This window comes from Streptomyces poonensis (assembly GCF_014650915.1).
GTDB classification, from domain to species: domain Bacteria; phylum Actinomycetota; class Actinomycetes; order Streptomycetales; family Streptomycetaceae; genus Streptomyces; species Streptomyces poonensis.
In genome coordinates this window covers 1-57,091 of record NZ_BMVW01000007.1, presented here as the reverse complement: position 1 = coordinate 57,091, position 57,091 = coordinate 1, and the positions used below count along the sequence as shown (strand labels likewise).

The window sequence follows — 57,091 nt, the reverse complement described above, 5'->3', positions numbered from 1 at the left end:
GTCTTCAGCGGCAGGCCCGCGTGGTCCATCAGGAACAGCTGGCGCTGGTAGTCACCGGCGTACTCGCGGAAGCTCAGCGTCTTCTCGATGACCTGCTGCGGCGAGCCGACCGTCAGCGGGGTCTGCGCGGTGAACTCCTCCAGCGACGGCCCGTGCCCGTACACCGGCGCGACGTCGAAGTAGGGCCGGAACTCGCGCACCGCGTCCTGCGAGTTCTTCCGCATGAACACCTGGCCGCCGAGCCCGACGATCGCCTGCTCGGGCGTGCCGTGGCCGTAGTGCGCGTACCGGGTGCGGTACAGCTCGACCATCCGCTTGGTGTGGTCGGCCGGCCAGAAGATGTTGTTGTGGAAGAAGCCGTCGCCGTAGTACGCGGCCTGTTCGGCGATCTCCGGGGAGCGGATCGAGCCGTGCCAGACGAACGGCGGGACGCCGTCCATCGGGGCGGGCGTGGCGGTGAAGCCCTGGAGCGGGGAGCGGAACCTGCCCTCCCAGTTCACCACCTTCTCGGTCCACAGCCGGCGCAGCAGGGCGTAGTTCTCGATGGCGAGGTTGATGCCCTGCCGGATGTCCTGCCCGAACCACGGATAGACCGGGCCCGTGTTGCCGCGCCCCATCGTCAGGTCGACGCGCCCGTCGGCCAGGTGCTGGAGCATCGCGTAGTCCTCGGCGATCTTCACCGGGTCGTTGGTGGTGATCAGCGTGGTCGCGGTGGACAGGATCAGCCGCTCGGTGCGGGCGGCTATGTAGCCGAGCATCGTGGTCGGGGAGGACGGCACGAACGGCGGGTTGTGGTGCTCACCGGTCGCGAAGACGTCCAGGCCGACCTCCTCGGCCTTCAGCGCGATCGCGACCATCGCCTTGATGCGCTCGCGCTCGGTCGGCGTCCGGCCCGTGGTCGGGTCGGGCGTGACGTCCCCGACGCTGAAGATCCCGAACTGCATCATGGCTGCCACCCTCCAGGTTGTTTACGATTCAACTATACCCCTGAACGGCTGCTCCGCCCTCGCTATTCCGTCCCCCGCTGTTCCGCTCCTGCTGTTCCGCTCCCCGCTGCTCGCCGCCCGCTACTCGGCCCCCGTGCCTACGCTTCCCCCATGGCCGCCCCACGCCGTGACACCCGAGGCATCGTCGACGCCGCGGAGCTCTTCGCCCGGGTCCGCTTCCACCGCCGTGAACCGGCCGAGCCGCTGCGCCCGTACCTGGAGCACTACTGGCTGATCGACTGGGACCTCACGGAGCCGTACGTCTCCCACGTCGTCCCCCACCCGTCCGTGAACATCGTCTTCCAGCGGTACGGGGACCGGAATCTCGCGGAGGTCACCGGGATCGGCCTCGGCCTGTTCGCCCAGAAACTGGAGGGGCGCGGCCGGGTGTGCGGCATCCAGTTCCGCCCCGGCGGCTTCCGGCCCTTCGCACCGGACCGACCGGTCTCGGACTGGACGGGCCGGCGCGTACCGCTGTCCCGGACGGCGCTCGCCGTGACCTCGGCTGCCCTCTCCGAGACCTCGGCTGCCCGGGCCCTCCTCGACCCCGAGGACGAGGACGCGCGCGTGGCCGCCCTCGACACCTTCCTGCTGGGACTCGGCCCGCGGCCCGACCCGCAGGCCGACCTCGCCATGGCCCTCGTGGACCGCATCCGCACCGACCGCGCCATCCGCCGCGTCGGCGACTTCGCCCGCGAGCAGGGACTGTCGGCGCGGGCCCTCCAGCGCCTCTTCGCCGAGTACGTCGGCGTGGGCCCCAAGTGGGTGATCCTGCGGTACCGCATCCACGAGGCCCTGGAGCGCGCCGAGACCGACCGCGCCGTGGACTGGGCCGCCCTCGCCGTCGACCTCGGCTACGCGGACCAGGCCCACCTGGTCCGCGACTTCACCGCCACCGTGGGGGTGCCGCCGACGGCGTACGCCCAGGCCGTGCGCTGATACCGCCGGGGGTTCAGAGCTCCCGGTGCACCTTGGTGTTCGACGCCTGCGCGCGCGGGCGGACGACGAGCAGGTCCACGTTGACGTGGCTGGGCCGGGTGACCGCCCAGGTGATGGTGTCCGCCACGTCGTCCGCGCTCAGCGGCTCGGCGACCCCCTCGTAGACCTTGGCGGCCCGCTCCTCGTCCCCGCGGAACCGGGTCAGCGAGAACTCCTCCGTCTTCACCATGCCCGGCGCGATCTCGATGACGCGGACCGGCTGCCCCACGATCTCCAGCCGCAGCGTCTCGGCGAGGACGTGCTCCGCGTGCTTGGCGGCGACGTACCCCGCGCCGCCCTCGTACGTGCCGTGGCCCGCCGTGGAGGACACCACGACCACCGTGCCGTCGCCGCTCGCGGTGAGCGCCGGGAGCAGTGCCTGGGTGAGGTTGAGGGTGCCGATGACGTTGGTCTCGTACATCGTGCGCCAGTCCTGCGGGTCGCCCGTCGCGACCGGGTCGGTGCCGAGCGCGCCGCCCGCGTTGTTCACCAGCACGCCGATCGTCCGGAACGCCGTGGCGAACTCGTCGACCGCCGCGCGGTCCGTCACGTCCAGGGCGTACGCCGCGGCCGAGTGGCCCGCCGCATCGATCTCCTCCGCCAGTGCCTCGATGCGGTCCTTGCGGCGGGCGGTCAGCACGACGCGGTAGCCGGCCGCGGCCAGCTGCCGGGCCGTCGCGGCACCGATGCCACTGCTCGCGCCGGTGACGACGGCGATGCGGGAGGCGGCGGAGGGGGTGGCGGGGGCGGTCATGGACGTAACTCCTCGGTGCCGTACTGGATTGCCGTAGCCGTACTGGATTGCCGTACTGGTGCGGCGCGCTGCCGCTGTGCCGGGGTCCCGCCAGGATAGGTGCGCCTCAGTTGCCGCCGCGGGGCGCGTACATGATCAGCGCCATCCCCGCCAGGCAGATCAGCGCGCCGGTCACGTCCCAGCGGTCGGGCCGGTAGCCGTCCGCGACCATGCCCCAGACCAGTGATCCCGCGACGAACACACCGCCGTACGCGGCGAGGATGCGCCCGAAGTTCGCGTCGGGCTGGAACGTCGCCACGAACCCGTACGCGCCGAGCGCGAGCACACCCGCGCCGATCCACAGCCAGCCTCGGTGCTCCCGCACGCCCTGCCACACCAGCCAGGCCCCGCCGATCTCGAACAGCGCGGCGAGGACGAACAGGACGACGGAACGGACGATCACCATACGGGCAGCCTGCCACGCTCCCCCGCCGCCCGTCCGGCGCCCGGCCTCACCTGATGGGCGGCGCCTGGGCCCCACCGCCGGGTGGCATGTATGGCGATGCACTCAGGCACTGCGGCAAGGAGTCGGCGTCATGCGCATCCTCGGCGCGCTCACGGCGGGCGCGGTACTCATGGGCGGCGCGACCGCCCTCGCGGCGGACAGGCCCGCGCCCGACGCCGATCTCGCCCACCACGGCCACGTCGTCCTGCACGCGGGCCGCGCCGACGTACGGCTCGCCGTACGTAACCACGGCCCGTCCTCCGTCGACGACGCCACCGTACGGCTGCGCTGGTCGGAGCCCCTGGCCGACCGGCAGGCGCTGCCGCGCCGCTGCGCGCGTTCGGACGCGTGGACGGTGGTGTGCGGGACGGGCGCACTCGCGGCGGACGGGCTCGACGAGGTGATCCGCCTGCGGGTACGGCTGAAGGGCGCGCCTTCCGAGGTCCTGCTGGAGATCGGCACGGCCTGGGCCGGCGGCGCGATCGACCGCAACCATCGGAACGATCACCAGCACGTCCTGGCGCTGGACACGGGGGACACGTACCGCTTCTGACCGGCGCAGGCACCGGCGCCGGTGCCTGCGCCGGTGCCTGCGCCGACGTCAGCCCTTCACACAGATGACCTGCTTCAGCCTGGCCACCACCTGGACCAGATCCCGCTGCTGGTCGATGACCTGCTCGATCGGCTTGTACGCGCCGGGGATCTCGTCCACGACGCCGGAGTCCTTGCGGCACTCCACGCCCCGCGTCTGCTCCTCCAGGTCCTTCGTCGAGAAGCGGCGCTTGGCGGCGTTGCGGCTCATGCGGCGGCCCGCCCCGTGCGAGGCGGAGTTGAAGGACTTCTCGTTGCCGAGGCCCTTGACGATGTACGAGCCGGTGCCCATCGAGCCCGGGATGATGCCGTACTCCCCGGCCTTGGCGCTGATCGCCCCCTTGCGCGTGACGAGCAGGTCCATGCCCTCGTAACGCTCACGGCTCACGTAGTTGTGGTGGCAGCTCACCTCGGGCTCGAAGGTGACCCGGGCCTTCTTGAACTCCTTGCGGACCACGTCCTTGAAGAGCGCCATCATGATCGACCGGTTGTGCCGCGCGTACTCCTGCGCCCAGTAGAGGTCGTTCTCGTACGCGGCCATCTGCGGCGTGTCCGCGACGAAGACCGCCAGGTCGCGGTCGATCAGCCCCTGGTTGTGCGGGAGCTTCTGGGCGACACCGATGTGATGCTCGGCCAGCTCCTTGCCGATGTTCCGGGAACCGGAGTGCAGCATGAGCCAGACGGAACCGGTCTCGTCCAGGCAGAACTCGACGAAGTGGTTTCCGCTTCCGAGCGTTCCCATCTGCTTCTCCGCCCGGTCGTGACGGAATCTGACCGCTTTGGCGACCCCGTCGAACCGGCCCCAGAAGTCGTCCCACCCCGCCGTGGCGAACCCGTGCAGCCGGCCCGGGTCGACCGGGGAGTCGTGCATGCCCCGGCCCACCGGGATCACCTGCTCGATCTTCGAGCGCAGCCGGGAGAGGTCACCCGGCAGGTCGTTCGCGGTCAGGGACGTCTTCACCGCCGACATCCCGCACCCGATGTCCACGCCCACCGCCGCCGGGCAGACCGCTCCCCGCATCGCGATGACGGAACCCACCGTGGCGCCCTTCCCGTAATGGACGTCCGGCATGACGGCCAGGCCCTTGATCCACGGAAGCGTCGCCACATTCCGCAGCTGCTGCATCGCGACGTCCTCGACCGACGCCGGGTCGGTCCACATCCGAATCGGCACCTGCGCGCCCGGCACCTCGACGTACGACATATCGCCCTCGTTCCCCCGAAAAAGCAACAGAAGCGGTAATGCGCAAAACCGGCGCCAAGGTCGACGAAAGGGATAGGGGACCGGCGTCCACGGCAGTGCGTGCGATACACATTGTGTTCAGCGACCGCGCTGGTGCGGCAAGCGAATAAACCCCAGGAGACCCAGGAGACCGCCTCCACCGGGACCGCGCCGCGGCCCGTCAGGCGGCCTGTCGAGAGGAGCCCCAGTGCAGCCGAAGGCGTACGTACCCGGTGTCGCCGTGCTCCTCGCGGCGCTGCTGGCCGGCTGCACCGGCACGGACGACCCGGGCGGCGCCACCGACAACCGCCCCGGCGACACCGGCACCGCCGCGGCCGCCGCCGAGCCGGGCCGCTACCGCACCCTCCCGGAAGCCTGCGGCGCCGTGAGCCACGACTCCCTCGACGCGCTCCTGCCGGGCATCCAGCAGATCCCGGACGTGGAGCAGCGCGAGACGGCGTACGAGGGCGAGGCGACGCTCACGTACGACACCGACCGCCGGGTGGGCTGCCGGTGGAAGGTGGAGTCGAGAAGCGCGACGGACCGCCTCCTCGTCGACTTCGAGCGTGTGGTGTCGTACGACAACACGGTCAGCGACGACACCGAGGCCGAGACGATCTACACGGACAGGGTCGAGGCGGCCGACCTCCCGGAGCCCTCGGCGACGGGGAGCGGGAGCGAGGAGGCCGACGAGAGCGCGGAGGGCACGGAGGGCACGGAGAGCGCGGACGCCCAGGACGGCACGGACAACACGGACGACGAGAAGAGCTCGTCCGACGCGGAGCCCGAGCAGAGCGGGAAGAGCGGGGACGACGGGTCCTCGGACGACACGACGACCCCCTCCAGCTCCTCCTCGCAGTCCGCCTCGGGGTCCGCCGAGGCGACCGCGACCCCGTCCGACCTCCAGCCGCGCATCCTCGACGACCTCGCCGACGACGCCTTCCTGAACGACGAGCTGGGCACGGCCCGGCAGCGCACCGTGACTGTGGTGTTCCGCACGTCCAACGTCATCGTCACGATCGAGTACGCGGAGCAGCCGACGACCACGACGGACGTCCCGGACAGCGAGGAAATGCAGGACAGCGCACGGAAACTGGCGGAACGGCTGGCGGATTCGCTCGACGACTGACCGCCTCCGGCGGTCGTCGTCACCGCCCGGCGAACCATACGAACCACAGCCGCTCTCCTTCCCCAACGCGTACCGTGGCCCCTCGGACCCGCCCCGGTCCGACAGTCGGACCGTCCGACAGCAGGAACCGCGAACGTTCATGAGCGTCATGAGTGAAGGAACCATGCACCGATCAGCACAGCGCAACCAGCACCAGCAGCGAGCCGGACAGGCCGGTGGAAGCGGGCGTGGACGCCGTCTCCTCGTGGGTGCAGCCGCCGTCCCCGTGCTGCTCATGGCCGCCGCCTGCTCCTCGGACTCCGACTCCGCCTCCGGATCCGGCGGTGACGCGACGCAGCAGCAGAAGCCGGGCGCCTCGGCGTCGGCGTCCGCCTCGCCGTCGGAGAGCGCCGTGCGGGCCGCCGCGTACGCCGAACTGCCCGACGCCTGCTCGGTGTTCTCGAAGGAGACCCTCAAGGACCTGGTCCCGGAGGGCACGAAGTCGGGGAAGGCCATCAACGACGGCGAGGCGAACGTCAGCGGCGACTGCCGTTGGACGAGCCTCGACAACAACGGGGTGAAGGGCTCTCAGTACCGCTGGCTGAGCGTCTCGTTGCTGCTGCTGCAGTCGGACCAGGCGCGCGGTGCGGGCGACGAGCGGGCCCATGAGCAGTACGAGAAGAAGGTCGCCGAGGCCAAGGCGGCCGACGGCGCGAAGAACGTCGAGTCGGAGCCGGTGACGGGGACGGGCGACGAGGCGACGCTGGTGCGCTACGACCTGAAGAAGGACGAGGGTTCCTTCAAGCAGCAGACGGTCGTCGCGCGGGTCGAGAACGTGGTCGTCACCCTCGACTACAACGGCGCGGGCCTGGCGGGCGACAAGACGCCGGACGCCGACGACCTGGTGAAGGACGCCAAGTCCGCGGCCAAGGAGGCCGTCGCGGCGGTGACCGAGGCGAACGAGGGCAAGAAGGCCGGCTCCAGCGCGAGCGCGAGCGCAAGCGCCGGCTCGAGCTCGGCCAAGACCAAGGCCGCGGTTTCGAACTCGGATGCGGACTCGGACTCGGATGCGGACTCGGACTCGGATGCGGACTCGGACTCCAACCCGGTCAAGAAGTCGAGCTCGTCGAGCAGGAAGAGCTGACGCGAGGACGGTCCTGATGGTGGCCTGACGACAACCCGCACACCACACAACCGCACACTTGTGCCACTCTGTTGCGCGCAACAACACGCTTCACGAGGGGAGTAGGGGTGGCCGCGCCACTGCAGCTGACACGGATGCACCGGGTTCTCATCGGTGTGGTGGTGGCCGGTGCGGTCGTCATCGCCGGTATCGGCTTCGCGGGTTCGTACGCGGCTGTCCGTGAACTCGCCGTCGAGAAGGGCTTCGGGAACTTCTCCTACGTCCTCCCGATCGGCATCGACGCGGGCATCTGTGTCCTGCTCGCCCTCGACCTCCTCCTCACCTGGATCCGCATCCCGTTCCCGCTGCTGCGGCAGACGGCGTGGCTGCTGACCGCGGCGACGATCGCGTTCAACGGCGCGGCCGCCTGGCCGGACCCGCTGGGCGTGGGCATGCACAGCGTCATCCCGGTGCTGTTCGTGGTGACGGTCGAGGCGGCTCGGCACGCGGTCGGCCGCATCGCCGACATCACGGCGGACAAACACATGGAGGGCGTCCGCCTCACCCGCTGGCTGCTCTCCCCCGTCCCCACCTTCCTCCTCTGGCGCCGGATGAAGCTGTGGGAGCTGCGCAGCTACGACGAGGTGATCAAACTGGAGCAGGAACGCCTCGTCTACCAGGCGCGCATGCGCTCCCGCTTCGGCCGGGCCTGGCGCCGCAAGGCCCCGGTGGAGTCACTGATGCCGCTGCGGCTGGCCCGCTACGGCGTCCCCCTGGCGGAGACGGCTCCCGCCGGCCTGGCCGCGGCCGGCATCGAGCCGGCGCTGCTGCCCCCGGCCCCGAGGCCGGAGCTGGAACGGGACGCGACCGCCCAGGCACCCGTCGCCGTCGCCCAGGGACCTGCCGCCCGGAGCCCGCACCCCGACGGCGGACCGCACGCTCCCCGGTACGCGTCGCGGGAGACACCGGAGGACCAGAGCCCGTGGTTCAAGGCCGCGGCTCCGCAGGGCACCGCCTACCAGGGCGGCTACGACCCGTCGTACGACCCCGAGGCGCCGTACGACCAGTGGTACGAGGAGCAGGAGGAGCAGGAGCCGGAGCCGGAGCAGTATCTGCCCGCCTCGCCGGCGGAGGAGACGGGCAGCTTCCCGATCCCGTCGGGCCCCGGCCGTACGCGCCAGCTCGGCGAGGGCGGCGTACAGCAGACGCAGCCCCAGCACCAGCCACAGCCCCAGCCCCAGCCCCAGCCCCAGGCAGGGCAGCTGCCCATCCCCCACCCCCGTGAGGAGTCGGTCCCGGCCCCGGCCCCCGCCCCGGCCCCGGCCGCCGTCCCGGACGAGAAGGCCGAGGAGGAGGCGTACTACCAGGTCTTCCGCCAGTCGATAGACGGCAGCTTCCCCACGCCCAAGGAGCTCGGTGACGACATCGAGGCGACGTACGGCACGAAGCTGAGCCCGAGCGCCCTGAAGGCCCTCTCGGACCGCTTCCAGGCCCGCTTCAACGCGGAGCTGGAGGAGGACCACATCGCCTAGAGCGGTACGTACGACGATGGGGGCGCCCGGAGTTCACCGGGCGCCCCCATCGTCGTAGGCGCTGCTGGCAGGCGCTGTGCAGCGGCCGCGAACGTCAGTCCCCGAGCAGCGTGCGCACCCGCTCCTGGCCCACGGCGAGCAGCAGCGTGGGCAGACGCGGACCGGTGTCCCGGCCCACCAGCAGGTGGTAGAGAAGCGCGAAGAACTTCCGCTGGTCGCCCTTGATCTCCGGCGGCAGCTCCTTGGGCGTGGCGTCGGCGGAGAACCCGGCCTGGACCTTGGGCACGCCGTACACGAGGTGTGTGAGCCCGTCCAGGGACCAGTGCTCGTCGAGTCCGTCGAGCAGCAGCCGCAGGGAGCCGCGGGCCTGCTCGTCGAGGGACTTCAGCAGCTCGGCGTCGGGCTCGTCGCGGACGATGGTGCGCTGGTCGGCGGGCACGTGGGTGTTGATCCACGCCTCGGCCTTGTCGTACCGGGGCCGCGCCTCGTCGAGCGAGCCGAGCGGGTTCGCCGGGTCGAGCTCGCTGAGGATGCGCAGCGCCTGGTCCTCGTGGCCGGCGGTGATGTCGGCGACGGAGGCCAGGGTGCGGTACGGCAGCGGCCGGGGCGTCCTCGGCAGCTCACCGGCGGCCGTGCGCACCGCGCGCGCGTGGGCGGCGACGTCGGCCGGGAGGGCGGTGCCCTCGGTGACCTTGGCGTCGAGCTTGTCCCACTCGTCGTAGAGCCGCTGGATCTCCTGGTCGAAGGCGATCTTGAAGGACTGGTTGGGCTTGCGGCGGGCGTACAGCCAGCGCAGCAGCTGCGGCTCCATGATCTTCAGCGCGTCGCCGGGCGTGGGCACCCCGCCGCGCGACGACGACATCTTGGCCATGCCGCTGATGCCGACGAACGCGTACATGGGCCCGATGGGCTGCTTGCCGCCGAAGATGCCGACGATCTGCCCGCCGACCTGGAACGACGACCCGGGAGAGGAGTGGTCCACCCCGCTGGGCTCGAAGACGACACCCTCGTACGCCCACCGCATGGGCCAGTCGACCTTCCACACCAGCTTGCCGCGGTTGAACTCGCTCAGCCGCACCGTCTCGCCGAAACCGCAGGCGGTGCAGGTGTATGACAGCTCGGTGGTGTCGTCGTCGTACGCGGTGACGGTGGTGAGGTCCTTCTCGCAGTTGCCGCAGTACGGCTTGTACGGGAAGTAGCCGGCGGAGCCGGAGCTGCCGTCGTCCTCACCGGCGGCGCCGGAGCCCTCGGCGGCCTCGAGCTCGGCCTCGTCGACCGGCTTCTGCTTCGCCTGCTGCTTCTTCTGGTCGGCGGGCTTCGGCTTGGTCCGGTACTGGGCGAGGATCGCGTCGATGTCGGCCCGGTGCTTCATCGCGTGCAGGATCTGCTCGCGGTAGACGCCGGAGGTGTACTGCTCGGTCTGGCTGATGCCGTCGAACTCCACGCCCATCTCGGCCAGCGACTCGACCATCGCGGCCTTGAAGTGCTCGGCCCAGTTCGGGTACGCCGATCCCTTGGGCGCCGGGACGGAGGTCAGCGGCTTGCCGATGTGCTCGGCCCACGACTCGTCCACACCGGTGACACCGGCCGGCACCTTGCGGTACCGGTCGTAGTCGTCCCAGGAGATCAGGTGGCGCACCTGGTGGCCCCGCCGCCGGATCTCGTCGGCCACGAGGTGCGGGGTCATGACCTCGCGGAGGTTGCCCAGGTGGATGGGGCCGGAGGGGGACAGACCGGACGCGACGACTACGGGTTTGCCCGGGGCCCGGCGCTCCGACTCCTCGATGACCTCATCCGCGAAACGGGAGACCCAGTCGGTGGTCTCGGTGCTCTGAGCCACGATCGGCACGTCCTTCTTTCCTCATCCGCAGCCGGTACGGTCGCACGGCTGACCGCTCCATTCTCCCAGCTGTGGCCACAACCACGAAAACGGCTTTTCACAGCCGTGCGCGAGACCCGCCCCGGTCCGGCACCACGTGGCGCGGCCCGGCGGGAACCACCCCGCTCGCCAGAGAAAACCGCTTTACCCCCCGTGGGATACTGGCCACATCCACCCGTACCCACGAGGAGAACGGCACCCACTCCATGGCCTCGGTCCAGTCCCTCACCGCCTCCGTCCACCAGCGCCTCGCGAACGCCCTCTCGGCAGCCCTGCCGGAGGCCGCCGACGCGGACCCGCTGCTGCGACGAAGCGACCGGGCGGACTACCAGGCGAACGGCATCCTCGCCCTCGCCAAGAAGGCCAAGGCCAACCCCCGCGAGCTGGCGGCCCAGGTCGTCGCCCGGGTCGAGTCGGGTGACGTGATCAAGGACGTGGAGGTGTCGGGCCCCGGCTTCCTCAACGTCACGATCACCGACGGCGCGATCACGGAGAACCTGGCCGCGCGGTACGCGGACCCGGACGGCCGCCTCGGTGTGCCGTACGCGGAGAACCCGGGCACGACGGTCATCGACTACGCCCAGCCGAACGTGGCCAAGGAGATGCACGTCGGCCACCTGCGCTCCGCCGTGATCGGCGACGCGGTCGTCCAGATCCTGGAGTTCGTGGGCGAGAAGGTGGTCCGCCGGCACCACATCGGCGACTGGGGCACCCAGTTCGGCATGCTCATCCAGTACCTGATCGAGCACCCGCACGAGCTGGACCACAAGGAGGGCGAGGTCTCCGGCGAGGAGGCCATGTCCAACCTGAACCGGCTCTACAAGGCGTCCCGCGCGCTGTTCGACTCCGACGAGGAGTTCAAGACGCGGGCCCGGCGCCGGGTGGTCGACCTCCAGGCGGGCGAGCCGGAGACCCTCGCGCTCTGGCAGAAGTTCGTGGACGAGTCGAAGATCTACTTCTACTCGGTCTTCGACAAGCTGGACATGGAGATCCGCGACCCCGACGTCGTCGGCGAGTCCGGCTACAACGACATGCTGGACGAGACCTGCCGCCTCCTCGAGGAGTCCGGCGTGGCCGTCGACTCCGAGGGCGCGCTGTGCGTCTTCTTCGACGACATCAAGGGCCCGGACGGCAACCCGGTCCCGCTGATCGTCCGCAAGTCCGACGGCGGCTACGGCTACGCGGCGACGGACCTCTCGGCGATCCGCGACCGCGTCTTCAACCTCAAGGCGAACACCCTCCTGTACGTGGTCGACGCCCGCCAGTCCCTGCACTTCAGGATGGTCTTCGAGACCGCGCGCCGGGCCGGCTGGCTGAACGAGGACGTGACGGCCGAGCAGCTGGCCTTCGGCACGGTCCTCGGCAAGGACGGCAAGCCGTTCAAGACCCGTGAGGGCGAGACGGTCCGCCTGGTCGACCTCCTCGACGAGGCCATCGACCGCGCCACCGCCGTGGTGCGCGAGAAGGCCGGGAAGGTCGGCCTGACCGAGGAGGAGATCGTCGAGAACGGCCGGTACGTCGGCATCGGCGCCGTGAAGTACGCGGACCTGTCGACGTCTGCGGTCCGGGACTACAAGTTCGACCTGGACCAGATGGTCTCGCTCAACGGCGACACCTCCGTGTACCTCCAGTACGCGTACGCCCGTATCCAGTCCATCCTCCGCAAGTCCGGCGACGCCCGCCCGGCCGCCCACCCGGAGCTGGCGCTGGCCCCGGCGGAGCGGGCCCTCGGTCTGCACCTGGACCAGTTCGGCGAGCTGCTGCTGGAGGTGGCGCAGGGGCACGAGCCGCACAAGCTGGCCGCGTACCTGTACCAGCTGGCGTCGCACCTGACCACGTTCTACGACCAGTGCCAGGTCCTGAGCGACGACAACCCGCGGGAGGTCGTGGAGAACCGCCTGTTCCTCGTCGACCTGACGGCGCGCACGCTGCACCAGGGCATGGCGCTGCTGGGGATCAGGACGCCCGAGCGGCTCTGACGCACCGACGTACTGACGCCGACGGGCGCGGTACGGCAGGGCCGTCGCCTGCCGTACCGCGCCCGTCGCGCCGTTCAGGCGTAGTGGCGGACCGTGACGGCGCCGGAGCCGTCAGGGACCAGCGTGTCGATCGCCAGTGTCCCGGTGCCCTCGTTGCAGCCGCTCCCGTTGCCGTGGACGTCGAACCCGGCCTGCCCTCGGAGGCGGAGCGCTCACCGGTCTCCCTGGTGTGCCGGTACTCGGTCACGGCCACCGGAGCCCCGGGGCCGCCGAGCCGGGCCGGCCAGGGCCGCGGTGAGGCCGCACTCCGTGACGAGGCTCGCCGGCGTGCCGGTGAGCACACGTCTCCGTCCTGCGCGGGTACGCACGGACGCTGCCCCTCCGTATGCGGACACCTCAACAGGCGCCCGGATGTGTGGTGTTGCGACCGTCACCCGCGCACCCGGGAAACCGTCACACGAACCACCGGGCTCGCACCCGTCCCGGCACCCGGGCCGGCCGCGTTGTCAGTGGCGGCCCCTACAGTCACCTCCATGGCGACTCTCCCCAACCCGCTGCCCCGGCTGGCAGCCGACCCGAGCGGCCGTTCGCTCGGGCTCGCGCTTCCCCTCGGGCGACTGATCGACGCGACGGCCGAGGGCCCGTGGCACGAGCCGTTGCTGTGGCACGGCGCGTACGACGCCGCCCCGGGCGCCTGGACGGCCCTGGGCTCGCCGGCGGCGCGGGTGGGGCTGCTCCCCGTGCTGGTACAGACGGGGGACTGTCAGGACGCCCTGGACAAGTGGGGGCTGAGGCCCGCCCTGATGTCGTACCCCGGGGACCACGACGCCGAGGAGGTGCTGGCGGAGTTCTGGGAGGGCGAGGAGATCGCGGAGTGGGACACCGCGGGGGACGTGCTGGCGCCCTTCGGACCGGACTGGCCCGGGCCCGCCCCCGCCGGGACACTCACCGCCGACCCCGCCGTCCGCGCCGCCGAGGTCGCCGACTCCCTGCTGGCCGACGGCTCCCTGCCGACCCACGGCTCCTACCTCGAGGAGATGCGTCTCGCGCTGGTCCCCGCCCGCCGGTCCGCCGACATACCGGCGGCGATCGGCTGGACGGGCCCGCTGAACCACGAGAACGACGTGGCCCGGCTCGGCGCGGTGCTCCGCTCCTGGGAGGACCGCTTCGGGATACGGGTCGTCGCGCTCACCCCCGACCAGCTGGTGGTCTCGGTCGCGGCACCGCCCACGACCACCTCCGACGCCGAGGCCCTGGCCGCCGAGCACTTCGCGTTCTGCCCGGACAACATCACGCAGGGGGAGCACGACACCCTGCGCACGTACGCGGCCGAGGAGGTGCTCGGGCAGCGGATGTGGTCCTTCTGGTGGGACTGACGCCCCACACCCGCGCCCGCGCCTGCCTCCGGCCGCGACCGGACTACCCGGCCAGCCCCTTCGCCAGCCGCCGCAGCCCCTCCTCGATCTCCTCCGGCGTCTGCGTGACGTAGCACAGCCGCAGGGTCGTCCGGGCCGCTCCGTCCGGCTCCCCGGGGTGGAAGGGCGCCCCCGGCACGTACGCCACGTCGTGCTCGACGACCCGGCGCAGCAGGGCCGTGGTGTCGTACGGCTCCGGCAGGCGGACCCAGAGGAACATGCCGCCTTCCGGGCGGGTCCAGGCCGAGCCCTGCGGAAGGGCCTCGGGCAGCCCGGCGAGCATGGCGTCCCGGCGCTCCCGGTAGACCGCCGCCACCCGCGCCACATGGGCGTCCAGGTCACGGTCGGCCAGATAGCGGGCCGCGGCGAGCTGGTTGACCGTCGGTGTGTGGAGGTCGGCGGCCTGCTTGGCGATCGCACAGGCCCGGCGCAGCACCGCGGGCGCCCGCAGCCAGCCGAGCCGCATGCCGGGCGCCATCACCTTGGAGAAGGAGCCCAGCAGCACCGTACGGTCCTCGGCACCCGGGTAGGTGGCGATCCACGGCACCCGCTCGCCCTCGAAGCGCAGCTCGCCGTACGGGTCGTCCTCGACGATCCACACGCCGTGCCGGGCCGCCACGGAGGCGACGGCCGCCCGGCGCCCGGCGGACAGGGTGCGGCCGGTCGGGTTCTGGAAGGTGGGGACGGTGTACAGGAGCTTGGGCCGCTCGCGCACGACGAGCTCGGCGAGCGCGTCGGGGTCCATGCCCTCGTCGTCGCCCGGCACGGCCACGATCCGCGCGCCTGCGAGGCCGAAGGCCTGCAGGGCGGCCAGATAGCAGGGGCGCTCGACGAGGACGGTGTCGCCGGGTTCCAGCAGGGCGGTGGCGAGCAGCGACAGCGCCTGCTGCGAGCCGGTGGTCACCAGCAGGTCGTCCGCCGTGGTGGGCAGCCCGCGCACGGTGTACCGGGCCGCGAGCGCCGCTCTCAGCGCGGGGTCGCCCTCCGTCGTCGCGTACTGGAGCGCACGTTCCGGTAGGTGCGCCAGTACATCGCGGTAGGCGGCCGCTATGCCCTCGGTGTCGAAGAGTTCGGGCGCCGGCAGCCCGCCCGCGAAGTTGATGACCTCGGGCCGCTCGGTCACCGCGAGGATGTCCCGTACGGGCGACCCACCGACTGCGGCGACCCGGGCGGCGAGCTGAGGCACAGGAGAAGTGGTGGTCACGGCGGCTCCTTGGACGGTGCTGTCGACGATGGCGTCAAACGACGGCGTCAAGCGATGACTTCGCGCGTCATGACTCCGGGCGATGGCAAAGGTGGCGAAGCCTACCCTAAAGAAATACATGCTCTCTACACCCGTACATTCCGTCATACGGACGTCCCGGGGAGCCCCTAGGCTGCGCCCATGCTGCCCAGGGTGGACACGGTCGACGAACTGGACGAGGTCGTGCGGGACGAGGCGCTGCTGCGCCCGGCGGTCCAGGATCTCTGTGCTCAACTCGGCATCGAGAGAGCCAGAGTGCTGCGGTTCGAGGAGGGATCGCTGCCGGTGTACTCGGTCGGCGACGCGCTCGTACTGAAGCTGTTCCCCGGGTTCGAGGCCGACGAAGCCGTCCGGGAGGCACGGGTGCTGACCCACCTCGACGGCCGGCTCCCGGTGCCCACGCCCCAGGTACGGGCGGCGGAGCTGTACAAGAACGGCTGGCGCTACGTCCTGATGACCCGGCTCGTCGGCGACGGCCTCGCCCGGGCCTGGGCGCGCGTCCCGGCCGCCGCCCGGGACCGGATCGTCACCGAGGCGGCCGAGACGCTCGCCGCGCTGCACGCGCTGGACCCGGCGCCGCTGGCCGACGTCGTCGGACCGGCGGACTGGAACCGGTTCGTGGCCGTGAGGCGCGCGAACGCGCTCGCCCACCACCACGCCACCGGACTGCCACGTCCCTGGCTGGAGCAGATCCCGGACTTCCTGCGCTCCGTACCCCTCGTCCCGCCGCCGCGGCGCGTGCTGCTGCACACCGAGTTCATCCGCGAGCACCTGACCGTCGACCCGCACGACGACTGGCGCCTCACCGGCCTGTTCGACTTCGAGCCGGCCATGATCGGCGACCCGGCGTACGACCTCGCGGGCGCCGCCCTGTTCATCACCGGCGCCGACCCCCGGCAGCTCCGCCGCTTCTACGCCGCGTACGGCCGCGCTCCCCACCCGCCGCGCGAACTGCTCGCGTACACACTGCTGCACGTCTACGGCGACCTGACCGGAAACCTCCGCGACCTGCCCGCACCGCCGCGGCCACGCCTCGAGGACCTGGCGGAGGCGTGGTTCGGGACGGCGGGCTGATTCGCCGTCAGCCCTTCTCAGCTCACGTCAGCCTCGCTGCCGGATTCCATCTCCTTGAGCGTCGTTCCCTCCTCGACCCACCCGGAGCCGTCGATCGGGTACTCGTACGCGGGACGGCCGTTGTTGCCGCTCGTACGGAACGGCTGCCCCTGATCATCGATGACGACCGTCCCCTGCCGCGAGCCGCTGGACCAGTTCAGCACCAGGTACCAGCTCACGTCGTACGCGGAGGCGTCGGCCCAGATGTAGTAGACCTCCGGGTCCGACTCGCTCACCTTGTACGGGAAGTCGTCACTGCCCGCCTCGGGCTCGACGGCGGGGCGCACGGCGTCCAGCGCCACGTTGAAGGTGCGGGTCTGGACACCGCCGCCGCAGCCGACACTGGGGTACGCCATGGCGTAGTCGTTCCACTTCAAGGGCGACCGCTTGGCGGCGATACGGACCGACAGGTCGTCGATGACCACCGTCTCGTCACCGGTCCCCTGGACGGTGAGGGTGACGAACTGCTGGCCCGACGGGACGGCGTCCATCGACCGCACCCAGGCGGACGCGTCCTGGCTGTTCGGCGGCGGCGGGGACACCTTGGACGGCGGCCGGTCGACCAGGTAATGCGCGTCGCAGGCGCTCGGCCAGGTGTGCGGCTTGGTGATCACGGTCAGCGGCGGGCCGGACGCGGTGTCACCGCCGTCGTCCCCACCGTCGCTGTCACCACCACCGCCGCCGCTCGGTGCGTCGGCCCCGGCGGAGCCGGAGGCACCGGCCTCCCCTGGCTTCTTCTCCTCCTTCGTGGCGGAGACGGAGGGCGAGGCCTTGGACGGTGACGGCGAGGCCTTCTCGCCGTCCTCCTCGGTCGTGGCGTCGACGGACGCGGATCCGACGTGGCTGGAAGGCCGTCCGTCCTCCCCGCCGGAGGGCAGGTTCGCGAGGAAGGTCACGGTGCCGAGAACGGCGGCGACGGCGATCGCGGCGACGAGCGCCGTACGCGTACGGCGCCGCTTGCCGCCGCCCGGCCCGGCCGGCACCGAGGACGCGGGTCTGATCAACTCGTCCACGCCGTCCGGTTGCTCGGGGGACGCCGACGGCCCGCCGGACGTCGCGTCAGCCGCAGACTCGTCCGGCTGCTCCGGCTGCTCCGGCTGCTCCGGCTGCACCGGCTGCACCGGCTGCACCGGCTGCACCGGTTGCTGCGGCCGCTCCGGCTGCACCGGTTCCTGCGGCTGCTCCGGCTGCTTCACTGCCCCCGGCTCGTCCGGCTGCTTCAGCTCTTCCGACTCGTCCGGCCGCTTCGGCTTCTCCGACTCGTCCGTCTGCTTCGGCTCTCCCGCTTCCCCGGGCTCGTCCGGCCGCTTCGGCTCTCCCGCTTCCTCGGGCTCCGACGCGGCCGTCACCTCCCCGGCCGCCTTGCGCCCCCGGTTCGCATCGGCCAGCACCCACCGCCGGTGCAACTGGACCAGTTCCTCGGGCGACGCCTTGCAGAGCCGGGCGAGCCGTTCCACAGGTGCGTAGTCCGTGGGTACGGCGTCCCCGTTGCAGTACCGGTGCAGCGTGGACGTGCTCATGTGGAGCCGCTTGGCGAGCGCCCCGTAACTGAGTCCGGAGCGCTCCTTCAAATCCCGCAGCATCGCCGCGAAAGCGGCCCCCGCATCGACCCCCGACACCATTCCTCCATCCCCCCGTATTCCATTCCAGTGTTCCAGGGAAGGGTCATTCCCGCAGCTCAGAGCCTATTTCAGCGTTCCAGTGTCCCTGATGGCCCGCCAAGTGTGGCGGCCGGGACGGATCGCCCCCCAAGCTGTGGTCATCCAAGCACGCCGCTCCCGGCAGCCGGTCGAGCGGTCCGCTTCAACCCACCCACTCAGCAAGGGAATCAGCCATGCGCGCTTTCCGTACCTCCGTCCTCGCCGCCGCCACCGCCGCGCTCGCCGCCCTCTCCCTCACGGCGTGCCAGAACGGAACGGGCGTACAGGACGAGGGCGCCTCCCAGCCCGCGGCGACGGTGGCGGCGACCGCCGAGCCGAAGGGTGACACCGAGGGCGCCAAGGACACCACGGACGGCGGGACGACCGAGGCGGGCTCCGGCTCGGCCGGCAACGCGTCCCAGGCGAAGGACTCCGGGACGAACACGAAGACGAACGCAGGCTCCTCCAACGCGAAGTCGGGTTCCGGCTCCTCGTCCTCCTCCGGCGCGAACGCGAACACGGACACGGACGCCCCCGCGAACCGCGCCATCTGCAACGGCTCCAACACCACCGTCAGCGTCCAGGAGGTCAGCCGCCCCCTGAACCACATGCTGATCACCGTCACGAACACGGGCAGCAAGCCCTGCGACCTCCCGTACTACCCGTACGTCCGCTTCGACCAGACGCAGTGGGCCCCGCAGGTCGCGGAGAGCACCAAGCCCCAGGCCGTGGTGACGCTGGCCCCCGGTGAGTCCGGCTACGCGGGTGTCATGCTCGCTTCCGCCGACGGCAGCGGGGAGAACGGCGAGACGGCCAAGAAGGTCACGATCGGCTTCCAGGGCCTGAACCCCGGCAGCAGCGGCGGCACCTCCACGACGGTGAACCTGCCGGGCGGCGGCGTGTACTTCGACAGCACGCTGCGCGTGACGTACTGGCAGCAGTCGATGGAGGACGCGCTGTACTGACCGGCAGCGGCAACGGCAGCAGGAACTTACAAAGCTCGAAGAGGGCCCCGCACCAGGCGGGGCCCTCTTCGTTCAGGCCTTCGTTCAGGCCTTCGTTCCGTTCCTCGTTCCGGCGCACACCCCGTGGACCGGCTCATATCAGTAGTACGAATGATCACCGCGGGATAGCGTGACCCGTTGGGTATCCCGCTCACCCCAGGGCAGCCCTCGGCCACCGGACGGGCGTCCTCACCGCACGCGCGCAGAAAGCGAGCAGACAGATGCAGCCAACGTTCGTCCTGGTGCACGGAGCCTTCTCGAACTCCTTCGCCTTCGCACCGCTCCAGGCCGAACTCGGCCTCCTGGGACACCGTTCGGTCGCCGTCGACCTGCCCGGCCACGGTTTCGGGGCGACCTACACGCACGCCTACCAGGCACCGCAGGATCTCGACGAGCTCGCCACGGCGCCCGGCTCGATCAAGGGCGTCACGCTCGCCGACAATGTCGCGCACCTGATCGGTGTCCTCGAGCGGGCCAGGCGGAACGGGCCGGTGATCCTCGTCTCCCACAGCCGTGGCGGCGTCACGGCCACCGCGGCGGCCAACGCACGCCCGGACCTGATCGACCGCATCGTCTACGTCGCGGCCTGGTGCCCTGTCGATCTCGAAGCCGGCGCCTACTACGCCGAGCCCGAGATGGCCACGGCCGACGCCGCTTCCCTGGCTTCGGCGCTGGTCGGAAACCCTGCCGAACTCGGCCTTCTCCGCACCAACTTCCGCACGGCTGACCCGGGCGTCCTCGCGGCGTTCAAGGCGGCCTTCCTCGCCGACGGCACCGACGAGGAGTTCCTGACCTTCCTGAACACCTTCCAGCCCGACGAGAACCTCGACTTCGGCACCTCCGCCGACCGGGCGCAGGCCGCGACCTGGGGCCGGATCCCGAAGACCTACGTCCGGCTGGCGAGCGACGCCAGCCTGCCGCTCGCCCTGCAGGACCGGCTGATCCGCGAGGGCGACACGCTGACGCCGGACAACCCGTACGACGTGCGCACGCTCGAGAGCAGCCACCTGAAGTGGCTGGTCGACCCGGCACCGGCGGCCCGGGTCCTGGGCGAACTGGCCGCGCTGGTGTGATGACCGCGCACCCGGCGAAGGTACGCGGTCGACGCACTAGCGCAGCTTCTGGGCGACCTCGGTGGCCCAGTACGTGAGGATGTTCCGCGCCCCGGCCCGCTTGATCCCGAGCAGCGACTCCATGATGGCGCCGTCCCGGTCGATCCAGCCCTTCTCGGCGGCGGCCTCGATCATCGAGTACTCGCCGGAGATCTGGTACGCGGCGACCGGCACGTCCACGGCGTCCGAGACCCGGGCGAGGATGTCGAGGTAGGGTCCGGCCGGCTTGACCATCACCATGTCGGCGCCCTCCTCCAGGTCGAGCGCCAGCTCCCGCATCGACTCGCGGATGTTCGCGCCGTCCTGCTGGTACGTCTTGCGGTCGCCCTTCAGCGAGGACCCGACGGCCTCCCGGAACGGCCCGTAGAAGGAGGACGCGTACTTGGCGGTGTACGCAAGAATCGCGACATCCTCGCGCCCGATCTGATCGAGGGCCTCCCGGACGACCCCGATCTGCCCGTCCATCATCCCGCTCGGCCCGACGACATGCGCTCCCGCGTCGGCCTGCACCTGGGCCATCTCGGCGTACCGCTCCAGGGTGGCGTCGTTGTCGACGCGCCCTTCGTCGTCCAGCACACCGCAGTGCCCGTGGTCGGTGAACTCGTCGAGGCACAGATCGGACATCACGAGCAGGTCGTCCCCGACCTCCGCCCGCACGTCACGCAGCGCGACCTGGAGGATCCCGTCGGGGTCGGTCCCGGCCGTCCCGAGGGCGTCCTTCTTCGCCTCCTCCGGCACGCCGAACAGCATGATCCCGGAGATCCCGGCCTCCACCGCCTCCAGGGCCGCCTTCTTCAGGCTGTCGCGCGTGTGCTGCACGACCCCCGGCATCGCCGCGATGGGCACGGGCTCGCTCGCGCCCTCCCGCACGAAGGCGGGCAGGATGAAGTCGGCGGGGTGCAGCCTGGTCTCGGCGACCATCCGACGCATCGCGGGGGTGGTCCGCAGCCGCCGGGGCCGCGTGCCGGGGAAGGATCCGTACGTCGTCATGCCTTCTACGCTACGCCCGTCACAGATGCACCTTTGCCGACGCGGCGTCGGCCCAGGGCCACGCCGATCGTTGTCCACCCCGAGGGGTATGTTCCCGTCCTGATCGGCAAGGACTGCGCGGGAGAGCTCACGTACACCGCTGACATGCGGGTGCCTACGGTGAAGCTCCCGGACGATGGTTCGCATACTGGGCCGGTCCCGGACCTCCGCGGGAGTGACGCGGAAGGCATTCAGCAGAGACTGTGCCGTCTGCTCCGGCTTGCCCCACTGCCACCAGGCACGGGCCATGTCGGTGTGCAGGCGCGCCTTTCGCTCGGCAGTGGAGAACTGGTCTTGGTGCAACTGCTGACCTGCCCTGATTGCGGCCCCGGCATCACCGAGCGCCCAGTGGACCCCCACCTCATAAAGGCGCACCGACGCAGGAGTGATGGAGAAAAGGCGATCCGCCGGTGCCACGGCGGGCAGGCCGCGGGCGGCCCGCGCAGCTTCGTCGATCATCGTACGAGCTTGGTCCTGGTCGCCCGCCCGAGCCGCGGTGTACGCGGTGGTGCACAGCATCTGGGCGTACGCCGCCGCCTGCGGATGGGTGTTGAGTCCAGTGGCTTCGATCTTCGACGCGGCGCTGATAACGAGACGCTGTGCCGCTTCCGGCTGTTCCTGGTGGCGCAGGACGATGCTCAGCTCGCGAGCAGCCGCAGCGGAGGTCAGCGGGGAGCCGGACAGGTCCGCGTACAGGCTTGCCCGATCAGCGGTAAGTCGAGCCTGGTCGTACCGCCCGATCTTCACCAGGACCTGGGCCGCCACTGTGTAACAAGCGGACAGTCGCGCGTAGTCGATCTCGGCACGATCCCGGATCCGGGCGTGAGCCGTGGCGAGGAGGTCCGGGAGCGCCTTGATGAGTTCGCCGTACCTGCCGGTGTCGAATAGCTAGCGAGCGCTCGCCAGACGCACGTCCAAGGGAACCGGGGATCCTGACGGCGGAGGCATCTCGGCGAGAGCCGATTCCACGCCGAGCAGAAGTGATGCAGGGACGGCCAGCCCTGCCGCTCCGAGCAGAGTGCGTCGTCGCATCCGGTCCTCCTCGGTGTGGCGTGGACCATTCGGCGCAACTTTAGTGGCATGCGACTCGACGAGGCCGAGTGCCGCTCCCAGGACGTCCACCGGCACCCCGACTTCGTGCGCGGCTCTCTGCAGAAGGCGCAGATCGGCGACACGACCGGGCCGCTCCAGACGAGAGATCGTCGATGCCGAGCAGCCGAGTCTGCGGCCGAGATCGGCTTGCCGCCACCCGCGCCAGCCTCTGCCCAGCTTGATCAGGCCTCCTGGGTCGCGCTGCGCCATGAGTAAGCGGACTCGCGACGAGTTCCACAACGGGTCGATGGTGCGCTGCATCGCGCCTCCCCCATGGCAGGAGCAGGACCGTCTGCCCACGGTAAACGCCGAGGGACGGCACGCCTATGGCATGTGCATCTTCTGCACACCACGTGCGCAGCCCGCGAGCTGGAGACGGCGGAGGCCGACCGTGTGGTGCCGTGGCAATGCGACCCGCCAACAGGGGATGGGTTCGCCGCACCGGAAGGAGACCCACTGTGACGACAGCGGTTGAGAGCGTTCCGGACACGACTCCCGCGACGCGGGACCCCAGGGAGTACGTCAGGCCGGAGGTCTGGGAGCGAGAGGTCCAGCTCCTGATGCGCGACCACCCGTTCGACGAGGTGATGGCCGAGCGACTGTTCAGCGCGGCCGTGTCCTACCTGATCACGGCAATGGAGAAGTGGGGTCAGGGGCTGGAGATGTGCTGCGGCCGGGTGGTCGACATCGCCGTCCATGTCTTCATCCTGGACACCAAGAACTACCGGGAGTTCTGCGCCCAGCACTTCGGCGGCAGGTTCCTGGAGCACATCCCGGAGATCGAGTTCAAGTACGACGGCTCAGTCGAACGCACGGCGCACATCATCGCCGAGAACGGCTTCCCCGTGGACTGGAAGCTGTGGGAACGCGACTTCGCCAAGTGTGGTCCGTGCAGGCCGGGCGAGAACTGCCACTGACCGGTCACGCCTGAACGGGTCGGGGCCTCCCTCCGCGGATGCCCCGACCCGTTCAGGTCTGCAGGGCGTGTCGTGGATGTGTTCCGGATACGGTGCGGCGCCAGCACCGTTCCGCACCCGCGTGAGGAAGCACATGCCCCACACGTCACATGACCCCGTCCTCTTCTGGGACCGCTACAAACCGGACCGCGACGGACCGTCTCCGGCCCCCGACGTGACCGCTTTCGAGTGGACGCAGTACGAGGGTCATGGACCTGGTGCCGAGCTGCTGGGGCGACCAGGTACCGCTCTGGAGCTGGGAGCAGCCGAGGGCCGGGAAGCGTCCTGGCTGGCCGGTCAAGGAGTACGCGTCACGGCGGTGGACCTCTCCCCCGTTCAGATCGAGCGGGCCCGTCGGTGGTGGAAGGACGTCCCCGGGCTGACATTTGTGGAAGCGGAAGCCTGCTCGTACCTAAGGGAGACCGACGAGACGTACGACGCGGTGTTCTCCATCTGGGGCGCCGTGTGGTTCACGGACCCCGAGGAACTGTTCCCGCTCGTCGCCAAGCGGCTGACAGCTGGCGGCCTGTTCGCCTTCTCGCACGGCGAGACCGCCGCTCACCTACATGGCCGCCAGCTGATGTACGGGAAGGGGCCCGGGGGCACGGAGATGACCGTCGACCGCTGGTGCTATTCCCCTGCGGCATGGGCCGAGCTGGCGCGTCGCCACGGCTTCACGGACGTGCGGGCGACATGCCTTCCGGCACCGGGTGACCAGGGGATGGGGACAATCGTGGTTACAGCGCGATCGCCCTACTGACCTCGGTACAGACCAGGTCCGGATCAGGGGCAGCCGTCCGGGCGGCACGACAGTCTCGGCACATTCGCTCCGGTCCCGAGCTGTGGATGACGCACCCGCAGTCGCCTTCGCAGTCCCGCCAAAGCTCCTGTCGAGGCAGCGGAGCGGCATCCCTGTCCTCCCGTGAGACCACGATGGTGTCCGCCGTGGACGGCAACGACGGTGGCAGCCACTCCCTCAGACGGTGGGCGACCAGCGCGGCCGGATTGTGCACCTCGGGCGGCAGCCGATCGCTCAGCACTTGCATCAGGGCTACCCGACCGACCCCACGGGCGATCCATTCGGCGGCGGCCGGCGCGAGACGCTGCACGTCCCGTTCAGAAAGCATGATCCGCTTGTCGAGCTTGCGTGCCCGCGTGAGCGCGACGACGGCCTCTTCGTGGTGAGGCCCGGGTGCCGCATCCTCGGCGGGTGGCTCCGACGGCTCGGGGGCCGATACGGGCTCTGCTTCGCCAGGAGGAGGAGCCTCCCGCTCGGGCTCGTCTCCGGGCACGGTCACGGGCTCCAGTTCGACGACCCGGCCGGGCTCCGGCTCCGGCACCTGCTCGCGCACCGGCTCACGGACTGCCGAATCCCGGACCACCGGCTCAGTCGTCCGAGTCGTACGCCCCGGAACGTGATGCGCGTACGTACGCGTCACCACCTGCCCCGCGCCTGTGCGCTCCCGCACCCGCTCGAAGTACCCGTGCGCCTCCAGCTCTCGCAGCGCGAACGCGATCCGGTCGCGTCCTTCGGGAAAGCGGCTGGTCAGAGTACGGATGTCGACGGCCGCGCCGTCGGGCAACGACAGGATGTGCAGGGCCAGCCCCATGGCGACGAGGGACAACTCGCGGTGTTGGGCGAGGTGGTTGCCGATGATCGTGTACCGCTCCGGCTGGTACGCCTTGAGCTGGATGACACCCGAAGGGCTGCCGGATCGCGCAACAGCGGGATGCGGACGTACGGCAGCGTTAGTCTTGCGCACAGCCATGAGGGAAGGCCTGTCTTCCTTGGTGGTCAGGCCCTCGCCCGGGAGTGCAAGTCCCGGCGGGGGCCGTCGCATGTCTGCGGATTGTCTGAAGTTCGGTCTCGTGAAGCTCTCCGGGCCGAGCCTGCCCGGCCGCTCCGCCGACGCGCCAGCCAGATCGTCCGACTTCACCCCCGTGGGTGACGTACGAGAGGTTTGGCTGGTTGGGAGGGTCCTTTCCCCACGTTCTTTACTCCTTGACCGCCCGCCGCCCCGGCCGCCGCACCACCGGCTCCCGTGTTTCCGGGCTCCGGACGCGAGGGCTCCCGCGAGGCGGAGACTCCAAGATCGAGTTCGGCCCATACGGTCTTCAGCGGTACCGGCCCGGCCTGAACGCCCCATCGGTCCGCCAACTCCTCGACGAGAAGCAGGCCGCGCCCTCCCTCGGGAAGTCCTTCGCGACCTGACGACGACAGCACCGGCAACTGATCGCCGCGAGTGTCGGCCACCTCGATACGCAGCGTGCCGGACTCCAGGACGGAAAGGGTGAGGCGGAAGCTGCGGCCGAGGACGCGGCCGTGCAGTACGGCGTTCGCGGCGAGCTCCGCGACGACGAGCCGGGCCGGGTCGGGCCGCAGCCCCAGTCCAGCAGTCGCTCGGTCGCAAGCAGCCGGGCGAGGCGCGCGCCACGACGCGTGGCGGAGAGCGGCACGGTGAACCGGTGCAGCGGGGACGGGACATCAGGCATGGCGCTTTGCACATTCACATCACTCAGCGTGTTCACACCTGCGTAACCTGTGAAGAAGGTGCCCCCGTGCGACGGATGGCTGTCCGGGTAGCACCCGAATCCGTCCGGGCGGTACGGCATGACCGGCTGCGGGCGCGCGCGTTGGACAGAGAACGGCTCGGCGGGAGAGGGCGGCGGACATGAACGACTGGGATGCGGAGCTGGAGGACGACGAGGCCGGGGCCGTGGTGCGGACGGTCGCGCGGCAGCTGAAGCTGTGGCGCGAGGCGGCCGGCCTCACACAGGCGGAGTTCGGAGCGGCGATCGGGTACGGGGAGGAACAGGTCTCGTCGGTGGAGCGTGGACGGCGCATCCCCCGGCCCGAGTACTTGGACCAGGCGGACGAGGCACTCGCGGCGAGCGGCAGGATCGCGGCGCTGAAGGAGGACGTGGCGGAGGTCCGGTACCCGAAGAAGGTGCGGGACGTGAAACGCCTGGAGGCGGGGGCCGTCGAGATCTGCTCGTACAACAACTCGGTCGTGGACGGCCTGCTCCAGACCGAGGACTACGCACGAGCCGTCTTCACCTCTCGCCGCCCGCCGTTCCCGGAGGAGGAGCTGGAACGGCGGGTCACCGCGCGTCTGGCCCGGCAAGAGGCCCTGAAAGCTGAGCCCTTGTTCAGCTTCGTGCTGTGCGAGGCGACGCTTCGCCGCTCGATCGGGGGCAGGATGGTGATGCGCGCCCAACTCGAACGCCTGTTGGCGGCGGCCCGGTCACGCAATGTCGATCTCCAGGTCCTGCCCCTCAGCCGCGAGGAGAACGCTGGCATCGACGGCTCGTTCCGACTGCTCAAGCTCAAGACCGGGACGGCTGTCGGCCTGTACGAAGTGCAACTCACCAACCGTGTGATCACCGACCCGAAAGAAACCACGGTGCTCGACATGCGCTACGGGATTATCCGGGCGCAGGCTCTCGCGCCACGGGAGTCACTGGCCTTCATCGAGAAAGTGCTGGGAGAGTCATGACCGTCAAGCCCTCTGCCGGAACCGGTACCGGCACCGAGCTGAAGTGGATAAAGAGCAGCTACAGCACAGCTGACGGCCCGTCCTGCGTAGAAGTGGCAGCACCCCCCGCCCACATCCTCGTCCGCGACTCCAAGAACCCCCGAGGCCCCCGCCTCACCCTCACCCCCACCGCCTGGGCGGCGTTCCTGCCCTACGCCTCCGAACGCTGACCCAGCACCCGCGCCGTGAAGTCGGCCAGCTGGCTCCGCAACCGCTCCCGCTCCACCCCCCGCACCCCCACCAAGTGCTCCACCAGGTCGGCCCGTACGGCGGCCAGCAACGCATGCGCGGCGAAGTCACCGGAGCCGTCGCCGCCACCGAACCCGGGCACCTGCTCCAGCGCGCCCCTCAGCAGGGCGTGCCACCGGTCGTAGTGGTCCGCGTCGTAGGGACTGTCGCTGCCCGTCGCCTCCAGCGCCAGCGCGAGGTGACGGTTGTCGATCTTGAGGCACAGCAGGGCGTCCAGCACAGCGGGTACGCGCTCCAGCGGCGGGGTGTCAGGTCCCAGCGGTGGCGGTCCCGTGGTCACGGCCTCCTCGACCGGCTCCAGCCGCGCCGCGTACAGCGCACGGATCAGCCCCGTGCGGTCACCGAACGCGCGGAACAACGTCCCCTTGCCGACCCCCGCCGCCGCCGCGACGTCGGACATGGTCACGTCCTCGGGGCGTGCGCGGCTCGCGAAGAGCTCCTCTGCGGCGGCGAGCAGGGAGGCCCGGTTGCGGGCGGCGTCCTTGCGCGGCTTGCGATCGGCCATGTGGTTCCTTTCCAGCGGCGAGGGGCGGGGTTGCAATCCGGACCGGCGGTCCGTATCTTCGTCTCCACGTTAACCGGACCGCCGGTCCGCATCGTACGCCATGGAGACAGCCATGCCCTCGAACGCGACGAGCACCTCCACCCACGCCCCCACCACACCCGCCGATCTCTTCCGTCACGGTCTGCGCCTGCTACTGGAGAAGGACATCGACGCCTGGCTCGGCCTGTGGGCCGAGGACGGCGTCATGGAGTTCCCGTTCGCCCCGGAGGGCTGGCCGCGCCGGCTGGAGGGGCGGGCGGCCGTCGCGGCGTACATGCGCGACTACCCGGACCACATCGACCTGCACGACTTCCCCGACGTGACGATCCACCAGACCACCGACCCGGGAACCATCGTGGTCGAGATGCGCGCGGTCGGCCGCCTGGTGCAGACGGACAGTCCGTACGACATGACGTACGTCGCCGTCGTGACCGTCCGGGACGACCGCATCACCGCCTACCGCGACTACTGGAACCCCCTCGCCGTGCAGGACCCGGCCGCCGACTTCGTCGGGAGCGCCCGATGACCGCCACCGGCACCACTCTCGTCATCGGCGCGACGGGCACCACCGGCAGCCGTACCGCCGCACAACTCCTCGCTGCCGGGCACCGCGTGAAGGCCGCCTCCCGGCGCGCCACCCCGGTCCCGGGCGCCGAAGCCGTCCGCTTCGACTGGTACGCCCCCGCCACCTTCGACGACGCCCTCGCCGAAGCCGACCGCGTCTACCTCGTCCCGCCGGTGGGCGACCCCGACCCGGCCACCGTCATGCTGCCGTTTCTGAAGCAGGCCCGCGCCGGCGGAGTGCGCCGCGCGGTGCTGCTCAGCTCCTCGGCCGTCCCGGCCGGAGGCCCGGCCGTCGGAGCCGTGCACCAGGTCCTGCCCGGCCTGTTCGAGGAATGGGCCGTGCTCCGGCCCTCGTGGTTCATGCAGAACTTCACCGGGGACCACGCCCACGCCACCACCCTCCGTGAGAACGGCACCGTCCTGACGGCGACCGGCGACGGTCGTGTCGGCTTCGTCGACGCGGACGACATCGCGGCCGTCGCCGTTCACGCCCTCACCGATGCGACCGCCCCCGGCACTGACCTGGTCCTGACCGGCCCCGAGGCACTGAGCTACGACGACGTCGCCGCGGTCTACGCCGACGTCACCGGCCGACCCGTGGCCCACCAGCGGCTGACGTACGAGGGGATGCGCGACCACCTGACGCGCGCCGCAGGCATCCCCGCGGAGTTCGCCGCGATGCTGGCCGCCATGGACCAGGCCATCGCCGAGGGCTCCGAGGACCGCACCACGGACACCGTCGAGCGACTTACCGGCCGTCCTCCGCACGACCTGCGCACCGTCCTCCTTCGGGAGGGCGTCGGGCGCGAGCAGCCGACAGGGTGAGGCGCGGAGCACTTTCCCACTCCTGGTGGCGAGGCGTGAGCGATGTGGCCGAACTCCTGCGGACGGGCTCAGCCTGCTGCTAGCACCGAGCCACACACGGCGGTTGAGGAACCGCGGCGGGATCGGGAAGGGGCCGTAGCGTGGCGGCGGAGCGGCGGTTGGGCAACCTGCCCAAGGAGACGAACCAGCTGGTAGGACGGCGGTCGGAGCTGGACCAGGTGGCCCGGCTGTGTGGGCGGTCGCGGCTGGTGACGGTGACGGGCGTGGGCGGGGTGGGCAAGACCCGGCTGGCCCGGCGGGTCGCGGGCGAGCTGCAACCGGGCTTCGCGGACGGGGCGTGGTGGGTGGAGCTGTCCCCGCTCAGCGCGGGCATGGAGGCGCTGCCGTACGCCATCGCCGAGACGCTGCCGCTGGCCGACCAGACCACCCGGCCCATGCTGGAGGTGGTCGCCGAGTACCTGGCCGGGCGGCAGGCGCTGCTGGTGTGGGACACCTGCGAACACCTGGCGGAGGACTGCCGGGAGATGGCGGCAACGCTGCTGACCGTCGCCCCGGGCCTGCGGATCCTGGCCACCAGCCGCTGCCCGCTCGACCTGGCCTGCGAGGAGATGCTCGCCCTCGACCCGCTCCCGGTCCCCGGGGCCGACGACGACGAGGCGGCGGACTCGGTACTGCTGCTGGCCGACCGGGCCGCACAGGCCGTGCCCGGCTTCACCGTCACCGACGCCAACCGCGCCGAGCTGGCCGCCCTGTGCCGCCGCCTGGAAGGGCTGCCCCTCGCCCTGGAGCTGGCCGCGGCCCGCCTGCGCGAGATACCACTGCCCGAGCTGAACCGGCGCCTGGACGACCGCTACGCGATCCTCGGCACCACCGACGGCCCGGACTACGACGCCGACCCGCCCTGGCACCAGGCCCTGCGCACCGCGATCGGCTGGAGCCACCAGCTGTGCACCCCCGCCGAGCGGTTGCTGTGGGCGAGGCTGTCCGTGTTCGCCGACACCTTCGACGCCGAGGCCGCCCGGCAGGTCTGCGCCGACGCGCAGCTGCCCGGGGAAGAGGTGCCGGCGCTGCTGGCCGCGCTGGTGGAGAAGTCGATCCTGACCTGGGTGCCCACCGGGGGCGGCGAGCGGTACCGGATGCTGGACACCATCCGCGAGTTCGGCGCCTTCTGGCTGCGGGGCCTGGGCGAGGAACAGGCGGCGCGCCGCCGCCACCGTGACCACTACCTGACCCTGGCCCACGAGGCGGATGCCGCCTGGTCCGGGCCCGGCCAGACGGCCTCGAAGGACCGGATGAGCGCCGAATACGCCAACCTGCGTGCCGCGCTGGACTTCTGCCTCGCCGAGAAGGACGGGCGCACCGCACTGGAGATGGGCGGTGCGCTGGGGTTCCTCTGGTACGCCTGCGGCTTCGCCCGGGACGGCCGCCACTACCTGGAGCAGGCCCTGGCCCTGGAGCAGGCTTCGAGCCCCGCGCGTGCCAAGGCGCTGTGGGCCGCGAGCCTCGTCGCTCTCGTCCAGGGCGACACTGAGGCCGGCAGCCGTCTCGCCACCGCGTTCCAGCAGGCCGTGGCCGAGGAAGCCGACGCAACCACCGCGGTTGCCGTCCTCACTCTGGAAGGCGCCAGCCTGACGGTGAGCGGCCGGCACACGCAGGCGGCCAAGGTGCTTGCCGATCTGCCGCCCGCCCCGCCGGCCGACGGCCGATACCACGCGGCCTGGGTCATGGCACGCAACACGCAAGCCCTCGTCCACAACCACCTCGGACAGTTCACCGACGCCCTGGCCACCGCCGACGACCTGTGCGCCGAGTGCGCCCGGCGCGGAGAGACCTGGTCCCGCGCCTGGGGCGACTACATGCGCGCCCTTGCCGCACTCGGACTGGGACGCGCGTCGGAGGCCGCAGCCCATGCCCGTACCGCCCTCGCCGGCAAGCAGCGCCTCCACGACGACATGGGCATCGCCATGACCACCGACCTGCTCGCCTCCGCCGCCATCGCCTCTGGCCGGACCGAACAGGCGGCCCGCCTCCTCGGCCTCGCCGAGCAGGTCTGGCACACCGTCGGCACCCCCCAGGCGGGCATCCCCGAACTCGTCGCCGCCCGCACCGCATGCGAGAAGCAGGCCCGCCACCTCATCGGCGACGCCACCTACCAGACCGCCTTCGACGCCGGCTACGACACCGACCTCGACACCGGCATCGCTGAAGCCCTCACCCCGCCCGGGCCCTCGCCGCACGCCCCTCTCCGGCCCGGCCCCACTGGCTGATCAGGACCGCCGCACGCCCTGCCCACCGGCCTCCTCCGGGAAGGCGTCCGGCTCGGGCAGCCGACGGGGTGAACCGTCAGGGCGGTGGAAGGGGGGTGTCGGGGGCCGGTTGAAGGAGCATCAGGGTGAGGTCGTCGGCCGGGACGGCGTCTCCGGTGTGCCGGTGGAGGAGGCCCAGGATGCGGTCGAGGGCCTGGTCGAGGGTGGGGGCGCGCAGGGCGGCGAGGGCGCGCCGGTCGAGGGGGAAGAAGGTGCCGTCGGCGGCGCGGGCGTCGGTGAGGCCGTCGGTGTGGAGCAGCAGGCGCTGGTGGGGGAGGACCTGGGCGCGCTGGACCTGGGGTTCCGGGTCCAGGCCCAGGGGTGGGGAGGGCAGGGGCGGGGGGAGGCGGGCGAGGCGGTGGTCGATGCGCAGGGGCGGTGGGTGGCCGCAGTTGACCAGGCGGACCTCGTCGGGAAGGAGGTCGGCGAGGAGGAGGGTGACGAAGTCCTCCTCGCCCAGGTGGGGGCGGATGCTGGCATCGAGGGTGCGGGCGAGGCGGACGGGATCCTCCTCGGCGGTCGCGGTGTCCCGGAAGGCGGCCAGGACGGCGGCCGCCAGCGGAGCGGCGGCGGGACCGTGGCCCCTGACGTCACCGAGGATCAGACGGGGTCCGGCCGGGGTGAGCACGGCGTCGTGCAGGTCGCCGCCGAGCCGCGCGCCGTCGGCGGGGCGGGAGCGGACGGCCAGGGCGAGGGATGCCTCGGCGATCAGTGCCGGCAGCGGCCGGGCACGGTCCGCGTGCACCACACCCCTCCTTGAGCTCACCACGACTCGCCCCGGCCCTGCGGGCAGGAAGGCGTAGCGCAATTTCTCACCTCTGGCGGCGGACCGCGGGCAAAGCGGCCGAAGTGCTGCGGACGGGCCCGGCGTGCTGCTAGCACCGAATCACCCGCGGACAAAAGCCGCGTCAGGGTCAGGAGGAGTTCAAGGTGGCGGAAGAGCGGCGGGTGGGGAACCTGCCCATGGAGACGGGCCGTCTGGTGGGGCGGCGGGCGGAGCTGGCCCAGGTGCGGCAGACGGTCCGGCGGTCGCGGCTGGTGACGGTGACGGGCGTGGGCGGGGTGGGCAAGACCCGGCTGGCCCGGCGGGTGGCGGGCGAGCTGCAGCCGTCCTTCGCGGACGGGGCGTGGTGGGTGGAGCTGTCCCCGCTCAGCGCGGGCAGGAAGGCGCTGCCGTACGCCATCGCCGAGGCACTGCCGCTGGCCGACCAGACCACCCGCCCGATGCTGGAGGTGGTCGCCGAGTACCTGGCCGGGCGGCAGGCGCTGCTGGTGTGGGACACCTGCGAACACCTGGTGGAGGACTGCCAGGAGGTGGCGGCGACGCTGCTGACCAGGGCCCCGGGCCTGCGCATCCTGGCCACCAGCCGCCGCCCGCTCGGCCTGTCCGCCGAGGAGGTGGTCGCCCTGGAGCCGCTGCCGGTGCCCGAGGCCGACGATGCGGCGGCCGAGGACAACGACGCGGTGATGCTGCTGACCGAGCGGGCGGCCGAGGCGGTCCCCGGCTTCACGGTCACCGACGCCAACCGCGCCGAGCTGGCAGCGCTGTGCCGCCGCCTGGAGGGGCTGCCCCTGGCCCTGGAGCTGGCCGCGGCCCGGCTGCGCGAGATGTCGGTGGCCGAGCTGAACCAGCGCCTGGCCGACCGCTACGCGATCCTCGGCGACACCGAGGGCGAGGACTACGACGCCGGCCCGTCCCCACGCTCTCGGCCTGGCTCGAGCGAGGAGGTACCGCCACGGCACCAGGCACTGCGCACCGCGATCGGCTGGAGCCACCAGCTGTGCACCCCGGCCGAACGGCTCGCCTGGGCGCGGCTGTCGGTGTTCGCCGGTTCCTTCGACCTGGAGGCGGCCCGCCGGGTACTGGCCGACGAGCGCCTGCCCATCGCCCAGGTCCCGTACCTCGTCGCGGCGCTGGTGCAGGACTCGATCCTGGAGTGGACGCCCACCGGGGCCGGGGAGCGGTACCGGATGCTGGACACCCTCCGTGAGTACGGCGCCTTCTGGCTGCACGAGCTGGGCGAGGAGCGGACCGTGCGCCGTCGGCACCGCGACCACTACCTGGCCCTGGCCCGCGCCGCCGACGCCGCCTGGATCGGACCCGGCCAGGCGGCCCTGTACGACGGGATGACCGCCGAGCACGCCAACCTGCGCGCCGCGCTGGACTTCTGCCTCGCCGAGGGCGACGGAGGGACCGCGCTGGAGATGGGAGGCGCGCTGTGGTTCTTCTGGTTCGCCTGCGGCTTCGCCCGGGATGGCCGCCACTACCTGGACCGGGCCCTGGCCCTGGACCCGGCCCCCGGGCCGACTCGGGCCAAGGCCCTGTGGGCCTGCGGCATCGCTGCCATCGCCCAGGGCGACACGGAGACCAGCAGCCGTTTCGCCACCGCCTTCCGATCCGCCGTGGCCGACGACACCGACCGTACCGCCCCTCTCGCCGCCGCCTATCTGGAGGGCGGCAGTCTCACCGTCAGCGGTCACCAGACGCGGGCCGCCAAGGTACTCGACATATCGGCGCATACCCGGCCGTGCCGCGGCCGCTACGACGCGGCGTGGTTCCTGGCACGCGCCGCACGGGCCTTCGTCCACGTCCACCTCGGGCAGTTCGCCGACGCCGCGGCCGTCGCCGACGATCTGTGCGCCGAATGCGGTCGGCGCGGTGAGACCTGGGCCCGCGCCTGGGGCGACTACATGCGCGCCCTCGCCGCGCTGGGACTGGGTCGGGCCGAGGAGGCCGCCATCCATGCCCGCACCGCCCTCGACGGCAAGCGCCGCCTCCGCGACAGTCTCGGCATCGCCATGGCCATCGACTTGCTCGCCTCCGCGGCCGTCGCGACCCGGAACGCCGCACAGGCCGCCCGGTTCCTCGGCGTCGCCGAGCAGATCTGGCGCACCCTCGGCACCCCTCAGATGGGCATGCCCGAACTCGTCGCGGCCCGGCGCGCGTGCGAGGCGGAAGCCCGCCGCCTCATCGGGGACGACGCCTACAAGGCCGCCTTCCACGGCGGCTACCACACCGACCCCGACGCCGGCATCGCCGAAGCCCTGCGCCCGCCCGGCCCCTCGCAGCACGCCCCCGCACAGCCCGGCTCCACCGGCTGACCCAGTCCGGGCCCACGGCGACGTACCGCGGCCTCTCCGGCTGACCCGGGCCCGCCCGGAACGTCCCGCACCGCCGAGCGAGGGCCCGGCCTCGCGGTGAAGCCGGCTCCAGCCCGTCGAGGAGGCCGTGACCGCGAGGCCACCCCTGCCGACGTGAACCGTCAGGGCGGGGAGAGGTCGGTGGCGCGGGCCGGCTGAAGAAGCATCAGGGTGAGGTCGTCGGCCGGGACGGCGCCTCCGGTGTGCCGGCGGAGGAGGTCCAGGACACGGTCGAGGGCCTGATCGAGGGTGGGCGCGAGCAGGGCGGCGAGGGCGTGCTCGTCGAGGGGGAAGAAGGTGCCGTCGGCGGCGCGGGCGTCGGTGAGGCCGTCGGTGTGGAGCAGCAGGCGCTGGTGGGGGAGGACTCGGGCGCGCTGGACCCGGGGTTCCGGGTCCAGGCCCAGGGGCGGACAGGGGTGGGGCGGAGGGAGGGGGACGAAGCTCTCGTCGATGCGCAGGGGCGGTGGGTGACCGCAGTTGACCAGGCGGACCTCGTGGGGGTGGACGTCGGCGAGGAGGAGGGTGACGAAGTCCTCCTGACCGAGGTGGGGGCGGACGCGGGCGTCGAGGGTGCGGGCGAGGAGGACGGGATCCTCCTCGGTGGCCGCGGTGTCCCGGAAGGCGGCCCGGACGACGGCGGCCAGCGGAGCGGCGCCGGGGCCGTGGCCCCTGACGTCGCCGATGAGGAGCCGTGGTCCGGCCGGCGTCATGACGGCGTCGTGCACATCGCCTCCCACCCGGGCGCCGTCGGCGGGGCGGACGCGGACAGCCAGGGCGAGACGAGCCTCGGCCATCAGCATCGGCAGCGACCGGGTGCCGTCCGCGTGCACCACACCCCTCCCCGAAATGAACACGGCTCGCCCCCAGGCTTGTGTGCAAGAAGGCGCGCAGCACTATCTCACTCGCGGGGGCGGGCCGTGGGCGAAGCGGCCGAAATGCTGCGGGCGGGTCCGGCGCGCTGCTAGCACCGAGTCACCACGCGCGAGGAAGCGCGGACGGAAGCGGGAAAGGGGACGGTCGCGGTGGTGGCGGAGCGGCGGGTGGGCAACCTGCCGGAGGAGAGCAATCGTCTGGTGGGACGGCGGGCGGAGCTGGCGCAGGTGACACGGGCGTGCGGACGGCACCGGCTGGTGACGGTGACCGGAGTGGGCGGGGTGGGCAAGACCCGGCTGGCCCGGCGGGCGGCGGACGAGCTGCAGCCGTCCTTCGCGGACGGAGCGTGGTGGATGGAGCTGTCCCCGCTCAGTCCGGGCATGGAGGCGCTGCCGTACGCGGTCGCCGAGGCGCTGCCGCTGGCCGATCAGACCACCCGGCCGATGTGGGAGGTGATCGCCGAGTACCTGGCCGGGCGGAAGACCCTGCTGGTGTGGAACACCTGTGAGCACCTGGTCGAGGAGTGCCGGCAACTGGCGGGGACGCTGCTGTCGATGGCCCCGGGCCTGCGGATCCTGGCCACCAGCCGCCGCCCGCTCGGCCTGCCCGCCGAGGAGGTGCTCATCCTCGACCCGCTCCCGGTGCCCGTGACCGACGAGGACGACACGACGGACGCGATGCTGCTGCTGGCCGACCGGGCCGCGCAGGCCGTGCCCGGCTTCACCGTCACCGACGCCGACCGCGCCCAACTGGCCGCCCTCTGCCGCCGCCTGGAAGGGCTGCCCCTCGCCCTGGAACTGGCCGCGGCCCGCCTGCGCGAGATGCCGGTCGCCGAACTGAACCAGCGGCTCGACGACCGGTACGCCGTCCTCGGCGACACCGACGGTGGGAACTACGGAGTCCGTCCGCGCTGGCACCAGGCGCTGCGTACCGCGATCGGCTGGAGTCACGAGCTGTGCACCCCGGCCGAGCGGTTGCTGTGGGCGCGGCTGTCGGTGTTCGCCGGCAGCTTCGACTCGGAGGCGGCCCGGCAGGTCTGTGCCGACGCGCAACTGCCCGGGGAAGAGGTGCCGTCGCTACTGGGCGCCCTGGTGGAGAAGTCGATCCTGACCTGGGTGCCCACCGGGGGCGGCGAGCGGTACCGGACGCTGGACACCATCCGCGAATTCGGCACCTTCTGGCTGCACGAGCTGGGCGAGGAGGAGGCTCTGCGGTGCCGGCACCGGGCGTACTTCCTCGCGCTGGCCCGCGCGGGGGACGCCGCCTGGCTGGGGCCGCACCAGTTCACCTGGTACGACCGCATGGCCGACGAGCACGACAACCTGCGCGCCGCGCTGGAGTTCTGCCTGGCCGAGCCGGACGGGCATGCCGCGCTGGAACTGGCCGGCGCCCTGTGGTTCTTCTGGTACGCCTGTGGGTTCGCCCGGGAGGGCCGGCACTACCTGGACCGCGCCCTGGCCGCGGACACCGCACCGAGCGGGGCGCGCACCCAGGCCCTGTGGGCCGCGGGGCTCGCCGCGGTCGGCCTCGGCGACGCCGAGTCCGCCGCCGCCCGCAGCGAGGAAGGCCTGGCCGCGGCCGAACAGCAAGGCGACGACGCGCTCGACCCCGCCCTCGGGGCCTTCGTGTGCGCCGTTTCCCTGCGGGGTGACCTGGCGGCCATGGAGGCCGTGACCGACCGCATCTTCGCCCTGCCGCAGAAGGACGACGTACTCACCCTGGCCCCGCTCTTCGGCCTGCAGGTCCGTAGCCACGTTCTCATCTCCGCGGGCGAGCCGGCGAAGGCGCTGACCCACCTCGAGCGGCTGCGCACGCTGTGCGACCGGCACGGCGAGCGATGGACACGCGCGTTCTGCGACTACTTCCAGGCTCAGGCCGAACTGGCGCTCGGCCGGCCCGACGCGGCACAGCACCACGCCCGGGAGGCGTTGCGGATCAAGCACCGGCTCCACGACCGCATGGCGATCGGTCTGCTCATGGACACGCTCGCCGTGGCCACCGGCGCCGCCGGGCAGGCCGAGCGCGCGGCCTGGCTGCTCGGCCTGGCCCATCAGGTCTGGGACACCCTCGGGGCGCCGCAGATGGGCCAGCCCCAGTGGGTGGCCGCCCGCCAGGCGTGCGAACGCCAGGCCCGCGCCGCCCTCGGCGACCACGGCTACCAGCTCGCGTTCGACACCGGCCACGCCACCGACCTGGACACCGGAATCGCCGAGGCCCTCATCCCGGCTGACCCGGCACCCCGCTCCCCCGCACAGCCCGGCGCCACCGGCTGATCAGGCCGGAACCCACGGCGATACACCGCTGTCCCCGCCGATCAGGTCGTCGACCGCCTGCGCCGAGCGTGAAGACGCAGGGCACTCTCCCACTTCCGGTGGCGGGCCGTCGGCGAAGCGGCCGAAGTGCTGCGGGCGGGTCCGGCGCGCTGCTAGCACCGAGTCACCACGCGCGAGGAAGCGCGGGCGGGAGCGGGAAAGGGGACGGTCACGATGGTGGCGGAGCGGCGGGTGGGCAACCTGCCGGAGGAGAGCAATCGTCTGGTGGGACGGCGGGCGGAGCTGGCGCAGGTGACACGGGCCTGCGGACGGCACCGGCTGGTGACCGTGACCGGAGTGGGCGGGGTGGGCAAGACCCGGCTGGCCCGGCGGGTCGCGGACAAGCTGCAGCCGGGCTTTGCGGACGGGGCGTGGTGGGTGGAGCTGTCCCCGCTCAGCGCGGGCAGGAAGGCGCTGCCGTACGCGATCGCCGAGGCACTGCCGCTGGCCGACCAGAGCACCCGGCCCATGCTGGAAGTGGTCGCCGAGTACCTGGCCGGGCGGGAGGCGCTGCTGGTGTGGAACACCTGCGAGCATCTCGTCGAGGACTGCCGGGAGGTGGCGGCAACGCTGCTGACGGTCGCCCCGGGCCTGCGGATCCTGGCCACCAGCCGCCGCCCGCTCGGCCTGCCCGCCGACGAAGAGGTGCTCACCCTGGCCCCGCTGCCGGTGCCCGGGACCGACGAGGACGAGGCGGCGGACGCGGTGGTGCTGCTGGCCGAGCGGGCGGCCGAGGCGGTCCCCGGCTTCACGGTCACCGACGCCAACCGCGCCGAGCTGGCGGCGCTGTGCCGCCGCCTGGAAGGGCTGCCCCTCGCCCTGGAGCTGGCCGCGGCCCGCCTGCGCGAGATGCCACTGCCCGAGCTGAACCGGCGGCTGGACGACCGCTACGCGATCCTCGGCGACACCGACGGCCCGGACTACGACGCCGACCCTCCCTGGCACCAGGCGCTGCGCACCGCGATCGGCTGGAGCCACCAGCTGTGCACCCCGGCCGAACGGCTCGCCTGGGCGCGGCTGTCGGTGTTCGCCGGCACCTTCGACGCGGAGGCGGCCCGGCAGGTGTGCGCTGACAAGCTGCTGCCCGGCCAGGAGGTACCGGCCCTGCTCGGGGCGCTCGTGGAGAAGTCGATCCTGGTCTGGGAGCCGACCGGGGCCCAGGAGCGGTACCGGATGCTCGACACCATCCGCGAGTACGGCGCCCACTGGCTGCGCGGCCTGGACGAGGAGCGGGTGGTCCGCCTTCGCCACCGTGCCCACTTCCTGCACCTGTCCCGCACCGCCGACGCCGCCTGGTCCGGGCCCGGCCAGGTCGTCTGGCGCGACCGGACGGTCGAGGAGTTCGCCAACCTGCGGGCCGCACTCGACTGCTGCCTCGCCGAGGAAGACGGGTACGCCGCGCAGGAGCTGGGCGGGGCGCTGTGGTTCTTCTGGTACGCCTGTGGTTTCTCCAATGAGGGCCGTCACTATCTGGACCTGGCCCTGGCCCTGGCCCCGGGCTCCGGGCCGGCCCGCGCCAAGGCCCTGCTGGCCCGCGGTCTGGTCGCCGTCATCCAGGGCGACGGACCGGCCTGCATCCGTCTCGCCGCCGAGTTCCGCGAGGCCGTGGCCGGGGACACCGACGACACCGCCGTGTTCGCCGCCGCCTTCCTGGAAGGCGTCGGTCATGCGGAGTGCGGCCGGCACGCGCAGGCGGCCGAGGCGTACGACGCGACGCCGCGCACTCGGCCCGGCACCGGGCGGTACGCCGCGATGTGGTTCCAGTTGCAGGCCAGCTCGGCCTTCGTCCGCGTCAACCTCGGACAGTTCGCCGACGCCGAGGTGATCGCCACCGAACTGCGCGCCGAGTGCGCCCGGCGCGGCGAGGTCCATGTACGCGCCTGGAGCGACTACATCCGTGCCCTCGCCACGCTGGCCCTGGGACGGGCGCAAGAGGCCGTGATCCATGCCCGCACCGCCCTGGACGGCAAACGCCGCCTGCATGACAGCCTCGGCATCGCCCTGACCATCGAGCTGCTCGCCTCCGCCGCCTGCACCGCCGGGGACGCCGCACAGACCGCACGGCTCCTCGGCCTCGCCGACCAGATCTGGGACACCCTCGGCACCCCTCAGGCGGGCATTCCCGAACTCATCGCCACCCGGCAGGCGTGCGAGGCGCGCACCCGCCACCTCCTCGGTGACGACGCCTATCGGACCGCCTTCCGCACCGGCTACGACACCCACCTCGACACCGGCATCACCGAAGCCCTGCGCCCACCCGACCCCTCGTACCAGGCCCCCGCACAACCCGACCCCACCGGCTGACCGGGCCGGCACCCACAACGACGGCTCAGGGGCGCCCCGAACACCGGGGCACCCCTGAGCCGTCGTTCCAGCCGGCAGCGAACGCGTGACCGATCAGGTCGTCGTCGACCGCCTCCGCCGCGACCCCGGCCGCCGCTCGCTCGGCCGCGTCACCGGGTCCCCGGCCTCCAGCGCGGCAGCGCGCCGCCGCAGCCCGAAGTCGGCCAGCGCCTCCGCCAGCTTGTGCACGGACGGCTCGGGGGCCATGACGTCGACGCGCAGCCCGTGCTCCTCGGCGGTCTTGGCCGTCGCGGGACCGATACACGCGATGACGGTCACGTTGTGCGGCTTGCCGGCGATGCCCACCAGGTTCCGCACCGTGCTCGACGACGTGAACAGCACCGCGTCGAAGCCACCGCCCTTGATGGCCTCCCGCGTCTCGGCCGGCGGCGGCGACGCCCGCACGGTGCGGTACGCCGTGACGTCGTCGACCTCCCAGCCCAGCTCGATCAGCCCGGCGACCAGGGTCTCCGTGGCGATGTCGGCACGCGGCAGGAACACCCGGTCGATCGGGTCGAAGACCGGGTCGTACGGCGGCCAGTCCTCCAGCAGGCCGGCGGCCGACTGCTCGCCGCTCGGCACCAGGTCCGGCTTCACACCGAAGGAGATCAGGGCCTTCGCCGTCTGCTCGCCCACCGCCGCGACCTTGATGCCCGCGAAGGCACGCGCGTCGAGCCCGTACTCCTCGAACTTCTCCCGTACGGCCTTGACCGCGTTCACCGAGGTGAAGGCGATCCACTCGTACCGGCCCGTCACCAGGCCCTTGACCGCGCGCTCCATCTGCTGGGGCGTGCGCGGGGGCTCGACGGCGATCGTCGGGACCTCGTGCGGGACGGCCCCGTAGGACCTCAGCTGGTCGGAGAGCGACGCCGCCTGCTCCTTCGTCCGCGGGACGAGCACCTTCCAGCCGAACAGCGGCTTGGACTCGAACCACGAGAGCTGGTCGCGCTGCGCGGCGGAGGACCGCTCACCGACCACGGCTATCACCGGGCGCCCGCCGTCCGGCGAGGGCAGCACCTTCGCCTGCTTCAGCGTCTGCGCGATGGAGCCGAGGGTCGCGGTCCAGGTGCGCTGCCGGGTCGTCGTACCGCCGATCGTGACCGTGAGGGGGGTGTCCGGCTTGCGGCCCGCCGACACCAGCTCGCCGGCCGCGGCCGCGACGGAGTCCAGCGTCGTCGAGACGACGACCGTGCCGTCCGAGGCGCCCACCTCCGTCCAGCAGCGGTCGGAGGCGGTGCGGGCGTCCACGAACCGTACGTCGGCGCCCTGCGCGTCCCGCAGCGGCACACCCGCGTACGCGGGCACGCCCACGGCGGACGCGATGCCGGGCACCACCTCGAACGGCACGCCCGCGGCGGCGCACGCGAGCATCTCCCCGGCCGCGTAGGTGTCGAGTCCGGGGTCCCCGGTCACCGCACGGACGACCCGCTTGCCGCCCCGCGCGGCCTCCATGACAAGATTGGCCGCGTCCCTCGACGCGGGGACACCAGCGGTTTTTGACGAGCCGTCAACTACCGCCAGCTGAGGCGTGCCCGTGCCCGGGAACAGATCCGAAGAGTTCCCGGCGGCGGTGTCAAGGACGGCAACGCCTGCCCGGGCGTGCGCGCGGACGACGTCGAGCACCTCGTGCTCGCCGACGAGGACGTCCGCGCTGGCCAGCGCCTCTACGGCGCGCAGTGTGAGCAGTCCCGGATCCCCGGGTCCGGCACCGAGGAAGGTGACGTGACCGTGGTCCGGACCGGCGGGAAGGGTGGTGGGGCTCAATGTGCTCGCTCCCCCATCAGACCGGCCGCGCCCTTGGCGAGCATCTCGGCCGCGAGTTCGCGGCCGAGCGCCATCGCCTGGTCGTGCGTCTCGGGCACGGGACCGGTGGTGGACAGCTGCACCAGCGTCGAGCCGTCGGTGGTACCGACGACGCCGCGCAGGCGCATTTCCTTGGCAATCTGCCCGTCGGCCTGGAGGTCGGCGAGCGCGCCCACGGGTGCGCTGCAGCCGGCCTCCAAGGCGGCGAGAAGAGACCGCTCGGCGGTCACGGCGGCCCGCGTGAACGGGTCGTCGAGCTCGGCGAGCGCGGCGACGAGGTCTGCGTTGTCCGCAGCGCACTCGACCGCCAGGGCCCCCTGGCCGGGGGCGGGCAAAACTGTGTCGACCGACAGGAAGTCGGTCACCTCGTCGATCCGGTCGATCCGGTTCAGTCCGGCGGCGGCGAGGACGACGGCGTCCAGCTCGCCGCTCTGGACGTATCCGACGCGGGTGTCGATGTTCCCGCGGATCGGCACGGTCTCGATGGTGCGGCCGTGGCTGCGGGCGTACGCGTTGAGCTGGGCCATGCGGCGCGGCGAGCCGGTGCCGACGCGCGCGCCCTCGGGCAGCTCGTCGAAGCGCAGCCCGTCGCGGGCGACGAGGACGTCACGCGCGTCCTCGCGCACCGGCACCGCGGCCAGCACCAGGTCGGGGTGCTGTGCGGTGGGCAGGTCCTTCAGGGAGTGCACGGCGAAGTCGACCTCGCCGCGCAGCAGCGCGTCGCGCAGCGCCGCGACGAAGACGCCGGTGCCGCCGATCTGCGCGAGGTGCTCGCGGGAGGTGTCGCCGTACGTCGTGATCTCCACGAGCTCGACGGGCCGCCCGGTCACCCGGCGCACCGCCTCCGCCACGTGACCGGACTGGGCCATGGCGAGCTTGCTCCGCCTGGTCCCGAGCCTCAGTGCCGGTGCCTGCTGCTCACTCATGCTCGCCCTCGGTTCTCGGCGTGTCGGTCGTTCTCGGTCTCGGTGTCGGCCCGCGAGACGGCGGCGACCGTCTCCTGATCCAGGTCGAACAGGGTGCGCAGCGCGTCGGCGTACCCGGCGCCACCGGGTTCGGCGGCGAGCTGCTTGACCCGTACGGTCGGCGCGTGCAGCAGTTTGTCGACCACGCGCCGTACGGTCTGCGTGATCTCGCTGCGGTGCTTGTCGTCGAGGCCCGGCAGGCGGCCCTCCAGCCGCGCCATCTCGCCCGCGACGACGTCGGCGGCCATGGTGCGCAGCGCCACGACGGTGGGCGTGATGTGCGCGGCCCGCTGGGCGGCGCCGAAGGCGGCCACCTCGTCGGAGACGATGCGCCGCACCTGGTCGACGTCGGAGGCCATCGGCGCGTCGGCGGAGGCCTCGGCCAGCGACTCGATGTCGACCAGCCGCACCCCGGCCAGCCGGTGCACGGCCGCGTCGATGTCGCGGGGCATCGCCAGGTCCAGGAGCGCGAGCACGGGCTCGGGCCGGGGCAGCACGGCGACGGGCTCGGGCCGGCGCCGCTCGGGCACCCGGCCGGTGACGGAGGCGGTGGCGGCGAGCGCGGTGATCAGCTCGGCGTCGGCGCCGGACACCGTACGGCTCTCGCGCCGGTCGACCGTCCCGTTGTCCACCCAGGCCGCGTGCTGCTCCAGCGTGGCCGCGTCCATACCGGCCACCGCGTCCTCGCCGAGCAGGGAGAAACCGCCCTGCGCGGCCGGCAGGTCGAGCGGGCAGCCGTCCTCGGTCCCGACCGAGGTGGGCGGCAGCGGCGTCTCCTCGCGCGCGGTGCGCTGGGGAGCCGGGACCGTACGCGCGGACGCGGCGTCCGGGGCCGACGGCTCGGCGGAGACCTCCGCGACCCGGCCCTCGACCGCCGCCGCGACCGCCTCGGCCGTCAGGACCAGGCCCGTGGCGCCCGTGCAGGACACCGCGACGTCGGCACGTGTCAGTTCGTCCGCAACCGCGTCCATCCGTACCGCACGGGCGACGACGTCCGTTCCGTCCTGCTCCGTGAGGATCTGGGCGAGGCGCTCGGCGCGGTCGTACGTCCGGTTGGCGATGACGATCTCGGCCACACCCGCGCGCGCGAGCGTCGCCGCGGCCAGCGAGGACATGGAGCCCGCGCCGATCACGAGGGCGCGCTTGCCGCGGGCCCAGGCCTCGACGTCGCCGCCGTCCGCGAGCTGCTCCAGGCCGAAGGTGACCAGGGACTGGCCCGCGCGGTCGATGCCGGTCTCGGAGTGGGCGCGCTTGCCGACTCTGAGGCCCTGCTGGAACAGATCGTTCAGCAGCCGCCCGGCCGTGTGCAGGTTCTGCGCCTTGGCGAGGCTGTCCTTGAGCTGGCCGAGGATCTGGCCCTCGCCGACCACCATCGAGTCCAGGCCGCAGGCCACGGAGAACAGGTGGTGGACCGCGCGGTCCTCGTAGTGCACGTACAGGTAGGGGGTGAGCTCGTCCAGCCCGACCCCGCTGTGCTGGGCGAGCAGCGTGGACAGCTCGGCGACACCGGCGTGGAACTTGTCCACGTCGGCGTAGAGCTCGATGCGGTTGCAGGTGGCGAGCAGCGTGGCCTCGGTGGCCGGCTCGGCGGCGACCGTGTCCTGAAGCAACTTGATCTGGGTGTCCTGGGACAGCGCGGCCCGCTCCAGCACGCTGACCGGGGCACTGCGGTGGCTCAGTCCGACGACGAGGAGACTCATGCCGGCATCACGGCGGGGACGTCCCCGTCGGGTCCCTTTCCGGACTCCTTGCGCGCCTGGAGGACGGCACCGGGCTCCCCGGCGGCCTCCTCACCGGCCTTGCGCTGCTCGTGGAAGGCGAGGATCTGCAGCTCGATGGAGAGGTCGACCTTGCGCACGTCGACGCCGTCCGGTACGGACAGCACGGTCGGCGCGAAGTTCAGGATGGAGGTGACCCCGGCGGCCACGAGCCGGTCGCAGACCTGCTGGGCGGCGCCGGCGGGCGTGGCGATGACACCGATCGAGACACCGTTCTCGGCGATGATCGATTCCAGGTCGTCCGTGTGCTGGACGGGAATGCCCGCGACGGGCTTGCCGGACATCGCCGGATCCGCGTCGATCAGCGCCGCGACACGGAAACCACGGGACGCGAACCCGCCGTAGTTGGCGAGCGCGGCGCCGAGGTTGCCGATACCGACGATCACAACCGGCCAGTCCTGGGTGAGGCCCAGTTCACGGGAGATCTGGTACACGAGATACTCGACGTCGTAACCGACCCCACGTGTCCCGTAGGAGCCCAGGTACGAGAAGTCCTTGCGCAGCTTCGCGGAGTTGACCCCGGCCGCGGCCGCGAGCTCCTCGGAGGAGACGGTGGGCACCGAGCGCTCCGAGAGCGCGGTCAGGGCGCGGAGGTACAGCGGAAGCCGGGCGACGGTGGCCTCGGGAATCCCTCGGCTGCGGGTCGCCGGTCGGTGAGTTCGGCCAGTTGCCACGGTGCTCCTGCGGGTAGAGCGGGGCTGCAGGCGGTCATACGTCCCCAGACCGCCCCGTCGACAGCAGGCTATGTCTTTGTGAACGCGTGCACAAAGATGGTGTCCGATTTGCCCGCCCAACGTGACCGGGCTCACGCACTCCCGGCGCGTTTTCAGGGAACCGAAGCGTGCGCGCCGTCGTTCCTCAGTTACTGGGGGCAAAACCGCACACTTCCCTCAACGATCCACGCCCCCGAGACCAATCCGCCGTCGATCCTAAGCGACCTGCCGGTTCTCTTTGGACTACTGAGTCAGTGCCGCGCGCAGCCGCTCCTCGTTCACACGCCAGAACGTGTGCTGCTTGCCGTTCACCAGGACGACCGGAATCTGTTCCCAGTACGCCCGGTGCAGCTCCTCGTCCTGAGTGATGTCCTTGCCCTCCCAGGGGACTCCGAGCTCCCCGCAGACCTTCTCGACCACGGCCTGGGCGTCCTCGCACAGGTGGCATCCGGGCTTCCCGATCAGGGTGACGAGCTGCCCGGCCTCCCGGGCTCCGTGTGACTCTCGCAACTCAAGAGCCTCCTGAGGTGCGGTTTTCTGCTCCGTGCTACGGCGGTCGGCGCGCCGGAAGATGGGACTCATGTCGGCCATTCTCGCGCCGCGGCATCCACAGGGAACCCCCGCGCCCCGGCTCGCGCCCGAGCCCGCAACCTGCCGTCTCCGTGCGCCCGCGCACCGAGCGGCTCACTTCCTCGACGACTCGGCCGCGGAGTGTTCACAGCCTCGGAACCTCTCCGCTCCGGAAGCACCGAACGGACTGGCTATGCTCACCGTCATGGCCGCTCTCGGATGGCTCACCCCCCGTAGGCGCTCCGCCACGGCGCGGAGCGTATTGGCAGGCGAGGCCTCGGCGGAGGCAGCCCGGAAGACCTCGCAGGACCAGGAACTGACCGGCGATCTCGAGCCGCAGTTCCCCGTCCACGGCGACGACAAGGCCGCCGCCTTCTTCGACCTCGACAACACCGTCATGCAGGGTGCCGCGCTGTTCCACTTCGGCCGGGGCCTGTACAAGCGGAAGTTCTTCGAGACCCGCGACCTCGCCCGGTTCGCCTGGCAGCAGGCGTGGTTCCGGCTGGCCGGGGTCGAGGACCCCGAGCACATGCAGGACGCGCGCGACTCCGCCCTGTCGATCGTCAAGGGCCACCGGGTGGCCGAGCTGATGACGATCGGCGAGGAGATCTACGACGAGTACATGGCCGAGCGCATCTGGCCGGGAACCCGCGCGCTGGCCCAGGCGCACCTCGACGCGGGCCAGAAGGTGTGGCTCGTCACGGCGGCCCCCGTGGAGATCGCCACGGTGATCGCCCGCCGTCTCGGCCTGACGGGCGCCCTGGGCACCGTCGCGGAGTCGGTCGACGGCGTCTACACGGGCAAGCTGGTCGGCGAGCCGCTGCACGGACCGGCCAAGGCGGAGGCGGTCCGCGCGCTGGCGTCGGCGGAGGGCCTGGACCTGACGCGCTGCGCGGCGTACAGCGACTCCCACAACGACATCCCGATGCTGTCCCTGGTCGGCCACCCCTACGCGATCAACCCGGACAGCAAGCTGCGCAAGCACGCGCGCGAGTTCGACTGGCGGCTGCGCGACTACCGTACGGCCCGCAAGGCGGCCAAGGTCGGCCTGCCGGCGGCGGCCGGGGTGGGTGCGGTGGCGGGCGGCACCGCGGCGGCGATCGCCCTGCACCGCCGTCGCCGCTGACCCGTCCGCGAGCCCTCACACCGTCCCTCCGGACACACATGCGTCACTCCCCGCGCCCGACGTGCCCACCCCCGTCGCGCTCTCCGCACCCGGGCACAACACGCCTTTGAGCGATGCCCAACGTGGACTTATCCGAGCAACAAGTGGACACCAACCGGCACTTGAACGTGCGTCAATCGATAACAGACGCGACGTAATCGACGATTTAGGCAACTGGGTGTAGCAGGGCCTGCACGAAGCGTTATTCTCCTCAGACGCAATCCGGTACCCCTCCGTCGCCACGACGGGTGAACGGTCCCGTACTGCACGTGATGCAAGCTCTGCCTCTGGGAGTCCCGTGTACCCACACGTCGGGGTTGACGCCTCGGGCCTGGCTACGCTGCGCGCAACGGTCCTGGGATTGTTGCGCGACTTCGTCCCCACCGCGTACGCCGTCCCCGCACTCGCCGCGCCCGCTGCCCCCGTCCGCCCGTGCTACGCGCTCGCCGACGGTATCGAACAGGGAGCCCGCAGCGCCGCCGTCGCGGGGCGGAGGTCGGGTGACGTCACCAGACGCGGCCGCGGCGGCTCGGCCGCCACCGCTCGCCGCCCTGCCGCGGACAGCGACAGCGCCCGGATGATGGACCTCGTGGAGCGCGCCCAGGCCGGCGAGGCGGACGCGTTCGGGCGGCTGTACGACCAGTACAGCGACACCGTGTACCGCTACATCTATTACCGGGTGGGAGGCAAGGCGACCGCCGAGGACCTCACCAGCGAGACCTTTCTGCGGGCCCTGCGCCGCATCGGGACGTTCACCTGGCAAGGGCGCGACTTCGGCGCCTGGCTGGTCACCATCGCCCGCAATCTGGTCGCCGACCACTTCAAGTCGAGCCGCTTCCGGCTCGAGGTCACCACCGGCGAGATGCTCGACGCCAACGAGGTCGAGCGCTCCCCCGAGGACTCCGTGCTGGAGTCCCTCTCCAACGCCGCGCTCCTCGACGCCGTCCGGCGCCTCAACCCCCAGCAGCAGGAGTGCGTCACCCTCCGCTTCCTGCAGGGCCTCTCCGTCGCCGAGACGGCCCGCGTGATGGGCAAGAACGAGGGCGCGATCAAAACTCTCCAGTACCGCGCCGTGCGCACTCTCGCCCGGCTGCTGCCCGAAGACGCCCGCTGAACGTCGCCGCTCCACCGCTCTCCCCGCCTTCCGCACACCGAGCCGGCGAACCGTCTCACCGCGCATCGCCCCCGCAGCACCGGGACCTGTTCACGCACACGGTCAGCGACGCGTAACTCACTTTGCGTTAACGCATGTTGACTCCCCAGTTCCGTCATTCGTCGTCCGTAACCCAAGTGCCGCGCCGCTCGTTGTGCGGGATGCAGGCTCCCTATGGTCACACCTTGGCCGACATCGATCACTCGATCGTGTGGAAGTGGTCGGGGGTGTGCAACCCTCAGGAACCCCTGGGGAGTCGACCGTCACGACGAGAGGAGGTGCCGCCAGTGATCGCGAACGTATCGGCGCACCGGCGGGCGAACGCCTTCGCCCAGGCTCTGGAGGAGCTGTCCGACCGGGACACGGTGGCCGAGCAGCCCGACGTCCCGGCCCCGGCGGCTGCGGAACGGACCGAGCAGGGCCGTCTGCTGGCCCTCGCGACGGGCCTGGGCGGGCTGCCCAAGCCGGAGCTCGACCCCGAAGTGAAGGTCGTCCAGCGAGCCCGGCTCGTGGCCGCGATGGAGGCCATGCTCCAGGAGGGCACCGCGGGCCAGGAGGCGGCGGACCCTTCGGTTCCCCCGCAGAAGGGGAGCCATCGGGCGCGGGGCACGCGCCGGGCGAGCCCGTTGGGAAAGCTGCGCCCCCGTTCCCGGCTGAGCAAGGGGCTCGCCGCGGGCGGGCTCAGCGTCGGTGTGGCGGCGGGAGCCTTCGGCGGTGTCGCCGCCGCCAGCTCCGACGCCCTCCCCGGTGACTCGCTGTACGGCCTCAAGCGCGGCATCGAGGACTTCAAACTGACCATGGCCGACGACAGCACGGACCGCGGCCGGCTCTACCTCGACCAGGCGTCCACCCGGCTCGGCGAGGCCCGCCGGCTCATGGAGCGCGACCGCGCGCGCGACCTCGACCACGAGGACCTCGGCGAGATCCGCCGCGCCCTGAACGGCATGCGCCACGACGCGGAGGAGGGCCACCGCCTGCTCCGCGAGGCCTACGAGCACGACCCGGACTCCTTGGACCCCATCCAGGCCCTCTCCGCCTTCTCCAGCTCCCACCGCGGCACCTGGGGGGCACTGCGCGACAGGCTCCCCGTGCAGCTCGGGGACGTCAGTCAGCAGGTGTCGTCGGTGTTCGACGCCATAGACGACGAGGTGGCCCCGCTCCAGTCGCTGCTGCCCCAGGCCCCGGCCCAGAGCGGTGACGGACGGCAGCGCGGCACGGGCCCCGGTTCCACCAGTTCCACGGAGACCGGCGACCGCCCGGCCCCCAGCGACGGCGACTCCCCCGAAAGCGGCCACCACAGCGGCGGCGACACCCCGCAGCCGTCCGCCTCACAGTCCGGCGGCGACAGCGACAGCGAAGGGCTGCTCGGTGGCACCACGGGCGGCCTGCTGGACCCGCCGAAGGAGGACGCCACCAGTTCCTCCCCGTCGGCGGGCAAGAGCACCCCGTCCGAGGAGCCGGACGTCACCCTGCCGCCGATCCTCCCGGGCCTGCTGCCCGACCTCGGCATCGACGGCCAGGACACCGAGTAGCTCCCTGCGTACGGCGGTGGGGGCGCCCCTTCGGCGAGGGGCGCCCCCACCGCCGTACGCGAGGACCTCGACGACGCGGCGAGGCCACGACGAGGTCAGAAGAACACCGACCGCCGCTGCACCAGCAGCTTGTACAGCGTGTGCTGGATCTGCTCCCTGACCTGGTCCGTCAGATTGAACATCAGCATCGGGTCGTCGGCGGCCTCCGGCGGATAGCCGTCCGTGGGGATCGGCTCACCGAACTGGATCGTCCACTTCGTCGGCAGCGGCACCGCCCCCAGCGGACCCAGCCACGGGAACGTCGGCGTGATCGGGAAATACGGGAAGCCCAGCAGCCGCGCCAGCGTCTTGGCGTTGCCGAGCATCGGGTAGATCTCCTCGGCGCCCACGATCGAGCACGGGACGATCGGCGTGCCCTGCCGCAGCGCGGTCGACACGAAGCCGCCCCGCCCGAACCGCTGGAGCTTGTACCGCTCGCTGAACGGCTTGCCGATGCCCTTGAACCCTTCCGGCATCACCCCGACCAGTTCTCCCCGCACCAGCAGCCGTTCGGCGTCCTCCGCACAGGCGAGGGTGTTCCCGAACTTGCGGGCCAGCTCGTTCACCACCGGCAGCACGAACACCAGATCGGCTGCCAGCAGCCGCAGATGCCGGCCCGCCGGGTGGTGGTCGTGCACGGCGACCTGCATCATCAGGCCGTCCAGCGGCAGCGTCCCGGAGTGGTTGGCGACGATCAGCGCCCCGCCCTCGGACGGAACGTTCTCGATGCCCTTCACCTCGACCCGGAAGTACTTGTCGAACAGCGGTCGCAGCAGGGACATCAGGACCTGGTCGGTGAGCTCGGCGTCGTAACCGAAGTCGTCGACCTCGTAGTCGCCCGTGAGGCGCTTGCGCAGGAAGGCCAGCCCGCCGGCGATACGGCGCTCCAGGCCGCCCTCCTGGGCCCGGTCGGGCCGCTGCGGCGGCTCCGGCTGCTCATGCGTCACAGGGACATCATCCTGCCCGGGCAACCGCTTGGGCAGGGGCTCGACCTCACGGACGACCGCGGGCTCGCCCTTGCGCCGGCTCCCCGCGGTCCGGCGGCGCGGCGGGCGCTGTACGGCACCGGCGCGCGACCGGTCGTCGTCGAACGGAATGACCTTGGCATCCGCCATTGTTGATGCGCTCCTCAGTTGGCGCTCTGCGTCGGGGGGTGGCCTCCGCCCAGGGCGGGCAGTGCGGCGAGGCGGTCGACGGCCCTGGTGAGGGTCTCCGGCGGCAGCAGCCCGGGGCCGCGGCTGCGGGCGTAGTCCGCGAACGTCTCCGCCGTCGTGTACTTCGGCCGGTAGCCCAGCGTCTCCCGCATCTGGTTCGTCGCCACGACCCGTCCATGGGTCAGCAACCTCAACTGCTCCGGCGAGAAGTCCGTCACGCCCAGCGTACGCACGGCCGACCCCAGCCAGCTGACGGCCGGCATCAGCAACGGCACCGTGGGCCGGCCGAGCCGCCGGGCGCACTGCGACAGCAGCAGCACGCCGTCCCCCGCGACGTTGAACGTCCCGCTGTTGAGCGTGCCGCGCTCGGGCTCGTGCGAGGCGATCCGCAGCACCTCGATCACGTCGTCCTCGTGCACGAACTGCAGCCGCGGGTCGTAGCCCAGCACGGTCGGCAGCACCGGCAGCGAGAAGTACGAGGCGAGCGGCGAGTCCGCGCTCGGCCCGAGGATGTTCGCGAACCTCAGCACGCACACGGACACGTCGGGCCGGCGGCGCGCGAACCCGCGGACGTACCCCTCGACCTCGACGGTGTCCTTGGCGAAACCTCCGCTGGGCAGGGACTTGGGCGGAGTGGTCTCGGTGAACACGGCCGGGTCGCGCGGCGCCGACCCGTAGACGTTCGTGCTGGACTTGACCACCAGCCGCTTGACGGCCGGGGACTTCTGGCAGGCCCCCAGCAGCTGCATGGTGCCGATGACGTTGGTCTCCTTGACCGAGGTCCGGCTGCCGCTGCCCAGCGGGGTGCCCGTGACGTCCATGTGCACGACGGTGTCCACGTCGTGCTCGGCCAGCACCCGCCCGATCGTGGGCTGCCTTATGTCGGCCTGTACGAAGTCCGCGCCGCCCAGGTGGTGCTCCGGCGGCATCGCGTCCACGGCGATCACCCGCTCGACCTGGGGGTCACGCTGGATCCGTCGTACGAACCGGCCCCCCAGCTGACGGGCCACCCCGGTCACGAGTACGACCTTGCCCAAGATCAGCGCCTCACTTCCAGACGTCGATACAGCGTGGATAGCGTGGATGCAGCACTGAGTGCCGCTGCCCGTACTCTGCCGCGTTCCCCGTGTGCGGCCACGTTAGCGGGTTGTTGTTGCGCTGTGATGACTGCCAGATGCATGAAGTGACGGCGGGACCGCACGTCCGATCGGACCCGGCCACTCGCTGGCCGGTCGTGCGCCCCGCCGCCGCCACGCGCGCCGCGGCGGCCGAGTACGACCGTGGCCCCCACGGGTACGACTGTGGCCCCCCACCAGAGCTGGTGGGGGGCCACAGAGCGCGCTGTTCGCGGCGCTCGCCAAGAGTCGCAAGGCACACTTTCCGGAGGTCAGACCCCCGGTGCGGGCCTTACTTCTTGTTGCGACGCTGAACGCGGGTGCGCTTGAGCAGCTTGCGGTGCTTCTTCTTGGCCATCCGCTTGCGCCGCTTCTTGATAACAGAGCCCACGACTACCCTCGCTCACTTCTCATCACTCGGTGCTGGGCGCCATGGGCCCACACGACCTACGAGGGGCTAGCCTACCCGCCCGAGCGCTGAGCTCGTAATCGAGGGGGGCCGAGGATGATCCGGGCGTCCCGCGGGACCTCCGGAGAGCCCCGGCCCCTCGAAGACCGTCAGGCCGTCTCCACCCCCACATAGCTCTCGCGGAGGTACTCGTGAACCGCTTGCTCCGGAACCCGGAATGACCTCCCCACCCGGATCGCCGGCAGATGACCGCTGTGCACCAGCCGGTACACGGTCATCTTCGACACTCGCATCACCGAGGCGACTTCCGCCACGGTCAGGAACTGAACCTCGTTCAGAGGCCTCTCGCCAGCTGCAGCCATGACACACCTGAACCTTCCGCACTCGACGGCCACCGGCTTCCCCTTCCGGTGACTCTTCGTCGTTGCGCGCTCACTCCCCAGATTAGGGGCGGGTGATGCGAGTGGGGAAGAGGGGATGGCATCGGCGGCTTACTGTGACAGACACGCCCGATTGAGTACGTAGCGGGTCAGCGGTCGGTAGTAATCAGATCGCACAGCGTCATCTACCGGAACGACGACGGACACCCGCCCCTCTGCCTGTCCGACGAAGAGCGCGGGGTCGTCCGTATCCCCCAGGCCAATGGCCTCGCACCCCAGCTGACCTGCGCCGCAGACCCATCCGTGGTCCCCGATGACCAGCTCCGGCAGCGGTCCGCCCCGTCTCGCGGCAGCGTCCAGAACCGTACGTACGGGGAGCGGTGAATGTGTGTGCGCGCCCGTTCCGCAACCCGTGCTCCGAGCGCCGGGTTCGCGTACCAGCGCGACTCTTCGTACGTAGTCGAGGTTGTACGTACGTAGACCGAACCGGGTCGTTATGTCGACACGTTCACCCATCGCAGGGGTGAGAACCTCACATCCCGCCGCCGACAAGGCGTCTGCGAGCGCGCCGTAGAAGCCGAGCAGTCGGTGCGGATGCCCGGTGCCGAGGAGCACCGGCGCCCCGCGCCGGACGGCGTCCGCGAGCCGTTCCGCGAAGGCGTGCAGCCCGCTCAGCGTCCGCTCCGGATCGATCACATCCAGCCCAGAAGTGACGCTGGGATCGTCCGAAACTCCACACTTCTCCGCCATCAACCGGATCAGATCCGTCTGACCCCACTGATGTTCGGGGTTGATACCGATCAGTACCCGCGGATCCCGGGCCGCGAACAGCCGATAGCTGCGCAGGCTTTTCTCACGTGTGGTGGCGACGGTCCCCGCAAGCCGTACGGCCAGCAGATGGGCCCGCAGCGCTCCGGTGCTCAACACAGGGCCGATGGTGACGTACGGCCCCGGGCATCACCTCGGAATCGGGGAAACACCGCACGGTCGGCCTAGCACCCGGTCGTCTCGCGGCCGCCTCCCGCCACCCCCCGGTCGTCTCCCGGTCCCGCAGTCCGGCTAGGCCAGCAGGCCCCGCAGCGGGAACACCGACCGCCGTGCCGCCAGCACGGCCTGGTCCAGCCGGTCCGCGGGGTCGTACCCGAGCTCCCAGTCCGCCCAGGACACCGGCCACCGGCCGTCGGTCATCCGCGCGGGCGCCAACTGACGGGTGCGGGCGAAGACTTCCTGCCGCCATGCCTCGGGGATCACCGTCGTCGGCTCGACCGGCCGGCCCGCCGCGATCGCCACGAGATGCGTCCACGACCGCGGTACGACGTCCACCACCGCGTATCCGCCGCCGCCCAGGGCGATCCACCGGCCGTCGGCGTGCTCGTGCGCCAGGTCGTGGCAGGCCAGCTGTACGGCCCGCTGCGCGTCCAGCGACACCGCGAGGTGCGCCAGCGGGTCCTCGAAGTGCGTGTCGGCGCCGTGCTGGGTGACCAGTACCTGTGGCCGGAAGTCGGCGAGCAGTTCGGGCACGACGGCGTGGAACGCCCGCAGCCATCCGGCGTCGCCGGTGCCCGCGGGCAGGGCCACGTTGACCGCCGAGCCCTCGGCGTGGTCCGCTCCCGTCTCCTCCGGCCATCCGGTCTGCGGGAACAGCGTCCGCGGGTGCTCGTGCAGGGAGATCGTGAGGACCCGCGGGTCCTCCCAGAACGCCGCCTGGACCCCGTCCCCGTGGTGGACGTCGACATCCACGTACGCCACGCGATCGGCGCCGAGTTCCAGCAGCCGCGCGATGGCCAGCGACGCGTCGTTGTACACACAGAACCCGGAGGCGCCGCCCGGCATCGCGTGGTGCAGCCCGCCCGCGAAGTTCACCGCGTGCAGCGCGTCGCCCCGCCACACCGCCTCGGCGGCCCCCACCGACTGCCCCGCGATGAGCGCGGACGCCTCGTGCATACCGGCGAAGGCGGGGTCGTCCAGGGTGCCCAAACCGTACGACCCGTCGGCCGACCCGGGATCGGCGGAGGCGGCCTTGACCGCCGCCACGTAGTCCTCACGGTGCACGAGCCGCAGGGTCGACTCCCCGGCGGGCTTCGCCGCGACGAGCTCCATCTCCCGGTCGAGCCCGAGGGCGCCGACCAGGCTCCGGGTCAGGGCGAGCCGGACCGGGTCCATCGGGTGCTGCGGGCCGAAGTCATAGCCCGTTACTGCCTCGTCCCACATCAGCTGTGCGCGGCCGCTCATGCCCGCCACCGTACCGGTCGGTCTGGGACGCGAACGAGCGGGCGTACACCAGCGTCACCAGCACCAGAGCCATCGGTACGAGCATGGCGCCGCGGTAGCTCCACGCGTCCCCCAACGCTCCCACCAACGGCGAACCGATCAGAAAACCCACATAGTTGAAGACGTTCAGCCGCGCCACGGCCGTGTCGGACGCCCCCGGGAACAGCCGCCCCGCCGCCGCGAACGTCTGCGGCACCAGTACGCACAGCCCCAGACCCAGCAGCGTGAACCCGAGCATCCCCACCCAGGCCCCCGGCGCCCCGGCCACCACCGCGAACCCGAGCGCGGCCACCAACGCCCCCGCCCGCACGACCGCCACGGCCCCGAACCGCCGTACCCCGATGTCCCCGACGGCCCGCCCCAGCAGCGTGGTCACCATGTACACGTTGTACGGGACCGTCGCCAGCTGCTCCGAACCCCCCAGCGCGTCCTGCACGTACTTCGCGCTCCAGTTGGAGACCGTCGAGTCACCGATGTACGCGAAGGTCATCACCAGGCAGAGGGGCAGCAGCAGCTTGAAGACCACCGGCCCCGATTCTGCGGCGGTCTGAGGCTCCCCGGTGGTCTGAGGCTCTCCGGTGGTCTGAGACTCTCCGGTGGTCTGAGACTCTCCGGTGGTCTGCGTCCCCGGGTCCGTCCGGTCCGTCCGGTCCGTCCGGTCCATCCGGTCCGTCTCTCCGTCGACGTACCACCGGCTGCCCACCAGCGCCGCCGGCAGCAGCACCAGCACGACCGGCAGGTACGACACCCACAGCGCCAGCTCCCAGTGCGCGCCCGCCCAGGCCAGCGAGGCTCCCACGATCCCGCCCAGGCTGTAGGCCGCGTGGAAGCCGAGCATGATGCTGCGCCCGTACGTCCGCTGCAGACTCACCCCGAGCATGTTCATCGACGCGTCCAGCGCACCGACGGCCAGGCCGAACGCGGCGAGCGCGACAGCCAGGGCGGCCATCCGGTCACCCGCCCCCACGCCCAGCAGCGCCAGCAGCACCACGGGCTGGGACCAGCGCAGCAGCCGGCTGGGACGTACCCGCCGTACCAGCCGCTCGGTGACGACGCTGCCCACGCCGGCCAGCACCGGCACGGCGGCCAGGAAGGCGGGCAGCAGCGCGTCGGACACCCCGTACCGGTCCTGAATGGCCGGAATCCGCGTCACCAGCAACGCGAACGCGACACCCTGAGCGAAGAAGCCGAACGCGAGCGAGGCCCGGCCGCGCCGCAGCACATGCGTCATGGCGGGACAGAGTAGAGCCCGGGTGCGTGCGGAGACAGGGGGAGAGCGGGAGAAAGTTGAGGGTCCCTCAACTCGCCAGGTCAGTTGATCGACAACTGATCAGCAAGCGATCAGGCTGACGAGTTCCCGCATGTCCGTGAAGTGCCCGGTGGCCCGGGCGAGTCTGTCGGCGGGCGTCATGGCCGTGAACCCGTACACGTCCATCCCGGCCGCGACGGCCGCCTGGACCCCGAGCGGGCTGTCCTCGACGACCACACACCGCTCGGCCGGCACTCCCATGGTCCTGGCCGCGTACAGGAAGAGATCCGGTGCCGGCTTGCCCCGTCCGACGTCCTCCGAGCTGAAGACGCGCCCCTCGCCGAACCATCCGTCCAGCCCGGTTTTCCTGTGCCCCACCCGGATCCGCTCATGACTTCCCGAGGAGGCCACGCAGTACGGCACTCCGTCCGCGGCCAGCTTCTCCAGGACGTCCACGACGCCGTCCACCGGCTGCAGCTCCCGCTCGAAGGCGGCGAACACCCGTCGGTGGAAGACCGTGTCGAAGTCCTCCGGCAGCCGCTGCCCCGTGCGCTCGAGCAGGAGATCGTGGACGCGGTGCATGGCGGACCCCATGTAGTCGCGGATGGAGTCCTCGTATGTCGTGGGGTGGCCCAGTTCCGTGAGGTAGGCCGCCAGGAGCCGGTTGGAGAGGGGCTCGCTGTCGACGAGGACGCCGTCGTTGTCGAAGATAACCAGGTCGTAGCGCATACCTCGACAGTAAACCGACGACAAACGCAGAAAACCCCGCACCGTGAGGTGCGGGGTTTTCTCAAGAATTGTTCGGCGGCGTCCTACTCTCCCACAGGGTCCCCCCTGCAGTACCATCGGCGCTGTAAGGCTT

General features: G+C 71.6%; 50 protein-coding genes and 1 pseudogene (1 of these 51 cut by a window edge). 24 read left to right on the top strand and 27 right to left on the bottom strand.

Translation table 11 applies throughout. The features are described from left to right. Positions 1 to 944, bottom strand: partial view of an LLM class flavin-dependent oxidoreductase gene (locus IE242_RS18880; protein ID WP_189861245.1) — the 5' portion only. The gene continues 172 nt to the left of window position 1, outside the view; only the first 944 of its 1,116 coding nucleotides appear in the window; its start codon is at positions 942 to 944; its stop codon lies beyond the left edge, outside the window. Positions 945 to 1,097: 153 nt separating this feature from the next. On the opposite strand from IE242_RS18880, the gene IE242_RS18875 reads away from it, so the two are divergent. After that, positions 1,098 to 1,925 (top strand): helix-turn-helix domain-containing protein, encoded by an 828-nt coding sequence (locus tag IE242_RS18875; RefSeq protein ID WP_189860770.1) that lies wholly within the window; start codon positions 1,098 to 1,100, stop codon positions 1,923 to 1,925. 13 nt (positions 1,926 to 1,938) lie between these two features. Here the strand turns inward: IE242_RS18875 and IE242_RS18870 are convergent, their stop codons facing one another. After that, entirely contained in the window at positions 1,939 to 2,718 is a 780-nt protein-coding gene (locus IE242_RS18870) for an SDR family NAD(P)-dependent oxidoreductase (protein ID WP_189860768.1), read from the bottom strand. Between the two features lie 106 nt (positions 2,719 to 2,824). Then, positions 2,825 to 3,163, bottom strand: a complete 339-nt coding sequence (locus IE242_RS18865) for a YnfA family protein (RefSeq protein ID WP_189860766.1) — start codon at positions 3,161 to 3,163, stop codon at positions 2,825 to 2,827. 130 nt (positions 3,164 to 3,293) lie between these two features. Here IE242_RS18865 and IE242_RS18860 point away from each other — a divergent pair, with 130 nt between their 5' ends. Next, positions 3,294 to 3,755, top strand: a complete 462-nt coding sequence (locus IE242_RS18860; protein ID WP_189860764.1) for a hypothetical protein — start codon at positions 3,294 to 3,296, stop codon at positions 3,753 to 3,755. Between the two features lie 48 nt (positions 3,756 to 3,803). Here IE242_RS18860 and IE242_RS18855 read toward each other — a convergent pair whose 3' ends face one another. Continuing rightward, complete coding sequence (locus IE242_RS18855; protein ID WP_189860762.1) at positions 3,804 to 4,997, bottom strand: RtcB family protein; 1,194 nt, start codon at positions 4,995 to 4,997, stop codon at positions 3,804 to 3,806. 226 nt (positions 4,998 to 5,223) lie between these two features. Between IE242_RS18855 and IE242_RS18850 the strand changes: the two genes are divergently transcribed. The 3 genes from IE242_RS18850 (at position 5,224) to IE242_RS18840 (ending at position 8,778) form a co-directional block, all read left to right on the top strand. After that, positions 5,224 to 6,144, top strand: a complete 921-nt coding sequence (locus IE242_RS18850; RefSeq protein WP_189860760.1) for a DUF3558 domain-containing protein — start codon at positions 5,224 to 5,226, stop codon at positions 6,142 to 6,144. A 163-nt stretch (positions 6,145 to 6,307) separates the two neighbouring features. Beyond that, positions 6,308 to 7,267 (top strand): hypothetical protein, encoded by a 960-nt coding sequence (locus IE242_RS18845; protein ID WP_229859179.1) that lies wholly within the window; start codon positions 6,308 to 6,310, stop codon positions 7,265 to 7,267. A 107-nt stretch (positions 7,268 to 7,374) separates the two neighbouring features. Next, positions 7,375 to 8,778 (top strand): DUF2637 domain-containing protein, encoded by a 1,404-nt coding sequence (locus IE242_RS18840; RefSeq protein WP_189860756.1) that lies wholly within the window; start codon positions 7,375 to 7,377, stop codon positions 8,776 to 8,778. Between the two features lie 94 nt (positions 8,779 to 8,872). Here the strand turns inward: IE242_RS18840 and lysS are convergent, their stop codons facing one another. Continuing rightward, on the bottom strand, positions 8,873 to 10,627 hold the full coding sequence (gene lysS, locus IE242_RS18835; RefSeq protein ID WP_189860754.1) for a lysine--tRNA ligase: 1,755 nt from the start codon (positions 10,625 to 10,627) through the stop codon (positions 8,873 to 8,875). 236 nt (positions 10,628 to 10,863) lie between these two features. Between lysS and argS the strand changes: the two genes are divergently transcribed. Then, a complete protein-coding gene (gene argS / locus IE242_RS18830) occupies positions 10,864 to 12,636 on the top strand; it encodes an arginine--tRNA ligase (RefSeq protein ID WP_189860752.1) in 1,773 nt (590 codons plus the stop codon). Positions 12,637 to 13,169: 533 nt separating this feature from the next. Beyond that, the gene (locus IE242_RS18825) at positions 13,170 to 14,012 is read left to right on the top strand and encodes a DUF4253 domain-containing protein (protein ID WP_189860750.1); all 843 of its coding nucleotides are present in this window, start codon (positions 13,170 to 13,172) and stop codon (positions 14,010 to 14,012) included. A gap of 43 nt (positions 14,013 to 14,055) precedes the next feature. On the opposite strand, the gene IE242_RS18820 is transcribed toward IE242_RS18825, so the two are convergent. After that, a complete protein-coding gene (locus tag IE242_RS18820; protein ID WP_229859123.1) occupies positions 14,056 to 15,255 on the bottom strand; it encodes an aminotransferase-like domain-containing protein in 1,200 nt (399 codons plus the stop codon). A gap of 180 nt (positions 15,256 to 15,435) precedes the next feature. Here IE242_RS18820 and IE242_RS18815 point away from each other — a divergent pair, with 180 nt between their 5' ends. Continuing rightward, positions 15,436 to 16,368, top strand: coding sequence for a phosphotransferase family protein (locus IE242_RS18815; RefSeq protein ID WP_189860746.1), 933 nt, complete (start codon positions 15,436 to 15,438; stop codon positions 16,366 to 16,368). A gap of 17 nt (positions 16,369 to 16,385) precedes the next feature. Here the strand turns inward: IE242_RS18815 and IE242_RS18810 are convergent, their stop codons facing one another. Further along, positions 16,386 to 18,029 carry a helix-turn-helix domain-containing protein gene (locus IE242_RS18810; RefSeq protein WP_189860744.1) on the bottom strand — a complete coding sequence of 548 codons (1,644 nt, stop codon included), beginning with the start codon at positions 18,027 to 18,029 and terminating at the stop codon, positions 16,386 to 16,388. A gap of 212 nt (positions 18,030 to 18,241) precedes the next feature. Between IE242_RS18810 and IE242_RS18805 the strand changes: the two genes are divergently transcribed. Next, the gene (locus IE242_RS18805; protein WP_189860742.1) at positions 18,242 to 19,012 is read left to right on the top strand and encodes a DUF4232 domain-containing protein; all 771 of its coding nucleotides are present in this window, start codon (positions 18,242 to 18,244) and stop codon (positions 19,010 to 19,012) included. Between the two features lie 260 nt (positions 19,013 to 19,272). Further along, positions 19,273 to 20,124 (top strand): alpha/beta fold hydrolase, encoded by an 852-nt coding sequence (locus IE242_RS18800; RefSeq protein ID WP_189860741.1) that lies wholly within the window; start codon positions 19,273 to 19,275, stop codon positions 20,122 to 20,124. 36 nt (positions 20,125 to 20,160) lie between these two features. Here the strand turns inward: IE242_RS18800 and hemB are convergent, their stop codons facing one another. Beyond that, on the bottom strand, positions 20,161 to 21,153 hold the full coding sequence (gene hemB, locus IE242_RS18795) for a porphobilinogen synthase (RefSeq protein WP_189861243.1): 993 nt from the start codon (positions 21,151 to 21,153) through the stop codon (positions 20,161 to 20,163). Positions 21,154 to 21,486: 333 nt separating this feature from the next. Here hemB and IE242_RS38845 point away from each other — a divergent pair, with 333 nt between their 5' ends. Beyond that, positions 21,487 to 22,080 (top strand): hypothetical protein, encoded by a 594-nt coding sequence (locus IE242_RS38845; protein WP_308436767.1) that lies wholly within the window; start codon positions 21,487 to 21,489, stop codon positions 22,078 to 22,080. On the opposite strand, the gene IE242_RS38840 is transcribed toward IE242_RS38845, so the two are convergent. Further along, complete coding sequence (locus tag IE242_RS38840; RefSeq protein ID WP_308436769.1) at positions 22,081 to 22,494, bottom strand: helix-turn-helix domain-containing protein; 414 nt, start codon at positions 22,492 to 22,494, stop codon at positions 22,081 to 22,083. A 248-nt stretch (positions 22,495 to 22,742) separates the two neighbouring features. Between IE242_RS38840 and IE242_RS18785 the strand changes: the two genes are divergently transcribed. After that, complete coding sequence (locus IE242_RS18785) at positions 22,743 to 23,201, top strand: UCP032817 domain-containing protein (RefSeq protein ID WP_189860740.1); 459 nt, start codon at positions 22,743 to 22,745, stop codon at positions 23,199 to 23,201. Positions 23,202 to 23,334: 133 nt separating this feature from the next. After that, positions 23,335 to 24,000, top strand: a complete 666-nt coding sequence (locus tag IE242_RS18780; protein WP_189860738.1) for a class I SAM-dependent methyltransferase — start codon at positions 23,335 to 23,337, stop codon at positions 23,998 to 24,000. On the opposite strand, the gene IE242_RS18775 is transcribed toward IE242_RS18780, so the two are convergent. Both IE242_RS18775 and IE242_RS18770 read right to left on the bottom strand, forming a co-directional pair. Next, a complete protein-coding gene (locus tag IE242_RS18775) occupies positions 23,978 to 25,081 on the bottom strand; it encodes a helix-turn-helix domain-containing protein (protein ID WP_189860737.1) in 1,104 nt (367 codons plus the stop codon). The two genes, IE242_RS18780 and IE242_RS18775, sit on opposite strands and share 23 nt — an antisense overlap. Positions 25,082 to 25,173: 92 nt before the next feature. After that, a pseudogene (locus tag IE242_RS18770) lies at positions 25,174 to 25,656 on the bottom strand (ATP-binding protein); the annotation flags it as partial. A gap of 256 nt (positions 25,657 to 25,912) precedes the next feature. On the opposite strand from IE242_RS18770, the gene IE242_RS18765 reads away from it, so the two are divergent. Then, positions 25,913 to 26,737, top strand: coding sequence for a helix-turn-helix domain-containing protein (locus IE242_RS18765; RefSeq protein WP_189860735.1), 825 nt, complete (start codon positions 25,913 to 25,915; stop codon positions 26,735 to 26,737). Beyond that, entirely contained in the window at positions 26,734 to 26,946 is a 213-nt protein-coding gene (locus IE242_RS18760; RefSeq protein WP_189860733.1) for a DUF397 domain-containing protein, read from the top strand. Before IE242_RS18765 ends, IE242_RS18760 begins: the two co-directional genes overlap by 4 nt. Here IE242_RS18760 and IE242_RS18755 read toward each other — a convergent pair. Continuing rightward, positions 26,928 to 27,530 (bottom strand): TetR/AcrR family transcriptional regulator, encoded by a 603-nt coding sequence (locus IE242_RS18755; RefSeq protein WP_189860731.1) that lies wholly within the window; start codon positions 27,528 to 27,530, stop codon positions 26,928 to 26,930. The genes IE242_RS18760 and IE242_RS18755 overlap by 19 nt on opposite strands. Positions 27,531 to 27,642: 112 nt before the next feature. On the opposite strand from IE242_RS18755, the gene IE242_RS18750 reads away from it, so the two are divergent. The 3 genes from IE242_RS18750 to IE242_RS18740 all read left to right on the top strand — a co-directional run bounded on the left by IE242_RS18750 (position 27,643) and on the right by IE242_RS18740 (position 31,225). After that, positions 27,643 to 28,095: a nuclear transport factor 2 family protein gene (locus tag IE242_RS18750; protein ID WP_189860729.1), complete on the top strand. Its 453-nt coding sequence runs from the start codon at positions 27,643 to 27,645 to the stop codon at positions 28,093 to 28,095. Further along, positions 28,092 to 28,958: an NmrA family NAD(P)-binding protein gene (locus tag IE242_RS18745; protein WP_189860727.1), complete on the top strand. Its 867-nt coding sequence runs from the start codon at positions 28,092 to 28,094 to the stop codon at positions 28,956 to 28,958. The genes IE242_RS18750 and IE242_RS18745 overlap by 4 nt, the downstream gene beginning before the upstream one ends. A gap of 140 nt (positions 28,959 to 29,098) precedes the next feature. Beyond that, complete coding sequence (locus tag IE242_RS18740; RefSeq protein WP_189860725.1) at positions 29,099 to 31,225, top strand: ATP-binding protein; 2,127 nt, start codon at positions 29,099 to 29,101, stop codon at positions 31,223 to 31,225. 76 nt (positions 31,226 to 31,301) lie between these two features. Here IE242_RS18740 and IE242_RS18735 read toward each other — a convergent pair whose 3' ends face one another. Then, the gene (locus IE242_RS18735; protein ID WP_189860723.1) at positions 31,302 to 32,009 is read right to left on the bottom strand and encodes a PP2C family protein-serine/threonine phosphatase; all 708 of its coding nucleotides are present in this window, start codon (positions 32,007 to 32,009) and stop codon (positions 31,302 to 31,304) included. 185 nt (positions 32,010 to 32,194) lie between these two features. Between IE242_RS18735 and IE242_RS38600 the strand changes: the two genes are divergently transcribed. After that, a complete protein-coding gene (locus tag IE242_RS38600; RefSeq protein WP_189860721.1) occupies positions 32,195 to 34,366 on the top strand; it encodes an ATP-binding protein in 2,172 nt (723 codons plus the stop codon). A gap of 161 nt (positions 34,367 to 34,527) precedes the next feature. Here IE242_RS38600 and IE242_RS18725 read toward each other — a convergent pair whose 3' ends face one another. Continuing rightward, positions 34,528 to 35,238, bottom strand: coding sequence for a PP2C family protein-serine/threonine phosphatase (locus IE242_RS18725; RefSeq protein ID WP_189860719.1), 711 nt, complete (start codon positions 35,236 to 35,238; stop codon positions 34,528 to 34,530). 192 nt (positions 35,239 to 35,430) lie between these two features. On the opposite strand from IE242_RS18725, the gene IE242_RS18720 reads away from it, so the two are divergent. Both IE242_RS18720 and IE242_RS18715 read left to right on the top strand, forming a co-directional pair. After that, on the top strand, positions 35,431 to 37,551 hold the full coding sequence (locus IE242_RS18720; protein ID WP_189860717.1) for an ATP-binding protein: 2,121 nt from the start codon (positions 35,431 to 35,433) through the stop codon (positions 37,549 to 37,551). A gap of 213 nt (positions 37,552 to 37,764) precedes the next feature. Then, positions 37,765 to 39,894: an ATP-binding protein gene (locus IE242_RS18715; RefSeq protein ID WP_189860715.1), complete on the top strand. Its 2,130-nt coding sequence runs from the start codon at positions 37,765 to 37,767 to the stop codon at positions 39,892 to 39,894. Positions 39,895 to 39,987: 93 nt separating this feature from the next. Here IE242_RS18715 and IE242_RS18710 read toward each other — a convergent pair whose 3' ends face one another. From IE242_RS18710 to IE242_RS18690, 5 genes are all read right to left on the bottom strand, one after another. Then, positions 39,988 to 41,697, bottom strand: coding sequence for a bifunctional uroporphyrinogen-III C-methyltransferase/uroporphyrinogen-III synthase (locus IE242_RS18710; protein WP_189860713.1), 1,710 nt, complete (start codon positions 41,695 to 41,697; stop codon positions 39,988 to 39,990). Beyond that, a complete protein-coding gene (gene hemC, locus IE242_RS18705; RefSeq protein ID WP_189860711.1) occupies positions 41,694 to 42,662 on the bottom strand; it encodes a hydroxymethylbilane synthase in 969 nt (322 codons plus the stop codon). The genes IE242_RS18710 and hemC overlap by 4 nt, the downstream gene beginning before the upstream one ends. Beyond that, positions 42,659 to 44,401, bottom strand: coding sequence for a glutamyl-tRNA reductase (locus IE242_RS18700; protein ID WP_189860709.1), 1,743 nt, complete (start codon positions 44,399 to 44,401; stop codon positions 42,659 to 42,661). The genes hemC and IE242_RS18700 overlap by 4 nt, the downstream gene beginning before the upstream one ends. Then, positions 44,398 to 45,153 carry a redox-sensing transcriptional repressor Rex gene (locus IE242_RS18695; RefSeq protein WP_189860707.1) on the bottom strand — a complete coding sequence of 252 codons (756 nt, stop codon included), beginning with the start codon at positions 45,151 to 45,153 and terminating at the stop codon, positions 44,398 to 44,400. Before IE242_RS18695 ends, IE242_RS18700 begins: the two co-directional genes overlap by 4 nt. A 282-nt stretch (positions 45,154 to 45,435) precedes the next feature. Beyond that, positions 45,436 to 45,783 carry a glutaredoxin family protein gene (locus IE242_RS18690; protein WP_373299537.1) on the bottom strand — a complete coding sequence of 116 codons (348 nt, stop codon included), beginning with the start codon at positions 45,781 to 45,783 and terminating at the stop codon, positions 45,436 to 45,438. A 184-nt stretch (positions 45,784 to 45,967) separates the two neighbouring features. On the opposite strand from IE242_RS18690, the gene IE242_RS18685 reads away from it, so the two are divergent. The 3 genes from IE242_RS18685 (at position 45,968) to IE242_RS18675 (ending at position 49,612) form a co-directional block, all read left to right on the top strand. Beyond that, positions 45,968 to 46,888, top strand: coding sequence for an HAD family hydrolase (locus IE242_RS18685; RefSeq protein ID WP_189860703.1), 921 nt, complete (start codon positions 45,968 to 45,970; stop codon positions 46,886 to 46,888). A 337-nt stretch (positions 46,889 to 47,225) separates the two neighbouring features. Then, the gene (locus IE242_RS18680; RefSeq protein WP_189860701.1) at positions 47,226 to 48,041 is read left to right on the top strand and encodes an ECF subfamily RNA polymerase sigma factor, BldN family; all 816 of its coding nucleotides are present in this window, start codon (positions 47,226 to 47,228) and stop codon (positions 48,039 to 48,041) included. Positions 48,042 to 48,367: 326 nt separating this feature from the next. Then, positions 48,368 to 49,612, top strand: coding sequence for a DUF5667 domain-containing protein (locus tag IE242_RS18675; protein WP_189860699.1), 1,245 nt, complete (start codon positions 48,368 to 48,370; stop codon positions 49,610 to 49,612). A gap of 95 nt (positions 49,613 to 49,707) precedes the next feature. On the opposite strand, the gene IE242_RS18670 is transcribed toward IE242_RS18675, so the two are convergent. The 8 genes from IE242_RS18670 to IE242_RS18635 all read right to left on the bottom strand — a co-directional run bounded on the left by IE242_RS18670 (position 49,708) and on the right by IE242_RS18635 (position 56,958). After that, positions 49,708 to 50,766: a lysophospholipid acyltransferase family protein gene (locus tag IE242_RS18670; RefSeq protein ID WP_189860697.1), complete on the bottom strand. Its 1,059-nt coding sequence runs from the start codon at positions 50,764 to 50,766 to the stop codon at positions 49,708 to 49,710. A gap of 14 nt (positions 50,767 to 50,780) precedes the next feature. Beyond that, positions 50,781 to 51,842, bottom strand: a complete 1,062-nt coding sequence (locus tag IE242_RS18665; protein WP_189860695.1) for an NAD-dependent epimerase/dehydratase family protein — start codon at positions 51,840 to 51,842, stop codon at positions 50,781 to 50,783. A 370-nt stretch (positions 51,843 to 52,212) separates the two neighbouring features. Continuing rightward, a complete protein-coding gene (locus tag IE242_RS18660; protein ID WP_003948845.1) occupies positions 52,213 to 52,311 on the bottom strand; it encodes a 30S ribosomal protein bS22 in 99 nt (32 codons plus the stop codon). Positions 52,312 to 52,478: 167 nt separating this feature from the next. Beyond that, positions 52,479 to 52,691: a helix-turn-helix domain-containing protein gene (locus tag IE242_RS18655; protein WP_004984898.1), complete on the bottom strand. Its 213-nt coding sequence runs from the start codon at positions 52,689 to 52,691 to the stop codon at positions 52,479 to 52,481. Positions 52,692 to 52,820: 129 nt separating this feature from the next. Beyond that, positions 52,821 to 53,636 carry a phosphatase gene (locus IE242_RS18650; protein ID WP_189860693.1) on the bottom strand — a complete coding sequence of 272 codons (816 nt, stop codon included), beginning with the start codon at positions 53,634 to 53,636 and terminating at the stop codon, positions 52,821 to 52,823. Between the two features lie 132 nt (positions 53,637 to 53,768). Beyond that, positions 53,769 to 54,941: an acetoin utilization protein AcuC gene (locus IE242_RS18645; RefSeq protein WP_189860691.1), complete on the bottom strand. Its 1,173-nt coding sequence runs from the start codon at positions 54,939 to 54,941 to the stop codon at positions 53,769 to 53,771. Next, positions 54,892 to 56,211 carry an MFS transporter gene (locus IE242_RS18640; protein WP_189860689.1) on the bottom strand — a complete coding sequence of 440 codons (1,320 nt, stop codon included), beginning with the start codon at positions 56,209 to 56,211 and terminating at the stop codon, positions 54,892 to 54,894. Before IE242_RS18640 ends, IE242_RS18645 begins: the two co-directional genes overlap by 50 nt. Positions 56,212 to 56,310: 99 nt before the next feature. Further along, a complete protein-coding gene (locus IE242_RS18635; protein WP_189860687.1) occupies positions 56,311 to 56,958 on the bottom strand; it encodes an HAD family hydrolase in 648 nt (215 codons plus the stop codon). Positions 56,959 to 57,091: the final 133 nt, after the last annotated feature.

What these genes read in the sequence shown, in the direction of transcription:
- IE242_RS18875 (WP_189860770.1), top strand. Translation starts at nt 1,098, where the DNA reads ATGGCCGCCCCACGCCGTGACACCCGAGGCATCGTCGACGCCGCGGAG.
- IE242_RS18870 (WP_189860768.1), bottom strand. Translation starts at nt 2,718, where the DNA reads ATGACCGCCCCCGCCACCCCCTCCGCCGCCTCCCGCATCGCCGTCGTC.
- IE242_RS18865 (WP_189860766.1), bottom strand. Translation starts at nt 3,163, where the DNA reads ATGGTGATCGTCCGTTCCGTCGTCCTGTTCGTCCTCGCCGCGCTGTTC.
- IE242_RS18860 (WP_189860764.1), top strand. Translation starts at nt 3,294, where the DNA reads ATGCGCATCCTCGGCGCGCTCACGGCGGGCGCGGTACTCATGGGCGGC.
- IE242_RS18855 (WP_189860762.1), bottom strand. Translation starts at nt 4,997, where the DNA reads ATGTCGTACGTCGAGGTGCCGGGCGCGCAGGTGCCGATTCGGATGTGG.
- IE242_RS18845 (WP_229859179.1), top strand. Translation starts at nt 6,308, where the DNA reads ATGCACCGATCAGCACAGCGCAACCAGCACCAGCAGCGAGCCGGACAG.
- argS (WP_189860752.1), top strand. Translation starts at nt 10,864, where the DNA reads ATGGCCTCGGTCCAGTCCCTCACCGCCTCCGTCCACCAGCGCCTCGCG.
- IE242_RS18825 (WP_189860750.1), top strand. Translation starts at nt 13,170, where the DNA reads ATGGCGACTCTCCCCAACCCGCTGCCCCGGCTGGCAGCCGACCCGAGC.
- IE242_RS18815 (WP_189860746.1), top strand. Translation starts at nt 15,436, where the DNA reads ATGCTGCCCAGGGTGGACACGGTCGACGAACTGGACGAGGTCGTGCGG.
- IE242_RS18810 (WP_189860744.1), bottom strand. Translation starts at nt 18,029, where the DNA reads ATGGTGTCGGGGGTCGATGCGGGGGCCGCTTTCGCGGCGATGCTGCGG.
- IE242_RS18805 (WP_189860742.1), top strand. Translation starts at nt 18,242, where the DNA reads ATGCGCGCTTTCCGTACCTCCGTCCTCGCCGCCGCCACCGCCGCGCTC.
- IE242_RS18800 (WP_189860741.1), top strand. Translation starts at nt 19,273, where the DNA reads ATGCAGCCAACGTTCGTCCTGGTGCACGGAGCCTTCTCGAACTCCTTC.
- hemB (WP_189861243.1), bottom strand. Translation starts at nt 21,153, where the DNA reads ATGACGACGTACGGATCCTTCCCCGGCACGCGGCCCCGGCGGCTGCGG.
- IE242_RS38840 (WP_308436769.1), bottom strand. Translation starts at nt 22,494, where the DNA reads ATGGCGCAGCGCGACCCAGGAGGCCTGATCAAGCTGGGCAGAGGCTGG.
- IE242_RS18780 (WP_189860738.1), top strand. Translation starts at nt 23,335, where the DNA reads ATGCCCCACACGTCACATGACCCCGTCCTCTTCTGGGACCGCTACAAA.
- IE242_RS18775 (WP_189860737.1), bottom strand. Translation starts at nt 25,081, where the DNA reads ATGCGACGGCCCCCGCCGGGACTTGCACTCCCGGGCGAGGGCCTGACC.
- IE242_RS18765 (WP_189860735.1), top strand. Translation starts at nt 25,913, where the DNA reads ATGAACGACTGGGATGCGGAGCTGGAGGACGACGAGGCCGGGGCCGTG.
- IE242_RS18760 (WP_189860733.1), top strand. Translation starts at nt 26,734, where the DNA reads ATGACCGTCAAGCCCTCTGCCGGAACCGGTACCGGCACCGAGCTGAAG.
- IE242_RS18755 (WP_189860731.1), bottom strand. Translation starts at nt 27,530, where the DNA reads ATGGCCGATCGCAAGCCGCGCAAGGACGCCGCCCGCAACCGGGCCTCC.
- IE242_RS18750 (WP_189860729.1), top strand. Translation starts at nt 27,643, where the DNA reads ATGCCCTCGAACGCGACGAGCACCTCCACCCACGCCCCCACCACACCC.
- IE242_RS18745 (WP_189860727.1), top strand. Translation starts at nt 28,092, where the DNA reads ATGACCGCCACCGGCACCACTCTCGTCATCGGCGCGACGGGCACCACC.
- IE242_RS18715 (WP_189860715.1), top strand. Translation starts at nt 37,765, where the DNA reads ATGGTGGCGGAGCGGCGGGTGGGCAACCTGCCGGAGGAGAGCAATCGT.
- hemC (WP_189860711.1), bottom strand. Translation starts at nt 42,662, where the DNA reads ATGAGTGAGCAGCAGGCACCGGCACTGAGGCTCGGGACCAGGCGGAGC.
- IE242_RS18700 (WP_189860709.1), bottom strand. Translation starts at nt 44,401, where the DNA reads ATGAGTCTCCTCGTCGTCGGACTGAGCCACCGCAGTGCCCCGGTCAGC.
- IE242_RS18690 (WP_373299537.1), bottom strand. Translation starts at nt 45,783, where the DNA reads ATGGCCGACATGAGTCCCATCTTCCGGCGCGCCGACCGCCGTAGCACG.
- IE242_RS18685 (WP_189860703.1), top strand. Translation starts at nt 45,968, where the DNA reads ATGGCCGCTCTCGGATGGCTCACCCCCCGTAGGCGCTCCGCCACGGCG.
- IE242_RS18670 (WP_189860697.1), bottom strand. Translation starts at nt 50,766, where the DNA reads ATGGCGGATGCCAAGGTCATTCCGTTCGACGACGACCGGTCGCGCGCC.
- IE242_RS18655 (WP_004984898.1), bottom strand. Translation starts at nt 52,691, where the DNA reads ATGGCTGCAGCTGGCGAGAGGCCTCTGAACGAGGTTCAGTTCCTGACC.
- IE242_RS18645 (WP_189860691.1), bottom strand. Translation starts at nt 54,941, where the DNA reads ATGAGCGGCCGCGCACAGCTGATGTGGGACGAGGCAGTAACGGGCTAT.
- IE242_RS18640 (WP_189860689.1), bottom strand. Translation starts at nt 56,211, where the DNA reads ATGACGCATGTGCTGCGGCGCGGCCGGGCCTCGCTCGCGTTCGGCTTC.
- IE242_RS18635 (WP_189860687.1), bottom strand. Translation starts at nt 56,958, where the DNA reads ATGCGCTACGACCTGGTTATCTTCGACAACGACGGCGTCCTCGTCGAC.